Origin of the sequence: Methylobacterium sp. (assembly GCF_019745455.1) — a bacterium.
Classification (GTDB): Bacteria; Pseudomonadota; Alphaproteobacteria; order Rhizobiales; family Beijerinckiaceae; genus Methylobacterium.
Genome location: NZ_JAIETD010000058.1, coordinates 1 through 56120 on the forward strand (window position 1 = coordinate 1; position 56120 = coordinate 56120).

General features: G+C 66.3%; 53 protein-coding genes and 2 pseudogenes (1 of these 55 running past the window's edge). 26 read left to right on the forward strand and 29 right to left on the reverse strand.

Features of this window, described 5'->3' with window-relative positions:
• Positions 1-107: 107 nt before the first annotated feature.
• Positions 108-937 (reverse strand): annotated as a pseudogene (locus K2Y56_RS13915) (IS5/IS1182 family transposase); the annotation flags it as partial.
• A gap of 221 nt (positions 938-1158) precedes the next feature.
• Between K2Y56_RS13915 and K2Y56_RS13920 the strand changes: the two are divergent.
• Together K2Y56_RS13920 and K2Y56_RS13925 are read left to right on the forward strand one after the other, a co-directional pair.
• Complete coding sequence (locus tag K2Y56_RS13920; RefSeq protein ID WP_292508371.1) at positions 1159-2148, forward strand: Ldh family oxidoreductase; 990 nt, start codon at positions 1159-1161, stop codon at positions 2146-2148.
• A gap of 27 nt (positions 2149-2175) precedes the next feature.
• Positions 2176-2424 (forward strand): hypothetical protein, encoded by a 249-nt coding sequence (locus tag K2Y56_RS13925; protein WP_292508373.1) that lies wholly within the window; start codon positions 2176-2178, stop codon positions 2422-2424.
• A 6-nt stretch (positions 2425-2430) separates the two neighbouring features.
• Here the strand turns inward: K2Y56_RS13925 and solA are convergent, their stop codons facing one another.
• A complete protein-coding gene (gene solA / locus K2Y56_RS13930; RefSeq protein ID WP_292508376.1) occupies positions 2431-3597 on the reverse strand; it encodes an N-methyl-L-tryptophan oxidase in 1167 nt (388 codons plus the stop codon).
• Positions 3598-3665: 68 nt separating this feature from the next.
• Here solA and K2Y56_RS13935 point away from each other — a divergent pair, with 68 nt between their 5' ends.
• Entirely contained in the window at positions 3666-5153 is a 1488-nt protein-coding gene (locus K2Y56_RS13935) for a DEAD/DEAH box helicase (RefSeq protein ID WP_292508379.1), read from the forward strand.
• Here the strand turns inward: K2Y56_RS13935 and soxA are convergent.
• The 8 genes from soxA to K2Y56_RS13975 all read right to left on the reverse strand — a co-directional run bounded on the left by soxA (position 5096) and on the right by K2Y56_RS13975 (position 11908).
• Positions 5096-5830 (reverse strand): sulfur oxidation c-type cytochrome SoxA, encoded by a 735-nt coding sequence (gene soxA / locus K2Y56_RS13940; protein ID WP_292508382.1) that lies wholly within the window; start codon positions 5828-5830, stop codon positions 5096-5098. The genes K2Y56_RS13935 and soxA overlap by 58 nt on opposite strands.
• Positions 5831-6123: 293 nt before the next feature.
• Positions 6124-6444 (reverse strand): thiosulfate oxidation carrier complex protein SoxZ, encoded by a 321-nt coding sequence (gene soxZ / locus K2Y56_RS13945; RefSeq protein WP_292508385.1) that lies wholly within the window; start codon positions 6442-6444, stop codon positions 6124-6126.
• Positions 6445-6448: 4 nt separating this feature from the next.
• Positions 6449-6922, reverse strand: a complete 474-nt coding sequence (locus K2Y56_RS13950) for a SoxY-related AACIE arm protein (RefSeq protein ID WP_292508387.1) — start codon at positions 6920-6922, stop codon at positions 6449-6451.
• The gene (soxX, locus tag K2Y56_RS13955) at positions 6922-7308 is read right to left on the reverse strand and encodes a sulfur oxidation c-type cytochrome SoxX (protein ID WP_292508560.1); all 387 of its coding nucleotides are present in this window, start codon (positions 7306-7308) and stop codon (positions 6922-6924) included. Before soxX ends, K2Y56_RS13950 begins: the two co-directional genes overlap by 1 nt.
• A gap of 305 nt (positions 7309-7613) precedes the next feature.
• The gene (locus K2Y56_RS13960; RefSeq protein WP_292508390.1) at positions 7614-8870 is read right to left on the reverse strand and encodes an NAD(P)/FAD-dependent oxidoreductase; all 1257 of its coding nucleotides are present in this window, start codon (positions 8868-8870) and stop codon (positions 7614-7616) included.
• A gap of 79 nt (positions 8871-8949) precedes the next feature.
• Complete coding sequence (locus tag K2Y56_RS13965) at positions 8950-9237, reverse strand: cytochrome C (RefSeq protein ID WP_366848804.1); 288 nt, start codon at positions 9235-9237, stop codon at positions 8950-8952.
• The gene (locus tag K2Y56_RS13970) at positions 9234-11429 is read right to left on the reverse strand and encodes a molybdopterin cofactor-binding domain-containing protein (RefSeq protein ID WP_292508393.1); all 2196 of its coding nucleotides are present in this window, start codon (positions 11427-11429) and stop codon (positions 9234-9236) included. Before K2Y56_RS13970 ends, K2Y56_RS13965 begins: the two co-directional genes overlap by 4 nt.
• An 11-nt stretch (positions 11430-11440) precedes the next feature.
• Positions 11441-11908, reverse strand: a complete 468-nt coding sequence (locus K2Y56_RS13975; protein ID WP_292508395.1) for a (2Fe-2S)-binding protein — start codon at positions 11906-11908, stop codon at positions 11441-11443.
• Positions 11909-12212: 304 nt separating this feature from the next.
• Here K2Y56_RS13975 and K2Y56_RS13980 point away from each other — a divergent pair, with 304 nt between their 5' ends.
• The 4 genes from K2Y56_RS13980 (at position 12213) to K2Y56_RS13995 (ending at position 15485) form a co-directional block, all read left to right on the forward strand.
• Positions 12213-13331 (forward strand): iron ABC transporter substrate-binding protein, encoded by a 1119-nt coding sequence (locus K2Y56_RS13980; protein WP_292508398.1) that lies wholly within the window; start codon positions 12213-12215, stop codon positions 13329-13331.
• Positions 13331-14383 (forward strand): iron ABC transporter permease, encoded by a 1053-nt coding sequence (locus K2Y56_RS13985; RefSeq protein ID WP_292508400.1) that lies wholly within the window; start codon positions 13331-13333, stop codon positions 14381-14383. Before K2Y56_RS13980 ends, K2Y56_RS13985 begins: the two co-directional genes overlap by 1 nt.
• Positions 14380-15159, forward strand: a complete 780-nt coding sequence (locus K2Y56_RS13990) for an ABC transporter ATP-binding protein (protein ID WP_292508566.1) — start codon at positions 14380-14382, stop codon at positions 15157-15159. The genes K2Y56_RS13985 and K2Y56_RS13990 overlap by 4 nt, the downstream gene beginning before the upstream one ends.
• A gap of 107 nt (positions 15160-15266) precedes the next feature.
• Complete coding sequence (locus K2Y56_RS13995) at positions 15267-15485, forward strand: hypothetical protein (RefSeq protein WP_292508569.1); 219 nt, start codon at positions 15267-15269, stop codon at positions 15483-15485.
• Here K2Y56_RS13995 and K2Y56_RS14000 read toward each other — a convergent pair.
• The 8 genes from K2Y56_RS14000 to K2Y56_RS14035 form a co-directional block, all read right to left on the reverse strand.
• On the reverse strand, positions 15475-15957 hold the full coding sequence (locus K2Y56_RS14000) for a PTS sugar transporter subunit IIA (protein WP_292508402.1): 483 nt from the start codon (positions 15955-15957) through the stop codon (positions 15475-15477). The genes K2Y56_RS13995 and K2Y56_RS14000 overlap by 11 nt on opposite strands.
• Complete coding sequence (locus tag K2Y56_RS14005) at positions 15954-16649, reverse strand: response regulator transcription factor (RefSeq protein WP_292508405.1); 696 nt, start codon at positions 16647-16649, stop codon at positions 15954-15956. Before K2Y56_RS14005 ends, K2Y56_RS14000 begins: the two co-directional genes overlap by 4 nt.
• Positions 16650-16659: 10 nt before the next feature.
• Positions 16660-19380 carry a sensor histidine kinase KdpD gene (locus K2Y56_RS14010; protein ID WP_292508408.1) on the reverse strand — a complete coding sequence of 907 codons (2721 nt, stop codon included), beginning with the start codon at positions 19378-19380 and terminating at the stop codon, positions 16660-16662.
• Positions 19381-19401: 21 nt separating this feature from the next.
• Positions 19402-20007 (reverse strand): K(+)-transporting ATPase subunit C, encoded by a 606-nt coding sequence (locus tag K2Y56_RS14015; protein WP_292508411.1) that lies wholly within the window; start codon positions 20005-20007, stop codon positions 19402-19404.
• A gap of 147 nt (positions 20008-20154) precedes the next feature.
• Positions 20155-22245, reverse strand: coding sequence for a potassium-transporting ATPase subunit KdpB (gene kdpB, locus K2Y56_RS14020; protein ID WP_292508414.1), 2091 nt, complete (start codon positions 22243-22245; stop codon positions 20155-20157).
• A gap of 236 nt (positions 22246-22481) precedes the next feature.
• Complete coding sequence (locus tag K2Y56_RS14025; RefSeq protein WP_292508416.1) at positions 22482-22691, reverse strand: hypothetical protein; 210 nt, start codon at positions 22689-22691, stop codon at positions 22482-22484.
• 1 nt (position 22692) lies between these two features.
• Positions 22693-24408 (reverse strand): potassium-transporting ATPase subunit KdpA, encoded by a 1716-nt coding sequence (gene kdpA / locus K2Y56_RS14030; protein ID WP_292508418.1) that lies wholly within the window; start codon positions 24406-24408, stop codon positions 22693-22695.
• 13 nt (positions 24409-24421) lie between these two features.
• On the reverse strand, positions 24422-24511 hold the full coding sequence (locus K2Y56_RS14035; RefSeq protein WP_292508422.1) for a K(+)-transporting ATPase subunit F: 90 nt from the start codon (positions 24509-24511) through the stop codon (positions 24422-24424).
• A 747-nt stretch (positions 24512-25258) separates the two neighbouring features.
• Here K2Y56_RS14035 and K2Y56_RS14040 point away from each other — a divergent pair.
• From K2Y56_RS14040 to K2Y56_RS14060, 5 genes are all read left to right on the forward strand, one after another.
• On the forward strand, positions 25259-26110 hold the full coding sequence (locus K2Y56_RS14040) for a hypothetical protein (protein ID WP_292508425.1): 852 nt from the start codon (positions 25259-25261) through the stop codon (positions 26108-26110).
• 523 nt (positions 26111-26633) lie between these two features.
• The gene (locus K2Y56_RS14045; RefSeq protein ID WP_292508427.1) at positions 26634-27770 is read left to right on the forward strand and encodes a TRAP transporter substrate-binding protein; all 1137 of its coding nucleotides are present in this window, start codon (positions 26634-26636) and stop codon (positions 27768-27770) included.
• A 127-nt stretch (positions 27771-27897) separates the two neighbouring features.
• Complete coding sequence (locus tag K2Y56_RS14050; protein ID WP_292508430.1) at positions 27898-28566, forward strand: TRAP transporter small permease subunit; 669 nt, start codon at positions 27898-27900, stop codon at positions 28564-28566.
• Positions 28563-30305, forward strand: a complete 1743-nt coding sequence (locus tag K2Y56_RS14055; protein ID WP_292508433.1) for a TRAP transporter large permease subunit — start codon at positions 28563-28565, stop codon at positions 30303-30305. Before K2Y56_RS14050 ends, K2Y56_RS14055 begins: the two co-directional genes overlap by 4 nt.
• Positions 30306-30857: 552 nt before the next feature.
• Complete coding sequence (locus K2Y56_RS14060) at positions 30858-32603, forward strand: flagellin (protein ID WP_292508436.1); 1746 nt, start codon at positions 30858-30860, stop codon at positions 32601-32603.
• A gap of 118 nt (positions 32604-32721) precedes the next feature.
• Here the strand turns inward: K2Y56_RS14060 and K2Y56_RS14065 are convergent, their stop codons facing one another.
• Positions 32722-34563, reverse strand: coding sequence for an ABC transporter transmembrane domain-containing protein (locus K2Y56_RS14065; RefSeq protein ID WP_292508441.1), 1842 nt, complete (start codon positions 34561-34563; stop codon positions 32722-32724).
• Positions 34564-34767: 204 nt separating this feature from the next.
• Between K2Y56_RS14065 and rpmE the strand changes: the two genes are divergently transcribed.
• Positions 34768-35022, forward strand: coding sequence for a 50S ribosomal protein L31 (rpmE, locus tag K2Y56_RS14070; RefSeq protein WP_292508444.1), 255 nt, complete (start codon positions 34768-34770; stop codon positions 35020-35022).
• 214 nt (positions 35023-35236) lie between these two features.
• Here the strand turns inward: rpmE and K2Y56_RS14075 are convergent, their stop codons facing one another.
• Together K2Y56_RS14075 and K2Y56_RS14080 are read right to left on the reverse strand one after the other, a co-directional pair.
• On the reverse strand, positions 35237-35764 hold the full coding sequence (locus K2Y56_RS14075) for a DUF1465 family protein (RefSeq protein WP_292508447.1): 528 nt from the start codon (positions 35762-35764) through the stop codon (positions 35237-35239).
• A 179-nt stretch (positions 35765-35943) separates the two neighbouring features.
• Positions 35944-36288, reverse strand: a pseudogene (locus tag K2Y56_RS14080) (response regulator); the annotation flags it as partial.
• Here K2Y56_RS14080 and K2Y56_RS14085 point away from each other — a divergent pair.
• The 6 genes from K2Y56_RS14085 to K2Y56_RS14110 all read left to right on the forward strand — a co-directional run bounded on the left by K2Y56_RS14085 (position 36220) and on the right by K2Y56_RS14110 (position 40839).
• Positions 36220-36681, forward strand: coding sequence for a phosphatidylserine decarboxylase (locus K2Y56_RS14085; RefSeq protein WP_292508450.1), 462 nt, complete (start codon positions 36220-36222; stop codon positions 36679-36681). The pseudogene K2Y56_RS14080 and the gene K2Y56_RS14085 overlap by 69 nt on opposite strands.
• 492 nt (positions 36682-37173) lie before the next feature.
• Entirely contained in the window at positions 37174-37308 is a 135-nt protein-coding gene (gene rpmH / locus K2Y56_RS14090) for a 50S ribosomal protein L34 (RefSeq protein WP_292508452.1), read from the forward strand.
• Between the two features lie 37 nt (positions 37309-37345).
• Entirely contained in the window at positions 37346-37870 is a 525-nt protein-coding gene (gene rnpA, locus K2Y56_RS14095) for a ribonuclease P protein component (protein ID WP_292508455.1), read from the forward strand.
• Positions 37863-39716 carry a membrane protein insertase YidC gene (gene yidC / locus K2Y56_RS14100; protein WP_292508457.1) on the forward strand — a complete coding sequence of 618 codons (1854 nt, stop codon included), beginning with the start codon at positions 37863-37865 and terminating at the stop codon, positions 39714-39716. The genes rnpA and yidC overlap by 8 nt, the downstream gene beginning before the upstream one ends.
• 98 nt (positions 39717-39814) lie before the next feature.
• The gene (gene yihA, locus K2Y56_RS14105; protein ID WP_292508460.1) at positions 39815-40465 is read left to right on the forward strand and encodes a ribosome biogenesis GTP-binding protein YihA/YsxC; all 651 of its coding nucleotides are present in this window, start codon (positions 39815-39817) and stop codon (positions 40463-40465) included.
• Positions 40466-40467: 2 nt separating this feature from the next.
• The gene (locus K2Y56_RS14110) at positions 40468-40839 is read left to right on the forward strand and encodes a DUF423 domain-containing protein (protein ID WP_292508572.1); all 372 of its coding nucleotides are present in this window, start codon (positions 40468-40470) and stop codon (positions 40837-40839) included.
• A gap of 388 nt (positions 40840-41227) precedes the next feature.
• Here the strand turns inward: K2Y56_RS14110 and K2Y56_RS14115 are convergent, their stop codons facing one another.
• Together K2Y56_RS14115 and clpB are read right to left on the reverse strand one after the other, a co-directional pair.
• Positions 41228-42667, reverse strand: coding sequence for a TIGR00366 family protein (locus K2Y56_RS14115; RefSeq protein ID WP_292508463.1), 1440 nt, complete (start codon positions 42665-42667; stop codon positions 41228-41230).
• 116 nt (positions 42668-42783) lie between these two features.
• Positions 42784-45414, reverse strand: a complete 2631-nt coding sequence (gene clpB, locus K2Y56_RS14120; RefSeq protein WP_292508467.1) for an ATP-dependent chaperone ClpB — start codon at positions 45412-45414, stop codon at positions 42784-42786.
• 214 nt (positions 45415-45628) lie between these two features.
• On the opposite strand from clpB, the gene K2Y56_RS14125 reads away from it, so the two are divergent.
• A complete protein-coding gene (locus K2Y56_RS14125; RefSeq protein WP_292508470.1) occupies positions 45629-46402 on the forward strand; it encodes an MOSC domain-containing protein in 774 nt (257 codons plus the stop codon).
• A gap of 104 nt (positions 46403-46506) precedes the next feature.
• On the forward strand, positions 46507-47736 hold the full coding sequence (locus K2Y56_RS14130; protein WP_292508473.1) for a GGDEF domain-containing protein: 1230 nt from the start codon (positions 46507-46509) through the stop codon (positions 47734-47736).
• Positions 47737-47762: 26 nt separating this feature from the next.
• On the opposite strand, the gene ychF is transcribed toward K2Y56_RS14130, so the two are convergent.
• The 5 genes from ychF to K2Y56_RS14155 form a co-directional block, all read right to left on the reverse strand.
• Positions 47763-48860, reverse strand: a complete 1098-nt coding sequence (gene ychF / locus K2Y56_RS14135; RefSeq protein WP_292508476.1) for a redox-regulated ATPase YchF — start codon at positions 48858-48860, stop codon at positions 47763-47765.
• A 4-nt stretch (positions 48861-48864) separates the two neighbouring features.
• Positions 48865-49311: a PIN domain-containing protein gene (locus K2Y56_RS14140; protein WP_292508480.1), complete on the reverse strand. Its 447-nt coding sequence runs from the start codon at positions 49309-49311 to the stop codon at positions 48865-48867.
• A complete protein-coding gene (locus K2Y56_RS14145; RefSeq protein WP_292508484.1) occupies positions 49304-49531 on the reverse strand; it encodes a hypothetical protein in 228 nt (75 codons plus the stop codon). Before K2Y56_RS14145 ends, K2Y56_RS14140 begins: the two co-directional genes overlap by 8 nt.
• A 46-nt stretch (positions 49532-49577) precedes the next feature.
• Entirely contained in the window at positions 49578-50186 is a 609-nt protein-coding gene (gene pth, locus K2Y56_RS14150; RefSeq protein WP_292508487.1) for an aminoacyl-tRNA hydrolase, read from the reverse strand.
• A 94-nt stretch (positions 50187-50280) separates the two neighbouring features.
• Positions 50281-50970, reverse strand: coding sequence for a 50S ribosomal protein L25/general stress protein Ctc (locus tag K2Y56_RS14155; RefSeq protein WP_292508490.1), 690 nt, complete (start codon positions 50968-50970; stop codon positions 50281-50283).
• Between the two features lie 443 nt (positions 50971-51413).
• Between K2Y56_RS14155 and K2Y56_RS14160 the strand changes: the two genes are divergently transcribed.
• Positions 51414-51815 (forward strand): TIGR02281 family clan AA aspartic protease, encoded by a 402-nt coding sequence (locus tag K2Y56_RS14160; protein WP_292508576.1) that lies wholly within the window; start codon positions 51414-51416, stop codon positions 51813-51815.
• A gap of 469 nt (positions 51816-52284) precedes the next feature.
• Here the strand turns inward: K2Y56_RS14160 and K2Y56_RS14165 are convergent, their stop codons facing one another.
• On the reverse strand, positions 52285-52716 hold the full coding sequence (locus K2Y56_RS14165) for a pilus assembly protein N-terminal domain-containing protein (RefSeq protein ID WP_292508579.1): 432 nt from the start codon (positions 52714-52716) through the stop codon (positions 52285-52287).
• A gap of 465 nt (positions 52717-53181) precedes the next feature.
• Between K2Y56_RS14165 and K2Y56_RS14170 the strand changes: the two genes are divergently transcribed.
• The 4 genes from K2Y56_RS14170 to K2Y56_RS14185 all read left to right on the forward strand — a co-directional run.
• Complete coding sequence (locus K2Y56_RS14170; protein ID WP_292508493.1) at positions 53182-53358, forward strand: Flp family type IVb pilin; 177 nt, start codon at positions 53182-53184, stop codon at positions 53356-53358.
• 121 nt (positions 53359-53479) lie between these two features.
• The gene (locus K2Y56_RS14175; protein ID WP_292508496.1) at positions 53480-53989 is read left to right on the forward strand and encodes a prepilin peptidase; all 510 of its coding nucleotides are present in this window, start codon (positions 53480-53482) and stop codon (positions 53987-53989) included.
• Between the two features lie 122 nt (positions 53990-54111).
• Positions 54112-54912 carry a Flp pilus assembly protein CpaB gene (cpaB, locus tag K2Y56_RS14180; RefSeq protein WP_292508499.1) on the forward strand — a complete coding sequence of 267 codons (801 nt, stop codon included), beginning with the start codon at positions 54112-54114 and terminating at the stop codon, positions 54910-54912.
• Positions 54913-54954: 42 nt separating this feature from the next.
• Positions 54955-56120: the 5' portion of a type II and III secretion system protein family protein gene (locus K2Y56_RS14185; RefSeq protein WP_292508502.1), read on the forward strand. Its footprint extends 316 nt past the window's final position; 1166 of the gene's 1482 nt are visible here — the first part of the coding sequence; it begins with the start codon at positions 54955-54957; the stop codon falls past the right edge of the window.

Genomic DNA, 56120 nt, shown 5'->3' on the forward strand with positions numbered 1-56120 from the left:
GCATGGCCCGATGGCCACCCCAATCCCCGCCAAAGCGGTCCTCGAATTTACACCTCGTCCGCGGACGCTACCGATCGAGACGCTCCTGGTGCCCTCAAAGGCCAGGCCTGTTCCGCATTGAGGTAGCCCCGGTGGGCCAGCACCGTGAGCGTGGCGTATCCCATCGCCTTTTGTGCCGGGAGTCCCATCGCCGCGACCTGCGCATGGTCGCTGCCGAGGGTGGTCACGGCATGCGCTACGCGGAGGTGATGCTCGGCATCCACCGCCGCCTGGACGTACCATGCTGGCACCCTTGCCGCCGGTCGCCATGGAGCGCGCGTCGGGATCTCTGAGCGAGACCTGGCTGTCGGGTGCGGCCTCGACCCGCCGGCTCGTTGCCTGGAGAACCTGCATCTGTTCGCGCAGGCCTGTGATTGCCACACGAAGCCGCTCCGTGCGTGCTTCGGCGATGTTGCTCGGGTCGCGGTCGGCCCGGTCCGCGCCGCGAGGTAAGGGCCGATGCCGGCCTCGACCTGAGTCAGCCGGGCTTCGAGCGGAGCGGCTGTAAAGTTCTTGTCGCGGTTGTTCACCGCCTCGAACTTCGAGCCGTCGATCGCGACGGCGGCCTTGCTGAACGGGCTCAGCTGGCGTCACAGCACCACGAACTGCGCGCAGGCGGCCCGGATGGCTGGGCCATCGTCCTTGCGGAAGTCGACCAGCGTCTTGAAGTCGGGCATCAGTCGGCACGTGAGCCAGATCAGCCCGACGTCGCGCTGGCTCTCGCGCTCAAGCGACGGCTCGATGGCACCGCACCTGCGAAGCCGAGTGCAGTCAGATCGAGCTCGTCGACGAACGCCTCGACGAGACGCACCGGATTGTCTGCGGCGAAGTCGTCATACGGGCAACCGAGGAGGAGCGTGATCTGAGTGCGCTCCTCGCCTGTGAAGAAGCGCTTCATCCTGACCTCCCCGGATTGGGATTTACGCAACCAGGTCAGACCGTCTTCACCTATCGGGTTCTCACTTTGGGACAAACGGGAATCGCGTGCGGCGGGAGTTGTCCGGATCGACCACTCGGCATCCATCGCTCGGAACAATCCGGATCCGCGTCTTCCTGGGTTGGAGGAGTGCTGCGCCGAGCGTAGAGAGCGGCTTTCCCTGTATGAGCGATGAGTGAGCGATGCCGAACCTGAGTATCGAGGCGGCCGAGGCCGTTGCAGTCGAGACCCTGGTCCGTTGCGGCACCGCGCCGGGCGCCGCCATGAGCGTCGCACGGGCTCTCGTGGGGGCGGAAGCCGACGGCCTCAAGACTCATGGCCTGATGCGTCTCATCGCCTATGGCGAGCAGGTCAAGGCCGGCAAGGTGGTCGGTACGGCGACCGTCTCGGCGGAGCGGCCTCGGCCGGGATTGCTCGCGATCGATGCCGCCTATGGCTTCGCCTACCCGGCCCTCGACCACGCGGTCGCGGTGCTTCCCGCCATTGCGAGGGAGCAAGGCATCGCCGCCGCGGCGATCCGGCGGTCGCACCATTGCGGGGCTGCCGGACGCTCGGTCGAGGTCCTGGCTGATCAAGGCCTCGTTGCCATCCTGTTTGCCAACGCGCCCGCATCGATGGCGCCCTGGGGCGGCACGCGGCCGGTCTTCGGCACCAATCCCATCGCATTCGCCTGCCCCCTCCCCGGTCATGCGCCGATCGTGGTCGACCTGTCGCTCTCGAAGGTGGCCCGCGGCAACATCATCGCGGCCAAGCAGCGCGGCGAGCCGATCCCGGAAGGCTGGGCCCTCGACGCAGCGGGCAACCCAACCACCGACGCCGCCGCTGCGCTCGACGGCACGATGGTGCCGCTCGGCGATGCCAAGGGGACCGCGCTGGCGCTGATGGTCGAGCTTCTAGCGGCTGGACTCACCGGCGCGCGCTTTGCCGGCGAGGCCTCCTCCTTCCTCGATGCGGTGGGCGATCCGCCCGGCACCGGGCAGCTCATTCTCGCCATTGATGTCAGTGCCTTCGCGGGCAATGCCACCGAACGGTTCGGGCTTCTCGCCCGCTCGATCGAGGAACAGGACGGGGCGCGTCTGCCCGGCGCGCGGCGCTTCGCCCTCCGGGCCCGCGCCGCCAGCAAAGGGATCGCCGTTCCCGACGCGTTGATGGCACAGATCGAGGGGCTTTGACCTCCCTCCCATCCGACAGGTGACCTCATGGCTGCGCGCCACTTCCCCACCCCCTGGATCGCCGTCGAGACCGAGAGCGGCTTCCGGATCGAAGATGCCGACGGCGCCGAGATCGCGTCGACGCGGTTCGGCGAGGGCGAGGCTCCTTCGCCGATGAGCCGCGAGGAGGCGCATCGGATCGCCAAGGCGGTCGCGATGATCCCGGAGATGCGCACCATCATCAAGACGTTGCAGGAGGGGCTGGCGGAGGCCGAGGACGAGGCTCCCCCGGCCTGAGACGCGTCAGCCGAAACGCGCCAGGGCGAAGGGTGCGAGATCGATCTCCGTCCCGCCGGTCGTCACGAGTTCGGCGATCGTCCGCCCGACGCCGGCCGAGTGCTTGAAACCGTGGCCCGAACAGGCCGAGACGACGAGAACCCGGTCGTTGGCGGGATGGCGGTCGATGATGAAGCCTCGGTCCGGCGTCACGGTGTAGAGGCACGCTGCGGCATCGACGACCCGCGCCGTGGCGCCCGCGATCCGGCCCTCGACGTGGCGGTGATACATCGCGGCGGATTCCTCCGGCCTGACCACCTTATCGAGCGCGTCGGCGCTGGTACTTTGCTCGTATTGCTCGGTGGCGACCTTGAGCTTGTGCTCGCTCGGCATCGGCGGGAAACCGTAGAGGTAGTCGGCATCGGCGGCGCCGTGCATCCAGATGAAGGCGGGAGCGTCGGAGGGGTAGGCCGAGAGATCGTCGAGGGCGTACCAGTGGAGAAGCTGGCGCCGTACCGTCAGCAGGCGGTCGAAGGGAGCGCCCAGAAGCGTCGCGGTCCAAGCCCCGGCCGAGACGATGGCCCGCTCGGCCCGGACCTCTCCGGTCGAGGTCGTGACGACGACGCAGTCCCCGTCCTCAGCGATCGCCAGGACTTCGGCGCCGGTGCGGATTCGCGCGCCGAGTTCGGCAGCCCGGCGGAGCTGGGCCGCAATGCAGCGTTCGGGGCGTACATAGCCGCCGCCGGGCTCGTAATAGGCGGTCTCGTCGCCCTTCAGGCCGAGGAATTGCGGAAAGCGCCGCCGGACTTCCGCTCCGTCGAGCACCTCATGGGGGATGTCGAAGGTCCTGGCGCCGGAGATCGAGGTGGCGACGAAATCGGGCTTGCCGTGATGCGAGGCGCCGCCGGCCGGCGCCATCACCAGGACGCCGCAGGCATTGAGCAGATCCTCGCCGGTCTCCGCTTCGAGCTCGCGCCAGATCCGGTGCGAGGCGAGGACGAAGGGGATGTAGGCGCCGCCCTCCCCCACCGCCTGGCGGGTGATACGGCTCTCGCCGTGGCTCGATCCGTTTGTATGGGGCGGCGCGAACCGGTCGAGCCCGATGACCGAGGCGCCGCTCCTGGCGAGCTGGTACAGGACGGCGCTCCCCATCGCGCCGAGACCCACCACCACGACATCCGCCCGCTCGCTCATCGCCCGTCGTTCCTCCGCACCGATTTGTTCCGTCGCCGACCCATGATCCATGCCATAGACCGCGGCCGATGACTCGCCTGGATCGCCCTGTTTCCGCACCGATGATGCCGCGGCCCCATCAGGTCGCGGCGAGCCACGCCATCCTGGCGGCACGACAAGCGGGCCGGAAGGGCTTTCTCCTCGGCGATATGACGGGGCTGGGCAAGACGCTCTCGGTCTGGAGTGCCCTTGCCGCCATGTCGGAACCCGAGGTGCTGATCGTCTGCCCCAAGGGCGCGATGCCGCAATGGCGGCACACCATCGCCCGCGCAGGGCTGGCGCCGAAATCCGTCACGCTGCTCAATTACGAGCGCACCAAGTCGCTGATGGCGGCGCCTGCCGCCAGCACGAGGCGATCGACGCGGGCGAAGAACAACGAGCTCGCCAAGCACGGCGCCTTGAAGCGGGCCTGGCCGCTCGTGGTGTTCGACGAGAGCCACCGCCTGCGCAACCCCTATGCCCAGCAGAGCCTCGTCTGCCGGCACCTCGCCGACGAGGCGGCCTTCACGGTCTATATGAGCGCCACGGCGGGACAGGAACCGCACGAATTGTCCTATCTCGGCGACCTGCTCGGCGAGTCCGTCGGCATGCCGACGACGTCGCTCGCCGAGTTCCGCCTTCTGATGCAGCATCTCAAGATCGGCCGCGCCAAGGGGCGCTGGGTGAACTGGTCGTGGCAGTCCAATGCGAGGGACTGCGCCGTTATGGCGGAGCTGCTCTATACCGGACCACGCGCCATCGGACTGCGACGGCGGCCCGGCGACATCGCCGGCTGGCCGGAGGTGCAGCGCGAACTCGTCCCGACGGCTCTGGGACGCGATGAGCGCCGCCTCTACGACGCAACGTGGCGGGAATTCCGCAAGGAATGGGGCCTTGCCGGCGGCAGCACGCGCCGTCCGGCCGGGTGGGCGGCGGATCTTCGCTTCCGCCAGAAGGCGAGCCTGATCCGCGTCGCCGGCAGTGCGGATTTCGCAGAGCTTCTTCTCGACGATGGCCAGCAGGTGGCGGTCTCGGTCGCCTTCCTGGAGACCGGCGCCGCCCTCGTGGCGGCCTTCGAGACGCGCGGCTGGCGCGCCGGCGCCATCGACGGCACCCGTCCGGCCGAGGCGAACGAAGCGACCCGACTTGCCTTCCAGAGGGGCGAGCTCGATGTCGTCGTGTTCACGGTGACCGAATCGATCTCGCTGCACAGCCAAGAGCATGAAGGCGGCGAGCGGCCCCGCAGCCTCGTGATCCACGATTTGCGCCACAGCGCGATCCAGCTCGCCCAGATCGAAGGCCGCTGCCATCGGGACGGTCAGGCCGCGACGGTATTCTACGCCTTCGCCGAGGACACGGTGGAAGAGGCGATCGGATCGACGGTCATGCGCCGGATGAGCGCCATGGAAGCCATGGCCGGGGAAGATACCGCGATGCTCGACGCCATCGTGGCGTGCCTCGACGACGAGATCACGGCCGATCAGGGCCTCACGGCGGGCGTCTCGATCGGCAGCGGCGCGGCGCGGCTCATCAAGTAGAGTTCGAGATCTAGAGCCTCCGAAGAGCCGGCGGCGAAGGGCTCTGCCCGCATGCCGGTCATGCAGTTGCGAAGGCGTCGCTGCACCGAACCGAGCCCCTGCCATTCGAGCCGATAGAGAGGGTAGCCATTGGGATGGCCCTGCGGGATCGTCGCCGCCCCGAGCTTGTGGCCGTGGTTGTCGTCGTGACAGGCGGCACATGTGAGGCCGAGCTGCCCCATGCGGGCAGTGAAGAGAGCGCGTCCCCGCTCCCGCGCCGCACCCAGTCGGGGATCCGGCACGGGGGTGATCGGCAGTCCCCGCGACTGGGTAGCGACGTAGGCCATCACGGCAAGGAGTTCGCGGCTCTCCTGGGCGTACGGCGCTTCACTCTGATTGTCGGTGCGGCAGCGATTGATCCGCGTCTCAAGATCGATGGGGCCTCCACTCCGCTCGTCGAAGGCGGGATATCGCGCCGCGACGCCGCGCATGGCTTGAGTGGCATCGCCATGGCAGCCGGCGCAGGCGAGTTTTGCCTGGGACGGCACCTTCTCCCACAGGTCGGCGCCATCCTGGACCCAAAGCATGCCGGGATTGGTCGTATCGTCCCGCTGCATCGCCTGGGTTTCGGCGCCCATCGTGTCGTAGCCGGAACGGCGCTCGGCGGGCGGGATCTCGGTTGCGGAGGCGGTCGTCATGATGCCAACGAGCAGCCATGCCCCGAACGCTACCTCGGCGCCCTTCCCCGGACGGGTGGAGCGATCGTGATCAGGATGCGAAACCGCGTCCTCATTCCGGGGCGCCGAAGGCGAACCCAGAATCCATAGCCGCCGACGGCGCCAAATTAAGAGAGCGCGGCGACGATGGATTCCGGGTTCTGCTGCGCAGCCCCGGAACGACGCGAGGTTGATGATGAGCGCCATGCCGGACATCATCAACCGAAATTCTGTCTTCCTGCGAAGTGCTGGAACTTTCTGAGCCCACCCCACGCTCATGCCACATTCAACGTCGCGGTCTCGGTCTGGTCGAAACCGTTGTCGCCGCGCCAGGTGAAGGTGAGCGTTCCGGTGCGCTCGGCCTTGAGCGTGAAGCTCACATACGGGTTTGCGGCCGTCGCCGGAAACATCTCGGCGCGAAACACCTCCTCGCCGTCGTAAGCGCAGACGAACTCCGTGAGGATGTCGCGCGGCTTGATCCGGCCGTCGGCGCCCGGCCGGAACCCAGTCTCCATCGGATGCGAGATCAGGGTCTTGATCGTGACAACCTCGCCCGGCTTGGCGGATTTCGGCACGTTGATGAGCGTGCGGGCCATCGGGTCAGCCCTCCAGGCAGGCAGCGAGAGTCACGATCGCCTCGGCGCTCGTCGACCAGTAGCGCCCGTCGCTGGTCTCCGCGATGGCGGTGATGCGCTGCGTATCGGCAAGCCGGATGCGGGTCGTCACCGCCGCGCGGCCAGAGCGCGGCCCAAGATGGATCGTGACGACGTTCGGCTGCGGATTCTTGTCGTTGAAGACGGCGATGCGGCGGATGTGGTCCTGCGGCGTCATCGGGCTCTCCACCGTCACCGTGATGGTCACGGCGTTGCCGTTCTCGACGAGGGCCGGCAGGTCGAGATGGATCGGCCCGGAACCGATCGCGGCATCTCCGGCAAAGCGACGAATGGCGTCTGCCGTGCTTTCGGTGCGGATCGCCGCCGCCGCCGGGACGGGACGCCATGCCACCATGACGACGAGGCCCGCCCCCGCGGCGAGAAGGTCGCGCCGGTTCGTCATCCCGGCCGTTTCGCGCATCACGGTCTTGACCCTTCCGTCTGTCCGTCGCGGAGGGTCGCCAGATAGGCGACCACGTCCTCGATGTCCTGTGCCTCGAGCACCGGCTTCCCCCGCCAGGGTGTGCCGACGCGGGCGGTGCCCTCGATCCTGTAATAGGAGGGCATGATCGTGTCGGGGTTCAAGGCCCTGGCATCGACGAGCCGCAGACGCAACGCGCCCACCGACCAGCGGCTCCCCGCCCCGGCGAGGTCCGGCCCGATATCACCGTGGAACCGCTCCTCCGGGATCGGCCCAGCATGGCAGAGCAGGCACAGCCCCTTGGTCCGATCCGCGACGATCGCCCGGCCGCGTACGGCATCGCCGGGCGTGTCGGTGAGAGAAGCCGGGATGCCGTCGCCGACGATCGTGAACGGCCGGAGCGGCGGCCCTGCGGCTGCGAGGGATGCCGACGCCGCGAGGCAGCAAAGGAATGCTGTTGTCAGAACAAGGCGCGCGTATCCACTCCCCCCACGGATCTCGGGCTTGCCCGAGATCCGCACTTTGGTGGCCAAGTCGGGCAAGCCCGACTTGGAATGGGGGAGGGTGGCCTGCGAAGCGGGTCGGGAGAGGGGAGCACCGCCTTGTCCGATGGGGTCGCGATCCCCTCTCCCGCCCGGCATCCGCCGGGCACCCTCCCCCGCAAAGGGGGGAGGGTTTCGGTTCAGGCCCCTCACCCGAAGACCTGCTGGGTGATCGTGCGATACCAATCGGCGGCGTAGAGCGCCTCCTGCTCGCGGAGCGAGGCCGGGGCGTCGAGGGGGCTGGTGCCGCCGGCGCCTTCGATATCGGCGAGGACGCCGTTGGCCGGATGGTACACCCCGGCGACCGAGATGCCGTAGCCGGGCGCGACGAGGCTGTAGCAGGTGTTGATGAGCTTCGGCTCCTGCGGCGCCCGGCCGGCCAGAAGATCGATGACCGCCTGAGCGCAGACCTTGGCCTGCGCATTGGCCGAGAACGCAGATTTCGGCATAGCCCCGGCGATGGCCGCGTCGCCGATGACGTGGATGCCCGGCACCAGCTTCGACTCGAACGTCACCGGATCGATCGGGCACCAGCCGGAGCGGTCGGCGACGCCCGCGGTCGCCGCGATCCGGCCCGCGCGCTGGGGCGGGATGATGCAGGCGACATCTGCCTTGTAGTCGGAGAAGTCGGTGCGCACGGTCATCGTCCCCGGCTCCACCGCCGAGATCTGGCCGCCCGAGGCCAGCGGCACGTATTCGAGCTGATCGGGGTAGAGCGCGGCCCAGGCGGATTGAAACAGCTTCTGCTTCGAGAACGTGTCCTTGGCGTCGAGCACGATGAGCTTCGCCCGCTTCTTACGGGTCTTGAGCACATGCGCGATCAGGCTGGCACGCTCGTAGGGGCCGGGCGGGCAACGATAGGGATTGCCCGGCACCGACAGCACGACCGTGCCGCCCTCCGGCATCGCGTCGAGCTGACGCTTGAGGAGTTCGGTCTGCGTCCCTGCCTTCCAGGCATGCGGCATGAGCTCGGCCGCAGCCTCGTCGTAGCCGGGGATCGCGTCGAAGCGCAGTTCGATGCCGGGCGAGAGGATCAGGCGGTCGTAGGGCAGCGTGTCGCCTCCCGCGAGGGTGACCCGGCGCCCGGCCGGATTGATGCCGATGGCCGATGCATGGACGACCGGGATACCGGCTCGCGCGAGACCGTCATATCCAAAACGCTGCGCCGTCATCGGCTGCAGCCCGGCAATGACCTCGTTGCTGTGGGGGCACGAGACGTAGGTCGGGTTCGCCTCGACGAGCGTCACGTCGAGCCCTCCCACATGCAACGCCCGCGCGGCGGTGGCCCCACCGAACCCGCCGCCGATCACCACGACCTTAGGTGAAGATTGAGCGAGGCTCGGCCGCGGAAAGGCGAGAGCGGCTGTTCCGGCAGCGAGGAAGTGGCGCCGAGTTGGATTGGTCATCGAACGAATCGAGACAGCTGAGCGAGTTCCCCTCTCCCCGCCGCGCGGGGAGAGGGGATGCCTTCGAGCGCACCACCCATCACTGCGCCTTCCGATTGGCGAGATACACCGCGATCGCCCGGCTCTCCTCGTCCGAAAAGCCCTTGGCGATGCGGGTCATGACGGATGCCGGCCTCGTGCCTGACCGGTACTCGGCCATGGCAGCGGCGATCTCCGCCTCCGGCCTGCCATCGATCACCGCCATCGCCGCGCCGTCGCCGTGGCAGCCCGAGCAGGACGACGCGCCGGGCGGCGGGCGCAAATCGGCGGCCGAGACCGGCAAAGCGGTCCCGGCCATGACGATCAGAAACAGGGCAGCGTGCCTCACGCCTGGCGCAGGTCCGTGTTCTTCACCGGCATCTGCCGCACGCGCTTGCCCGTGGCCGCGAAGATCGCGTTGAGCACCGCGGGCGCCGCTACCGCGATGGTCGGCTCGCCGACGCCGCCCCAGAAACCGCCCGAGGGCATGATGATGCTCTCGACCACCGGCATCTCGTCGAGGCGCATCACCGGGTAGGTGTCGAAATTCGTCTGCTCGATCCGACCGTCCTTGACGGTGCATTCCTGATAGAGCGCCGCCGACAGGCCGTAGACGAAGGAGCCGCCGATCTGGGCCTCGATCTGCTGCGGGTTCAGGGCATGGCCGCAATCGGTCGCCGCCACGATGCGATGGACCTTGACCTTGCCGTCATCGACGGAGACCTCGGCTACCGCCGCCACGTAGGAGCCGAAGCCCATCATCTGCGCAAGGCCGCGATGGATGCCCGCGGCGGGCTTCGTGTCCCAGCCGGCCTTGTCGGCCGCCGCCTGCAGCACCGCGCGGTGCTTGGGATGATTGCCCATCAGCTTCAGCCGGAACGCGAGCGGATCCTGGCCCGCCGCATGGGCGAGCTCGTCCATGAAGCATTCGAGGTAGATCGCGTTGGGGTTCATGTTCACCCCGCGCCAGAACCCCGGCAGGATGTGCGGGTTGCGCATGGCGTGGTCGACGAGGATGTTCGGGATCGCGTAGCCGATCGCGGCCTCCGGCCCCGACGGGTTCAGGCCCTGGAACACCACCGGGTCCTTGCCGTCCACCATCCGGTTCGGCGCCACCGAGGCGAGGATCGACTGCCCCGAGATGCGCATGTGCAGCCCGGTGAGGTTGCCCTTGTCGTCGAGGGAGGCCCGCATCCGGCACTGGGTCACAGGGTGGTAGCGCCCGTGGAGCATGTCCTCCTCGCGGGTCCAGATCATCTTGACAGGCGTGCCCGGCATCTCCTTGGCGATCGTCACCGCCTGCCGGAGCCAGTCATGGGTCGCGCCGCGGCGCCCGAAGCCCCCGCCGAGATGGATCTTGTGGACGTCGCATTTCGTCGCCGACAGGCCCGCTGCCTCGGCGACGGCCGCCAGAGCCGCCTCGCCGTTCTGCGTCGGCGCCCATGCCTCGCAGCGCTCGGGCGTCCACACCACGGTGGCGTTCATCGGCTCCATGGTGGCGTGATTCTGGAACGGAACACCGTAGGTCGCCTCCACGACCTTGGCCGCGCCCTTCAGAGCCCCTTCGACGTCGCCGCCCTTGTTGCCGATATAAGCTTCCTTGGCATCCAGCCCCTCGGCCAGCATCGCGGCGATGTCGGCGCTCGACACCTTGCCGTTCGGTCCGTCGTCCCAGACGATCGGCAGGGCGTCGAGGGCGGTCTTGGCCCTCCAGAAGGTGTCGGCGATCACGGCGACGCCGCTGTCGCCGACCTGGACGACCTTCTTCACGCCGGGCATGCCCTCGACCGCCTTGGCGTCGAAGCTCTTCACGGTACCGCCCGTCACCGGACAATCCTTGACGGCGGCGTTGAGCATGCCGGGCAAGGTCAGGTCGATGCCGTAGATCTGGCTGCCGTCGACCTTCTCCAGCGTATCGAGCCGCTTCAGCGGCTTGCCGGCGATCGTCCAATCCTTCGGGTCCTTGAGGACGATGTCCTTCGGAGGCGTGATCTTGGCGGCCTCGCCGGCCACGGCACCGTAGGTGGTGGTGCGGCCGGTGGCGGCATGGGTGATCGTGCCCCTCTCGACGCGGCACTCGGCGGCGGGCACGCCCCAGTCCTTGGCCGCGGCCTCGACCAGCATCATACGGGCAGCGGCCCCGCCCTTGCGGACGTATTCGTGTGACTCGCGGATGCCGCGGCTGCCGCCGGTTCCGAAATCGCCCCAGACCCGGCCGCGCGCCACATTCTGGCCCGGCGTCGGGTATTCCGTGACGACCTTGTTCCAGTCGCAGCCGAGTTCCTCGGCGACGAGTTGGGCGAGGCCGGTCAGGGTCCCCTGCCCCATCTCCGAACGGGCGATCCGGATCACGACGGTTTCGTCGGGCCGGATCACCACCCAGGCATTGACCTCGGGGGGCAGGCTCGCGGCGCCCTGTGCCGCCGCCTCCTCGGCGAAGGGAATCCGGAAGCCGAGGCTGAAGCCCCCGGCGATGGCCGCCGCGCCCGCAAGGAAGCCGCGGCGCGATGAGGCGGCGAGAGGATGTGTCTGGGCTGTCATGGTCACCTCACTCAACCGCGGCCGGTCTCGCCGCCCTGGGCAGCGAGCTGGATGCCGGCGAGAACCCGCGAATAGGTGCCGCAGCGGCAGATATTGGTGATCTCGGAGCGAATCTCGGCCTCGCTCGGATGCGGGTTCTGAGCGAGGAGGGCGGCCGAGGCCATGATCATGCCCGTCTGGCAGAAGCCGCATTGCGGCACGTCGAGCGCCGCCCAGGCCTTCTGCACCGGATGCGACCGATCGGGCGACAGTCCCTCGATCGTGACGATCTTCTGATCGGGCGTCACGCTCGACACCGGCATCGAGCAGGACCGGACGGCGACTCCATCGATATGGACCGTGCAGGCGCCGCATTGCGCGATGCCGCATCCGTACTTGGTCCCCGTGAGCCCAGCCTGCTCACGGATGACCCAGAGCAGCGGCGTATCGGGCTCTGCATCGACCTCGCGAACGGCCCCGTTGAGATTCAACCGGATCATGCGGTGTCCTCGTGCTCTGCTCATCTAACGGGCGGATCGCTGGTATCAAATGGACCAGTCGAGGCGTTTGGCAACATCGCAGGACGTCGCGGTAACGCTTTCGGGCCTTAAGATCGCGTGAGTCCAAGGTTTCCCACGCCGTCATCCCGGGCCCGCAGAGCGGAACCCGGGATCCATAATCGCCGACGCGACAAGCTCAGGCACCGTTGGGGGCTATGGATCTCGGGTTCGCCTGCGGTGCTCCGGGATGACGGGTTTGGAGTGGTTGATCGAGATGATAGGAGCGATCCGGAGATGCACGCATTTGCATCTCTTGCCGAGCAAGGCCATCAGTGCGGGCATCACCGCGCCCGAGGCGACCATCGCGACCATGCGCTACGCCCTTCGCCGCATCGCCGTTGTTCTCATCGCGATCGTGATCGGCTGCCTCGCGGGCCTCACCGCGGCGGCGCGGCCCTTCGTCGACGGCGCAGGCCGCACTGTGGTGATTCCCGAGCGGGTCACGCGTGTCCTCGCCGCCGGGCCGCCGGCCTCGGTCCTGCTCTACACGCTGGCGCCGGGCCGCATGGTCGGCTGGGTGCGGGCGCCGCGCCCGGAGGAGAAGCCGTTCCTCGCCCCGGAGACCCACGGCCTGCCCGGCTATGGCCGCCTGACCGGCCGGGGCAACACCGCCAATGTCGAGGCGGTGCTGGCGCTCAAGCCCGACCTCATCGTCGATGTCGGCAGCACCGCGCCGACCTTCGTCTCCCTCGCCGACCGGGTCCAGGAGCAGACCGGCATCCCCTACATCCTGCTCGACGGCGCCTTCGCCAAGATTCCCGAGACCTACAGGAAGCTCGGCGAGCTCATCGGAGAACCTGGCCGGGCCGCCGAGCTTGCCGCCTATGCAGAGACGACGATGGCCGAGATTGCGAAGGCCGTGGCGACCGTTCCGGAGGTAGACCGCCCTCGGGTCTATTACGGCCGCGGACCGCGCGGGCTGGAGACGGGGCTCGCAGGTTCACTCAACACAGAAATCCTCGAAATCGCCGGCGCCCGCAACGTCGCCGCTTCCGGTGCGGCCGGCGGCCTCGCCGCCGTCTCGCCCGAACAGGTGCTCGGCTGGAATCCGGACGTGATCATCACCCTCGATCCGTCATTCCGCCGCGCAATGGCGGCCGACCCGCTCTGGAGCGGGATCAAGGCCGTGCGCGAGGGCCGCGTCTACCAGACGCCGACGCTTCCCTTCGGTTGGTTCGACTCGCCGCCGGGCGTGAACCGCCTCATCGGCCTGCGCTGGCTCGCCGGTTTGTTCTACCCCTCGCTGTTCAAGCAGCCCCTCGGCGAGACGACGCGCGAGTTCTACCGGCGGTTCTACCATGTCGAGCTGACCCCGCAGCAGGTCGAGGAGTTGCTGCGCGACGCCACCGGCGAGGCGCGCTGATGCCGGTCGCGGTGCCGGAAGTAGCCGTGAAGACGGCGCATCCGGCGCTTTCGATCGGGCGCCTCGTCCTGCCGGCGGCGGCACTCGTGCTGCTTGCCCTGGTCTCGCTGGCCATGGGCAAGTTTCCCGTTCCGTTGGCGGACGTGGTCTCGCTGCTCGGCGCCAAGCTCCTCGGCCTGCCCTCCTCCGTCGACCAGACGGCGCAGATCGTGGTGCTGCAGGTGCGGCTGCCGCGCGTCGTCTCGGCCCTCGTCGTCGGAGCAGCACTCGCAGCCGCGGGGGCGACCTATCAGGGACTGTTCCGCAATCCCCTGGTCTCGCCCGACATCCTGGGCGTCTCGGCCGGCGCCAGCCTCGGGGCGGTGCTCGGCATCGTCCTGTCCCTGCCGGTTCTGGCGATCCAGCTCCTCGGCTTCGCCGGAGGGTTGCTCGCGGTGGGCATCGTGTACGGAGTCGGCGCCATGGTGCGCCGGCACGATCCGGTCCTAACCTTGGTCCTTGCGGGCGTCGCCGTCGGCGCCGTGCTGGGCTCGGGCATCTCGCTGCTCAAGGTGCTCGCCGATCCCTATAACCAATTGCCGGCGATCACCTATTGGCTCCTCGGCAGCCTCGCCTCGGTGACGATCGGCGATGTCTCGGCGATCATGCCGGCGATCCTTCTGGGCCTGTGCCCCCTGGTGCTGCTCGCCTGGCGGATGAACCTGATGAGTCTCGGAGACGAGGAGGCCAGGGCGCTCGGCGTCGAGACCCGGTGGCTCCGTCCGCTCTTCATCGCGGCGGCGACCCTCGTCACCGCCGCGGCGGTCTCCGTGACGGGGGTGATCGGATGGATCGGCCTCATCGTGCCGCATGTGGCGCGGCTCCTCGTCGGGCCGGATTTCCGGCGCCTGCTGCCGGCCTCGCTGATGCTGGGCGCCGGCTATCTGCTCGCCGTCGACCTCGTGGCGCGCAACATCGCCTCGATCGAGGTGCCGCTCGGCATCCTCACGGCGCTCATCGGGGCGCCGTTCTTCCTCTGGCTGCTGGCGACCTCGCGCCGGGGCTGGACCTGATGCTCGCCGTCGAGGACCTCGCCTTCGGCTACGGCGCCCGCGAGGTCGGCGCGGGCGTCGGCTTCACCCTCGCGCCCGGCGAAGTCCTGTGCTTGCTCGGTCCGAATGGCGGCGGCAAGACCACCCTGTTCAAGACCCTGCTCGGGCTGCTGCCCGCCCGCGCCGGCCGCGTCCTCCTCGACGGCGAGGACGTGTCGCGCTGGCCTCGCTCACGCCTCGCCCGCGCCATCGCCTACGTGCCGCAGGCGCATGCGGCCTTCTTTCCGTTCGGCGTTCGGGACGTCGTGCTCATGGGACGAGCGAGCCGCCTCAAGCCCTTCGCCAGCCCCGGCGGGCGCGATAGGGAAATCGCGGACGCGGCCCTCGAAACCCTCGGCATCGGCCATCTCGGCGAACGGATCTACACCGAGATCAGCGGCGGCGAGCGCCAACTCGTGCTCATCGCCAGGGCGCTGGCCGGCGAGCCCCGGCTCCTCGTCATGGACGAGCCCACGGCCAGCCTCGATTTCGGCAACCAGACCCGACTCCTCACGCAGGTGCGGCGCCTCGCGGACAGCGGCATCGCGGTGGTGCTCTCGACCCACGACCCCGACCACGCCTTCCTCTGCGCCGATCGCGTCGCGCTCCTCCATGGCGGCCGGATGGTGGCGCTCGGCTCGCCACAAGTGACGATCACCTCCGAGACGCTACGGCTCCTCTACGGCGTCGAGGTCGCGGTCGTGCCGCTTACCGGCCATGGCCGCTCGGTTTGCATGCCGGTTCTGCCCGCACCTTAACGAGGCGCTTATGCGATCGGGGCCCGCTCCCGCTCGATCCCTGAGGCGGCGCGGCACAGATTGAGAGTGCGGTCCCACCGATGGATCGCGTGAACGTGCATCAGGCCATGTCCCTCTCGATCGAGCCTCCCTCCCCGCCTACGCGCGAAAGCTGCTTCATCGTCGGCCAGGACGGCTCGGGTCGCTGGATCGCCGTGGAGACCCACGGCCTCGCCGGCGGCATCTTCCGAAGCTGCAAGGATGCGATCCAGTATGCCACGGGCGAGACCCGGCGTCGTCCCGACGCGGTCGTGCTCTCGGCGGAACGGGTCGAGTTCAGACCGTGATGCAATTCAACGGTGACCGGCTCGGTGTTGTCCCACACATCGCTGCATAAACGCCCGCCGCATCACGCGATTTCCGCATAGCCTCCGCGACGGAAGGGTCGCGCAGGCGGCGGGCGATGGTGGCGAGGGCGTCAAGCTGGTTTCCGGCGGGGTTCGTCGGCAGCAGGAGCAGGACGACAAGATCTATTGGCTGCTCGTCGATCGCGTCGAAGTCCAGCGGCCCGCGCAAGCGAGCGAGGAGAGCGAAAGGCCGCGCCACCTCGTCGAGTCGGGCATGCGGGAGGGCGATGCCGCCGCCGATTCCTGTGGAGCCGAGCGTCTCGCGTTTTTCCAGAGCCGTCCGGATCGTGCCCCCGTCGAGGTCGAGGGCAGCGGCGGCCCTCGCGGCGAGACCGGCGATGAGGCCGGCCTTCGACGAGGCGCGCAGGCCGGCGACGACGTCGGTGGGCGAGAGAAGGTCGATGACGATCACGTGGTCGGCCCGATGTCCGGAGCGCGCAGGCGGTAACCGATTCCGGTCTCGGTGAGCAGGATCTTGGGCCGCTCGGGATCGGCTTCGATCTTCTGGCGCAGGCTGCGCATGTAGACCCTCAGGTATTGCGGGTCCGAGGAGGTCGAGACCGCCTTCATGAGCTGGGCATGGGTGAGGGCCTTGCCCGCATGCTGCACCAGGATGCGAAGGAAATCGTATTCGCGCGGCGTCAGCTTCACCTCGGCGCCGTCGATCCGCACGATCCGCCGCACGAGGTCGACGCTGAGGCGGTCGACTCGGAAGACCGGGCGCTCGCCCTGCTGCGCGAGCTGGTGGCGCAGGGCCGTGCGAATTCGGGCGAGGAGTTCACCCATCCCGAAGGGCTTGGTGATGTAGTCGTCGGCCCCGAGATCGAGGGCCTCGACTTTGCCGGGCTCGTCGTCCCGGCTCGACAGGACGATGACGGGCAGGTCGGGATGGGTCTCGCGGATCCGCCGCAGAAGGTCGTGACCGCGCATGTCGGGCAGGCCGAGATCGAGGATCGCGAGGTGGACCTTGTCGCGTGCCAGGATGTCGAGGGCCGTCTTGCCGTTCGGCGCATCGAGCACGGCGTAGCCCTGCGTCGTCAACCCCATGCGCAGGAGCTTGCGAATCGGCGGCTCGTCATCGATGGCCAGGATGGTGAGGCTCATGTCATGGCGCTCATGCGGCGATCTCCGAGGTGTCGCGGGGGCGGGCAGGGACCGGCAGGCTCACGGTGAACACCGCGCCGCTGCGGTCGGACCGGTTCGCGGCGGTGATCCGCCCGCCCATCGCCTCGACGAAGCCGCGCGAGATGGCGAGGCCGAGGCCGGTGCCGGCGCGGACGGAATCGGTCTTGCGGACCCGGTAGAACTTGTCGAACACGCGCTCGATATCCTCTGGCGGAAGGCCCTCGCCCTCGTCCGTCACCTCGATGCGGACCGTAGCCCCGTGTTGCCACGAGCGCAGGCCGACGGTGGAGCCGGGCGTGGCGTATTTTGCCGCGTTGTCGAGGAGGTTGACCAACACCTGCTCGAATAGAACCGGGTCGAGGCGGAGCGGCGGCAGGTCCGGGGCGATGTCGATGCTGAGCTGGTGGTCCGCCAACACTTTCTCCGTTCTTCGCAGGGCCGTGTCGGCGATCTCCGCGACGTCCTGCAGGCCGAAATTCGGGGTGACGGCGCCGGATTCCAGGCGCGTCATGTCGAGGAGATTGACGATGAAGCGGTTGAGCCGCTCGGCCTCGTCGATGATCGTCTGGAGGAGTTCCACCTTCGAGGTCGGATCGAGGGCGTTGTCGAGGTCGCGCAGGGTACTGGCCGAGCCGAGCACGGCGGCCAGCGGCGTACGCAGGTCGTGCGAGATCGAGGTGAGAAGGGCTCGAGCGAGACGGTCGGTCTCGGCGGCGCGCTCGGCCCTGTCGAGATCTTCGACGAGGCTGACGCGCTCGATGGCGAGGGCTCCCTGGTCGGAGAGCGCATCGAGGAGGCGCCGGTTCTCCGGCGTCAGGATCGGCCCCGTTCCGTCTGCGTCGAGGCCGATGACCCCGATGGTGCCGCGTCCGGTGCGCATCGGCAGGAACAGGCGCTTGGCGCCCGGCAGGGTATCGGCGCCGCGGCCCGCCGGGCGCTCGTTGTCGAAGGCCCAGCGCGCGGCGGCGAGATCGGCCTCGTCGAGGAAATCCTCGGGCGGGTAGCCGGCCCGCACCGCGACCTTGCCCTCCTCCGGCAGCAGCAGGACGACACGGACCTTGAGCATCGCGGCGACCTGGAAGGCGGTGGCCCAGAGGACGTCGTCGAGGGTGCCGCAGGCGGCGAGCTTGCGGCTGAAACCGTAGAGCCGTTCGGTGCTGCGTGCCCGCGCCCTTGAGACCACCGCCTCCTTGCGCGAATGCGCCGCGAGGTTCGAGACCAGCACGGCGACCAGGGTGAACAGAATGAACGCCGCGATGTTGGTCGGGTCGGCGATCGTCAGGGTGTAGATCGGCGGCAGGAAGAAGAAGTTGTAGGAGAGAGAGGCCGCCAGCACGGCGAGGAGAACCGGCCCGAGGGCGTAGCGGACCGCGACGGCGATCACCGCGGTCAGGAGGACGAGGTCGGCATTCTCGACCCCGACGAGGGGCTGCAGCAGCAGCCCGATGCAGAGGGCGATCGCGACGGCGCCGAGAGCGAAGGCATAGGGCAGCGGCTCGAACGGAGCGGCGACCGGGGCCGTTCGCACCGTCTTCTTCGGCACCGCCTCGGCCTTGACTGCGTCCCCGGCGATCACGTGGACGCTGATGGCGCCGGAGCGCCGGACGAGGTCATGCGCCACCGAGCCGTTGACGATCTCGAACAGGCGCGAGCGGTCGGATTTCCCGACGACGACGTGGTTGGCGTTCGTCGAACGCGCGTAAGCCAGGATGTCATCGGCGACGCGCCGGGAGCCGGGGATCGTCACCGCCTCGGCGCCGAGGCGGTCGGCGAGACGCAGGGTGTCGGCGATCCGGTCGCGCTCGACCTCGCCGAGGGCGGCGCTGCGCGGCCCCTCCACGGTCAGGGCGATCCAGGGGGCGTGGAGCCGGTCGGCGAGGCGCTTGGCGTAGCGCACGAGGCCGCTCGACCGCGGGTCCTCGCTGACGCAGACGAGGATGCGCTCGCCCGCGCCCCATGGGCCCGGAATGGCGTTCGCCCGCATATGGGTGAGGAGTTCGTCGTCGACCCGGTCGGCGGTGCGGCGCAGGGCGAGTTCGCGAAGCGCCGTGAGATTGCCGCGCGAGAAGTAGTGCTTGAGTGCGCGCTCGGCGTTGCGCGGGACGTAGACCTTGCCGTCCTTGAGGCGCTGGATCAGGTCGTCGGGATTGAGGTCGATGACCTCGATGTCGTCGGCCTGCTCCAGGATCGAGTCGGGCACGGTCTCGCGCACGCGGATGCGGGTGATCTGCGCGACGACGTCATTGAGGCTCTCGACGTGCTGGATGTTCAGCGTGGTCTCGACGTCGATCCCGGCCGCCAGCAGCTCCTCGACGTCCTGGTAGCGCTTGGGGTGGCGCGAGCCCGGTGCGTTGGTGTGGGCGAGCTCATCGACGAGGGCGAGCGCCGGGCGGCGCGCCAGCAGCGCGTCGAGGTCCATCTCCTCGAGCTCGGTGCCGTGATAGGCGATCTTTCGCCGGGGCAGGACCTCGAAGCCCTCGACCAGGGCCTCGGTCTCCGCCCGGCCATGGGTCTCGACCACGCCGACCACCACGTCGATGCCGGCCTTGCGCCTGGCCTGCGCCACGGTGAGCATCTCGTAGGTCTTGCCCACCCCGGGCGCCGCGCCGAGATAGACCTTTAGTCGGCCGCGCGTTCGCTCCTCCCGCCGCGCCGCCTCCAACAGGGCGTCGGGCGAGGGCCGGTCCGGGTCCCGGTGCGGCTCGGCCATCCCGTCTGGTCCTCGCGCGTCCTAGGGACGTCCGAAATCGTCCAGGGCGAGGTTCAAGGCAAGCACGTTGATGCGCGGCTCGCCGAGAACGCCCAGCATTCGGCCCTGAACCTTGGCCTCGACGATCCCGCGGACTGCGTCTTCGGTGAGGTTTCGGGCCTTGGCGACTCGGGGCACCTGGAACAGGGCCGCCTCGGGCGAGATGTCCGGGTCGAGGCCCGATCCGCTCGTCGTCACGAGGTCGACCGGAACGGGCTTGCCGGGATTCTCTGTTTTTCGCGCCTCGACATCGCCCTTCACCCGCTCGGCCAAAGCCGCGCTCGTCGGCCCGAGATTGGAGCCCGACGAGTTGGCGGCGTTGTAGGGCGACGGCACGGTCTTGGTGGCATCCGCAGGGTCGGCAGCGGTCGTCGCCGAGGGACGGCCCCGAAAGTAGCGCTCGCTCGTGAAGGATTGCCCGATCAGGCTCGACCCGATCGGTTTGCCCTCCTGGCTGACGATGCTGCCGGCGGCCTGGCTCGGGAAGATCAGGCCGGCGATCCCGGTCATCGCGAGCGGATAGGCGAGCCCCGTCAGCAGCGTGAGCGCAACGAGGAGGACGAGGGCGGGACGAAGCTGGGTGAGCATGGCGTTTGGTCCGAGTAGGGCGCGGGGGCTCTCCTCGCCCTTGTGGGGAGGAGTCGGAGGTGGGGGTGGTTCCGCGGGCCTCGACACAGGGTCGCCCGGCCACCCCCACCCTCGGTCCCTCCCCACGAGGGGGAGGAAGGCGGTACGTCACGCGAGGCGCAAAGCCGTGACGGCCATGTCGATCAGCTTGATGCCGACGAAGGGTACCAGGATGCCGCCCAGCCCGTAGACGAGGAGGTTGCGCCGCAGGAGCGCCCCTGCCCCGACGGCGCGGTAGGTGACGCCGCGAAGCGCCAGCGGGATCAGGGCGATGATGATCAGCGCGTTGAAGATGATCGCCGAGAGGATCGCGCTCTGGGGCGAGGCGAAGCCCATGACGTTGAGCGTCTGGAGCTGCGGGTAGAGCCCGAGGAACATCGCCGGAATGATCGCGAAGTACTTCGCCACATCGTTGGCGATGGAGAAGGTCGTCAGCGCCCCCCGGGTCATCAGCAGCTGCTTGCCGATGCCGACGATCTCGATGAGCTTGGTCGGGTCGGAATCGAGGTCGACCATGTTGCCGGCTTCGCGGGCGGCCACCGTGCCGGTGTTCATGGCGACGCCGACATCGGCCTGGGCGAGGGCCGGGGCGTCGTTGGTGCCGTCGCCGCACATGGCGACGAGCTTGCCCTGCGCCTGCTCCTTGCGGATCAGCGCCAGCTTGTCCTCCGGGGTCGCCTGAGCGAGGAAGTCGTCGACGCCGGCCTCCGCCGCGATGGCGGCCGCGGTCATCGGGTTGTCGCCGGTGATCATCACCGTGCGGATGCCCATCTGGCGCAGCTCGGCGAAGCGCTCCCGGATACCGCCCTTCACGATGTCCTTCAGGTAGACCACGCCGAGGAGGCGCCCGTCGCGGGCCACCGCCAGGGGCGTACCACCGGCCTTTGCGATCTCCTCGGCGATGGCCTGGATCTCCCGGACCGCATCGGCGCCAGCCGCAGGGTGGTAGGCGAGCGCCGCGCTCGAATTGGGCGACGCCACTGGCTGGCCGCTCACCGAGGCGATGATCGACTCGACAGCGCCCTTGCGGATCGACGAGCCGTCGAGATCGACGCCGCTCATCCGCGACTGCGCCGTGAAGGGCACGAAGGTCGCATTGAGGTTTCCCATGTCGCGGGCGCGGATGCCGTATTTCTCCTTGGCCAGCACCACGATCGAGCGCCCCTCCGGGGTCTCGTCGGCGAGCGAGGCGAGCTGGGCCGCGTCGCCGAGTTCCTGCTCGGAGACGCCGCGCACCGGCCGGAATTCGGTGGCCTGGCGGTTGCCGAGCGTGATCGTCCCGGTCTTGTCGAGGAGCAGGGTGTCGACGTCGCCCGCAGCCTCGACGGCGCGGCCCGACATGGCGAGGACGTTGAAGCGCACCAGCCTGTCCATGCCGGCGATGCCGATGGCCGAGAGCAGCGCGCCGATGGTCGTCGGGATCAGCGTCACGAACAAAGCGACGAGGACGATCAATGGGATCGCCCCGCCGGCATAGGCGGAAAAACTCGGGATCGAGGCGACGGCGAAGACGAAGATCAGGGTCAGGCCGGCGAGCAGGATGTTGAGTGCGATCTCGTTCGGCGTCTTCTGGCGCGAGGCGCCTTCGACGAGGGCGATCATGCGGTCGACGAAGGTCGAGCCGCTGGCGGCGGAGATCCTGACTTTGATCCGGTCGGAGAGCACCTGCGTGCCGCCGGTCACGGCCGAGCGATCGCCGCCGGATTCGCGAATGACGGGGGCGGATTCGCCGGTGATCGCCGCCTCGTTGACCGAGGCGACGCCCTCGATGACCTCGCCGTCGGAGGGGATGATGTCGTTCGTCTCAACCAGCACCACGTCGCCGACCTTGAGGGCGGTGGCGGGCATGGTCTCGTAATCGGATCCGGCACCGGTGAGGCGCTTGGCGCTGGTCTCGGTGCGGGTGCGGCGCAGGCTCGCCGCCTGGGCCTTGCCGCGGCCCTCGGCGAGCGCCTCGGCGAAGTTCGCGAAGATCAGGGTGAACCAGAGCCAGAGGTTGATCTGACCCGAGAAGGCGAGATCGCTGCCGCCGGTCACGACGTCGCGCACGAACAGCACGGTGGTCAGGGCGGCGACGACCTCGACCACGAACATGACGGGGTTGCGGATCATGCTGCGCGGATCGAGCTTCATGACGCTGCCGAGAAGCGCCGGCCCGACGAGGGCGGCGCTGAACAGGCTGGTTGTCTGGCGGGCCATGGGAGACTCTGGGGTCTGAGGGAGGTCGCATTCCCCTCTCCCCGCTTGCGGGGAGAGGCCCGGACGCACCTTGCCGTGCGTCCGGCGAGCGGTGGCAAAGCCGCCGCGATGGTGAGGGGGCGCGTCCGGAGGAGTCTGGCGCGGAGAGCCCCCCTCACCTTCGGCTGCCGCCTCGTTTCGGACCCGACCAGGGGTCCGAAACCCTCTCCCCGCCTGCGGTGAGAGGGAATCTGCGCTCACATCGGTAAGGCGCGCTCGACCACGAGATGCGCCGCATAGAGCGCGAGGGCGCCGAGGAGGACGAGCCCGGCAATGGCGAGCAGGACATCCGACGCACGGGCCTTGCCCTGCTCGGGCCTGCCCCGGCTTGAACACCGAGGCCGATGCCGGCTCAGAGCCCGGCGCATCGTGCTCCGGCGCGGATCGTGGAGAAGGGCATGACGCATCTCAGCCTCCCGTCGAGAAGGTCTGGCCGGCCGCGCCCGCCAGATGCTCGACGATCGGGCCGAGGGCGAGGGCCGGGAAGAAGGTCAGGCCGCCGACGATCAGGATCACGCCGACCAGAAGGCCGACGAACAGGCCGCCATGGGTCGGGAAGGTGCCGGCGGAAGCCGGCAGGGTCTTCTTGGCCGCGAGCGACCCGGCGATCGCGAGGGCCGGGACGATGACGAAGAACCGGCCGAACAGCATGCCGATGGCGAGCGTCGTGTTGTAGAACGGCGTGTTCGCGGTCAGCCCGCCGAAGGCCGAGCCGTTATTGGCCGCCGCCGAGGTATAGGCGTAGAGGATCTCGGCAAAGCCGTGCGGTCCGGAATTGGCGGGGCCGGCGAGGCCCGCCGCCGTCACCGTGGCGATGGCTGTGAAGCCGAGCATCAGGAGCGGCAGGCACAGGATGGCGAGCATCGCCATCTTGACCTCCTTGGCCTCGATCTTCTTGCCGAGATATTCCGGCGTGCGCCCCACCATCAGACCGGCCACGAAGATCGTCACGATCACGAAGATCAGGATGCCGTAGAGGCCTGCGCCGACGCCGCCGACGATGATCTCGCCGAGCTCCATGTTGATGAGCGGGATCATGCCGCCGAGCGCCGTGAACGAGTCGTGCATGGCATTGACGGCGCCGCAGGAGGCGGCGGTGGTGATCGCGGCAAAAAGCGAGGAGGCGACGATGCCGAACCGCACCTCCTTGCCCTCCATGTTGCCCCCCGTGAGCCCGAGCCCGTTCAGGACCGGGCTTCCGGCGGCCTCGGCGGCGTAGACCACCGCGACACCGGCGAGGAACAGCACCGCCATTGCGCCGAGGATCGCCCAGCCCTGGCGCTCGTCGCCGACCATGCGGCCAAAGACGTTGGTGAGTGCGGCGCCGATCGCGAAGATCGAGACCATCTGGACGAAGTTCGAGAGCGCCGTCGGGTTCTCGAAGGGATGCGCGGCGTTGACGTTGAAGAAGCCGCCGCCATTGGTGCCGAGCATCTTGATCGCGACCTGGCTCGCCACCGGCCCCAATGCGAGCGTCTGCTTGCCGCCCTCCAGCGTCGTCACCTCGAAATAGGGCGCGAGCGTCTGCGGGATGCCCTGGGAGACCAGGAACAGGGTGTAGAGGATGCATAGCGGCAACAGCACGTAGAGAATGGTGCGGGTGAGATCGACCCAGAACGAGCCCACCGTCCTCGCCGAAGCGCGCGAGAAGCCGCGGACCACAGCGACGGCGACGGCGATGCCGGTAGCCGCCGAGAGGAAGTTCTGGTGCGTCAGGCCCAGCATCTGAGTGAGGTACGACAGGGTCGTCTCGCCGCCATAGGATTGCCAGTTGGTGTTGGTGACGAAGCTCGCCGCGGTGTTGAGGGCGAGGTCCGGCGCCACTGCCGACTGCTCGGCGGGGTTGAAGGGCAGAATGGCCTGGAAGCGCAGCAGCGCGTAGAGGACGAGGAAGCCGAAGACGTGGAAGATCAGGATGGCGCCCGCATAGGCGAGCCAATGCTGCTCTTGGGCTCGGTCGATGCCGGCGGCGCCGTAGAGACCGTTCTCCAGGGGGGCGAGCACCGGCGAGAGCAGCGTGCGCTCACCGTTGAAGACGCGGGTCATGTAGCCGCCGAGCGGCTTCACCAGCGCCAGCACGACCGCGCAGAACAGCGCGATCTGAATCCAGCCATTGATCGTCATGATGACAGGTCCTTCAGAACCGCTCTGGGCGGACGAGGGCGTAGGTGAGGTAAGCCATGAGCCCGAGGGTCACGAGGGCGCCGAGGGTGTAGTCGAGGGTCATCGAATTCTGGCTCAAAGCCGCTCGCACAGGGCGGCATAGCCGGCCGCGAGCGCGAAGAAGGCGATGCCGCCGGCGACGAAGATTATGTCGATCATTCTGGGCTCCGGTCGCGGCGCCCGGCCCCTTCGTTCGGGAGCCCGCTCGCTGACGGAGTGAAGATGGTCCGGAGCCCAGTATGAATTCGAGATAGGGCCGGGCGCGATTCTATAAGGATCGCATGAAGATCGCGGGGCCGTGCCGCCCGTTGGCCCAGTTCTTCATATGATGCTCGGGCGATCGGCCTGCATCGAACTTCGCGTCCTGATGGCCGCCTTCGCTGCTCCGCAGCAGCTAAAGTCGAGCACTGCTGCCGGAATGGAGGTCATTCCTGCACCGGAGCGGGCCGCCGACATGTGCAGCCAGGATCGGCGTGTCATGCTCCTCCGCGTTGTCCTCCTCGCCAGCCATAGTGTGAGCATCCTGCCGAGATCTCGATCCGGTAGGCGATCCTCGTTGCCTATACGAGTTCACAAGGGTTTGATGAAGGTTCTCAATCGAATCGAAACGGCTTTGCCGGCATGATCGAGACGTCAAAAATGCAACGGTTGTGCCCTCGCAGGTTGATCGATCATGAGACGTACTGTCGTCATCATTCTAGCAACGGTGTTATCGACTCTTCCATGCGTCGGCGCTGGCAGCTATTCCTTCGACACCTATATGTCTGAGCGCGGCGGCTGTAGCTCCCACCGCCAGATCCTCGATAAGCGCTTGAAGGAAATCAGGTTCGACTTCGTCGATCCGGGCAAGGCCAATACCGGCCGCGGCATCGAGCTTTTCGGCCAGCCCGCTGCCGAGTGGACCGAGCAGGATATCCAGGTCGCGATCGCCGCCTTCCGGCGCTGCGAGGAGCAACTCTTCCGGGCCAATCTCGACCCGACCGGCCAGCCGCAGAACCGTAGGGCGGTGATGAAGGATTACGAGGTCCTGATCACCCGCGGCGCCGCGCGGATCGAGGAAAGCCTGCGCGAGATCATCCTGGTGGATCGTCGTAAATCCAGCGGGAGTACCGCTTCGGCTTCTTCCCAATCCGGTCCCGAAACGGCTTCGGCCGAACGCCGGTCGCGCGACCCGGGGCAGAGGCCGAACCCTGACGAGGCTTTCAACCTCGGCCTTGCCGCCTCGCCCGAAGGTCCGGACCTGCGGATCTCCCGCGAAGCTGAAGTGAAGCTGGCGCTGCTGCAGGATGCCAGGCGCATCGCCACGGACCGGGAGCGCGAGAACCTAAGGGCCGGCATGCCGCCTTCGGAGCGCCGGATCGCACAGGGCGCGAGCGTCAGCGACCGCTCCGGCGAGGTCGCCGCCTACGTTCCACGGCCCATCGTCAGCAGCTTCAACTGCGCGCTCACGCGGGACGGATTCGAGCAGATCCAGAGGGGCATGCTGCTCGAGCGGGTGGAAGCCGTGATCGGTTGCCGCGGGAGCCTCACCGCTACCTCGACTGCCGCCGACCTCGGCAAGATCGAGGTCCATCTCTGGGACGACCGCAGGACGAGCGGTACCATCACGGTCCAGTTCCTCAACAACGTCGTCTTCACGAAGAGCCAGGTCGGGCTGAACTGAGGGCGAAGCCGCGTCGGTTTCGTCGTGGCCGATGAATCCGGGTGGTGGGCCACCGTTGCTGCGCTTTGCCCGCACAAGGCGAAGGTCCTTTCTGGGGCCCTCTCCCGTCACACTTGCGCGCGAGCGGCCGAAGCTTTGGTCAAGGACGACGAGGTTCCACGTTTTTCGCCAGCACGCTGCGATCTTCGAATGTGGATTCCGGCATGGTCATCCATAGTAACGTCAGGTCGAGAACGATCTGCTCGGGCAGCGGCATCCGGCAGCGTGGGGTCCGCCCTCGCCGGCAACACCGTGAACTCATCGCTCGCTGACAACGGAATTGGCCTTCGACTACCCAGAAGCCCCTAGGCCGTTCGATCTAAGCCGTTCGCCAGATGATCCGAATGGCTGCCCGCAGCTTGGGGAAAGGCGATCGATGTCGCATCGATCCGCATTCAAAGCTGAAGACAAGCTGCGGTGTTTCAGCCTAGAACCCTGGTATGCAGCAGGCCACTAAAAGCCGGCGCATCAAGGGAGGACTAACATGAGTTCACGTGAGCCAACGGGCCGTCGCGCGACGCGCCGCCGGTTCCTCGGCGCTGCCGCAACGGCAGCGACCATCGTGGCGGCGCCCACCGTCGCCAAGGCGCAGGGCCCGATCAGCATGCGCTGGCAGAGCACTTGGCCCGCCAAGGACATCTTCCACGAATTCGCACTCGATTACGCCAAGAAGGTCAACGACATGACCGGCGGCGACCTCAAGATCGAGGTGCTGCCCGCGGGTGCCGTGGTTCCCGCCTTCGGCCTGCTCGATGCCGTTTCGAAGGGCACGCTCGACGGCGGCCACGGCGTGATGGTCTACCATTACGGCAAGCAGCCCGCCCTCGCGCTATGGGGCTCCGGACCTGGCTTCGCCATGGATGCCAACATGCTGATGGCCTGGCACAAATACGGCGGCGGCAAGGATCTCCTCGACAAGCTCTATTCGTCGATCGGTGCCAACGTCGTCTCTATGCCTTACGGACCGATGCCGACGCAGCCTCTCGGCTGGTTCAAGAAGCCGATCGCGAAGGCGGAGGACCTCAACGGGTTGAAGTTCCGCACCGTCGGCATCTCGATCGACGTTCTCACCGGCCTCGGTGCCGCCGTGAACGCTCTTCCGGCTGGCGAGATCATTTCTTCGATGGATCGCGGCCTCCTCGACGCGGCCGAGTTCAATAACGCCGCCTCCGATCTGGCACTCGGATTCCCGGACGTCTCGAAGGTCTGCATGCTGCAGAGCTATCACCAGAATGCCGAGTCCTTCGAGATTCTGTTCAACAAGACGAAGTACGACGCGCTCCCCGAGCGCCTGCGCGCGATCATCTCCAACGCGACCGAGGCCGCCTCGCAGGACATGCAGTGGAAGGCGATCGACCGCTACTCGAAGGCCTACCAGGAGATGCAGGCGAAGGGCGTCAAGTTCTACAAGACGCCGGACCCGATCCTGAAGAAGCAGCTCGAGGTTTACGACGACGTCGTCAAGAAAAAGGCCACCGACAACCCGCTGTTCAAGGAGATCATCGCCTCGCAGATCTCCTTCGCTGAGCGGACTGCCCGATGGGAGCAGGATACGATCGTCAACCGCCGCATGGCGTTCGACCACTACTTCGGCCAGAATGCTGCGGCCAAGAAGATCTAGGGTCGAGACGATCTGAGAGTAGCGTCCCGGTCCGTTCTTGCCGGACGCGACTTCAAAGCCTCTGAAACAAGTTGAGGGAGCCGTCCGGCTTGGTCCGGTCGGCTCTCCGCCCATGCGAAGGTCCGGCATGAGAGTGCAGCGCTTCCTCCATACGATCGACGCCCTGAGTACCTGGGTCGGCAAGGCTGCGGCCTGGCTGATCATCGGGCTGATGGCGCTCATCTGCGTCGAGGTGTTCAAGCGCTACCTGCTGAACGCGCCGACCGCCTGGATCTACGACGCCAGCAACATGCTCTACGGCACGCTGTTCATGCTGGCGGGTGCCTACGCGCTGGCGAACAACGCCCATGTACGCGGCGACTTCCTCTACGGCTCGATGCGCCCGCGGACGCAGGCGAGCTTCGATCTCGTCCTCTACATCGTCTTCTTCGTGCCCGGCATCCTGGCCCTGATCTATGCCGGCTACGATTACGCGGCCCTGTCCTGGCGCATCGCCGAGCACTCGACCACCACGGCGGACGGCCCGCCGATCTACCATTTCAAGACGGTCATCCCGGTAGCCGGCGCCCTCATCATGCTGCAGGGCCTCGCCGAGATCGTGCGCTGCGTCGTCTGCCTGCGCACCGGCGAATGGCCGAGCCGCCTGCGAGACGTGAGCGAGATCGACGTCGTCGAGGAGCAACTCGCTCAGAGCGAGCACGTCGACGCCGACGCGCGCGAGGCTGCGATCGCCCGCGCCCACTCTATCGAAGAGACCGCGCGCCAACGCGGCATGACAGGGGACCTCCACACATGACCGATCCCGGCCTCGGCCTCCTGATGCTCGGGCTGATCGTCGTCGCGATCATGATGGGCTTCCCCACGGCGTTCACGCTGATGGGGCTCGGCATGTTCTTCGGCTTCTACGCCTTCTACAATCCGACCGAGGCGTTGATCGACAACAAGATCTTCGACCTCATGGTCCAGCGCACCTACGGCGCCATGACCAACGACGTGCTCATCTCCATCCCGCTCTTCGTGCTGATGGGCTACGTGATGGAACGCGGCGCGCTCGTGGACAAGATGTTCTACGCGGTGCAGCTCGCGTTCCGTCGCGTGCCCGCCTCCCTGGCCGTGGCGACGCTGATCGTCTCCACCTTCTGGGGGATCGCGAGCGGGCTCGTGGGCGCCGTCGTCGTGCTCATGGGCGTCATCGCCATGAACCCGATGCTCAAGGCCGGCTACGACACCCGGCTCGCCGCGGGCGTCATCACGGCCGGCGGCACCCTCGGCATCCTGATCCCGCCTTCGGTGATGATCATCGTCTACGCGGCGGTGGCGGGCCAGTCGGTGGTCAAGCTCTACGCCGCCGCCATTTTCCCGGGCTTCTTCCTCGCCTTCCTCTACCTCGTCTACATCGTCGGCTGGGCGATGCTTCGCCCCAAGGTCGCGCCGAGGCTCTCGGTCGAGGAAACCAAGGTCCCGGTGGAGGACTGGATGGTTCGCCTCCAGGCCGCCGCATCGAACAACATGCTGGTCGGCCTCGTCCGCGCCAGCTTCGCGCCGGGCGGACTCGGCGCCGCGGCCGGTCTGATCTCGCGCGCCAAGGCGTTCAAGAACCTCGCCACCGCCCTGGTGCCGTTCCTGTTGACCTCGGCGATCCTCGGCACGATCTGGTGGTACGTCACCATCTACCAGACGGCCAAGCGGGACGATTCGGCGCCCGAGGGGCTGGAGCAGCTCGGCGGCGGCGGTGCGCCCGTGGAGGCGGTCACGGCCTCGGCCGCCGGCCCGGCCGAGGCCTTCTACTGGAGCTTCGCCGTCACGGCAGCCCTGAGCCTCGTCGTGCTCGCGCGCTACTATCGCCGCATGAACGCCGAGCGGTTCGAGGTGCTCAAGCTCCTGTCGTCCTCCGTCATGCCGCTCGGCATTCTCAGCTTCCTGGTGCTGGCCGTCATCCTGTTCGGCATCACCACCGCGACGGAATCGGCCGCAGTCGGCGCGGCAGGCGCCTTCCTGCTCGCGCTTCAGGCCAGAACCCTGAACTGGAAGCGGACGAAAGAGGCGGTGTTCCTCACCGCCAAGACCACCGCGATGATCTGCTGGCTCTTCATCGGCTCGGCCCTGTTCTCGGCCGTGTTCGCGCTGCTCGGCGGTCAGGCGCTCGTCGAGCAATGGGTGCTCTCTCTCGGGCTCACGCCGCTGCAATTCATGATCCTATCCCAGGCGATCATCTTCATCCTCGGCTGGCCGCTGGAATGGACGGAGATCATCATCATCTTCGTGCCGATCTTCATGCCGTTGCTGTCGCATTTCGGCATCGATCCGATCCTCTGGGGCGTGCTCGTCTTCGTGAACCTCCAGGCGGCCTTCCTCTCGCCGCCGGTGGCGATGTCGGCCTTCTACCTGAAAGGCGTCTCCCCGCCGCATGTGACGATCAACCAGATCTTCGCGGGCATGATGCCCTACATGCTGATCGTGATCCTGTGCATGATCTTCATGTATCTCTGGCCGGGCTTGGTGCTGTGGCTGCCGACTTATCTGTATGGAGCATGAGCCGAAGGTTGCAGGGACAGCCCGCCGTCCTTCGCTATGGCCGGATGGATGGGCAGCAGGGATGTAGTTGAGTTGAATTCGGTCGGCGGTGCGTGCTGGGTATGGCCGCGATCGGCGACGACGGCCCGTTGCCCATCGCGGTGACGGGCCGTCTCTGTCTTTCAAGGACCGCCATTCGTCGAGCCGGTGCTCGAGCCGGAACGTTCTGCGCGACCATGGTACGGGATACGTAACCGCGCGGCCCGCTGACCATCGGTGGCGGTTCGGAGTGACGTCCGTTCGTCCGCCGGCGTGAGACCCGCCTCTTCCCGTGATGCCGGAGCGAAGCTGAGGCCGGGAGTGCAAGCTCAAGGGTCGCATGCATTCCGCGCAATGCCGCGCTGACCGCATCGATTGCGGGCTGAGGGGCGTGCCGCGGAGAGTGCCCCTCTTCTGAACTGCAAGAACTCCGTTAAGCTTAACCGATCGTAGAGTCCTCTGATCCTAGATGAATCAGCGCGGCTTCAGGCCGCTAAACACCTGCTGCATTTCGAAGAGACGGTTGGCACTCAAGTGACGAGCCTTCTGACCAACAACGCGGCGATGACCGCGCTGACGACCCTCAAGTCCATCAACGCCCAGCTCGACATGACGAGCAACCGGGTCTCGACCGGCCAGCGCGTCTCGAGCGCCTCGGACAACGCCGCCTATTGGTCGATCGCCACCACGGTGCGCTCCGACAACGCCTCGCTCTCGGCGGTCAAGGACTCCCTCGGCCTCGGCTCCTCGGCGGTCGACACCGCCTATAACGGCCTCAACAGCATCATCACCGACCTTCAGAACATGCGCGCCAAGCTGCAGACCGCCCTGCAGCCCGGCGTCGACCGCGCCAAGGTCCAGACCGAGATCACCGCCATCCAGAACAAGATGAAGGCCACCGCGGACTCGTCGACATCCTCGGGCCAGAACTGGCTCTCGGTCGATTCCTCGTCCACCAACACCAACTATCAGGCCACACAGAACGTCGTGGCCGGCTTCTCGCGCGATGCCACCGGAACCGTCACCTTCTCCAAAATCGCCGTCGACGTGAACGCCATCAAACTCTACGACGTCAATTCCTCAGTCGCGACGCTGCCGGCCAGCAACGCACAGATGACGGGATCGACGGCTTTGGACGCCAGTCCAAGCTTTGTCGGAGGCGGCGCCGACTTTAGCGGCACCAGTGAACTTGCCCTGAGACTGATCTCCTCCGCCGGGCAGGATACCGTCATTTTGAATCGCACGACGATGATGTCCGCGGTCGACGACATCGCGAAAGTCACGGGGGCCGAACTCGTTGCGGCCATCAACGATCAGATCGCCAACTCCTTCTCGCTGCAGGGTGCCGTTATCGCTTCGCTCGACGAGTCCGGCCGGCTTGTCCTGGGCACGAGGGATACAGGAGCTTCCACGTTCCTTTACGTCGATACCGGCGTCGCGACCTTGGGCAACACGTGGATCGATGCCGGCATCGGCTCCGATGGCGGGACCGCGCTCTATGGCCCGATGGTCTTTCCCGCGAGCTCCTATGCCGACATCGATCTGTCGGGCGCAAATTCCAAAACGATCACGTTCAATGACGGGACGGTCACGACCACAGTAGTCCTCGACGTCACCAGTACACCGCTCCCGGTCAATCCGGCCGCAGTCACCTTCAGCGAAGTCCGAGCGATGCTGAACGCCAACCTGGCTGCTCAGGGCAGCGGGATCGGGTTCGGTGCATCCTGGGGACCGGGCTACCAGTTCCTCGTCCTTTATGGCGCCGGTGGCGGTCCGGCCTCGTCGATCACCGTGGGAGGCCCCGACGCCGCAGCCTTCGGCTTCACAGCCGGTCAGAGCGCTGTAGGTACCACGGGTGTCGGCAGCAGTGGCAATCCAGTGGCGACAGGTTCGGACGAGACGGTCGGTACGAGCGGCGGCCTCCTCGATACGACCGGCGTATCGGGCTACGCCGTCTCGACGATCGATATCAGCATGCTCTTTGGTACGGCAGGCGACGCGGCTCTTCAGAACATCATCTCGCAGGTCGAGAAGGCGCTTGCCAAGGTCACCGACGCCGGCACCAAGCTCGGTGCCAACAAGACCCAGATCGACGGGCAGAAAACCTTCGTCGACTCGCTGATGAAGGCCAACGACCGCACCATCGGCATCCTGGTGGACGCCGACATCGAGGAGGAGTCGACCAAGCTCAAGGCTCTGCAGACCCAGCAGCAGCTCGGCATCCAGTCGCTCAGTATCGCCAACAGCGCCAGCCAGAACGTGCTCTCGCTGTTCAGTTGAGGCGAGCCTCTCGAGCTTATGCGGATAGGACTCGTGCTACTATTTGAACCGATCGTTCGAAGGCACGAAACACCTCTGACGAGGTCACGCGACGCCGACGACGAACACGGCCTTTGGTTTACTCCGCCGCCGGCCGACGCTCTTGCCCTGGCTCCTCACGAGCATCCGTGAACTGGAGCGCCGCGAGCTGGGCGTAGAGGGCGCGCTGGGCGAGCAGGCTCTCGTGGGTGCCCTGCTCGACGATACGGCCTCCATCGAGGACGAGAATGCGATTCGCCGCGCGGATCGTGGCGAGGCGGTGGGCGATGACGATGGTGGTGCGGCCCTGCATCAGCGTGTCGAGGGCGGTCTGCACCGCCCGCTCGCTCTCGGCGTCGAGGGCCGAAGTTGCCTCGTCCAGGAGAAGGATCGGCGCGTCCTTCAGGATTGCGCGCGCGATGGCGACGCGCTGGCGTTGGCCCCCCGACAGAGTTACGCCGCGCTCGCCCACCAGGGTCTCGTAGCCCTGGGGCAGCGCCTGAATGAAGCCGTCGGCATGGGCGAGCACGGCGGCGCGGCGGATCTCGGCCTCCGTGGCCTCGGGCCGGCCGTAGCGGATGTTCTCGGCGACGGTGCCGGAGAATACCACCGGGTCCTGCGGCACCAGGGAGAGGCGCTTTCGCAGCACCTCCGGATCGACGGCCGAAATGTCGGTCCCGTCGATCCGTACCGTCCCCGAGGCCGGATCGTAGAATCGCAGGATGAGCTGGAGCACCGTGGTCTTGCCGGCGCCCGAGGGGCCGACGAGCGCGATCCGCTCGCCGCGCGAGACCGTGAAGCTGATCCCGTCGAGGGCGGCGTGCTCGGGCCGGGTCGGATAATTGAACCGCACCTCCTCGAAGGCGAGTTCGCCCCGCGGCGGACTCGGCAGGGGCTTCGGCTCTGCGGGGGCGCGGATCACCGGCTCGGCCGCCAGGATCTCGCCGAGGCGCTCGGCGGCGCCCGCGGCCTGCGCCAGTTCGCCATAGACCTCCGAAAGCTGGCCGAGGGCACTGGCGCCGAAGACGGCGTAGAGCACGAATTGCGAAAGCTGGCCGGCGGTCATCGTGCCGGCGAGCACCCCTTGTGCGCCGTACCACATCACGCCGACGACGCTCGACGAGATCAGGAAGATCGCCACTCCGGTGAGGAGTGAGCGAGCCCGCACCGAATCCCGGGCCGCCCCATAGGCCTCCTCCGAGGCGTCGGCGAAGCGTGAGGCCGTCGTCCGGCCCATCCCGAAGGCCTGCATCGTCCGAATCGCGCCCACGGCCTCCGAGGCGTAGGCCGAAGCCTCGGCGAGGCGGTCCTGCGCCGCCCTGGACCGGCGACGGACGCCGCGGCCCGACAGGATCAGGGGGAAGACGATGAGCGGGATCGCGCCGAGGACGAGGATCGATAGCCTCGGGCTCGTGATGACCATCATGGTCGTCGCGCCGATGAACAGGAACACGTTGCGCAGGAGAATCGAGATCGAGACGCCGAAGACCGATTTCACCTGGGTCGCATCCGCCGTGAGACGGGAAATGATCTCTCCCGATTGCGAGCGGTCGAAGAAAGCCGGGTCGAGGATGGTGAGGCGGCGGAAGACGGCCGTGCGCAAATCCGCGACGACGCGTTCGCCGAGGGTCACGACGGTGTAGTAGCGCGCGCCGCTCGAGATCGCGAGCACGGCGACGACGCCGAGGAGGCCGGCGAAATAGGTGTCGATCACCGTGGCGCCCTGCGCCGAGAAGCCGTGGTCGATCACCCGCCGCATCGCGATGGGGACGATCAGGGTCGCGCCGGATGCGACGAACAAGGCGAGGAACGCCGCCAGGATCCGGCCGCGATAGACCGCCGCGAACGGGATCAAAGGCCTGAGCGATCCGAGCGAGGCGCGCCCGGCGCTGTCCTTGGTGTTGCCTTCGCCGCGGCGGAGACGGTCAGATCTGCGGGCCATCGTGCCTCGGTGTTAAGAACGACATCGAACCTCTCTGCCACGAATCTCGGCCATGAATCTCGCCGGCTTCGCTTTTCCAGTGCGGTTGCCCGCTTGTTCCGGACTGAACGCTGGGGTATAGGCGCGACTTCATCCGATTGCGCGTGATCTATGGCCGCGGGCCGCCAGGCGGGCCGGTCGGCGTGGCTATTGAAGGACTTCGTCATGGCAAAGAGCGCGGCCGACAAGGCCAAGGGGACCGAGCATCCCGACTACCACTTCATCAAGGTCGTGATGACCGATGGGTCCGACTACATGACCCGCTCGACCTACGGCAAGGAGGGTGACACTCTCAACCTCGATATCGATCCGAACACGCACCCGGCCTGGACCGGCGGCGAGACGAAGATGCTCGATCGCGCCGGCCGCGTCTCGCGCTTCAACTCGCGCTTCGGTGCCTTGTCGTTCGGCAAGAAGTAAGACGCTAGCAGCCGCGCAAACGCGAGGCGGTACGAAACAGGCGGCGCTCCACCGGGCGCCGCCTGTTTCGTTTCGGGGCATGGTCGTGACTGCGTGAGAGGCTGCTGGACCGGCGATTTGCTGCTTGCGGCCCGAAAGCACATTGATCGCCAGGCGTTATTGCAAACGAAGAGCATTTTCGCGGATACACCCCGAAGATGCTCTTCGCGGAGCGTCAATGCGCCGTGTTGAACGAGGTGCGCAGGAGGTCCTGCTGGGCCGCCACCGGGCTCGTCCGGGCCACGGGGGTCGGCCGGTCATCGCTGATCAGTGCGTCGAGATGGAGCACCCGGGCGTGCAGCCGGCGTGCCCGGACGACGAGGTCCTGAAGCCGGGTCGGCAGCGTCGCTCCGGCATCGGCCCGCGGCAGGTCCGGCGTGGTGAGGCGGACCCGAGTCTTTTCCTGGAGCGCCTGGGCGGGACTGATTTCCCCTTCCGCCACGGCGCGCTGGACGAGGAGCCAGGAGGCGATCTGCATCAGCCGGGTGGTGAGGCGCATGCTCTCGCTGGCATAGGCCAGCGTGCCGTCTCGCGACAGCAGCCGCGACTCCTCTCGACCCTGACCATCGAGATAGGCCGCCGATTCTTCCACGAGCGCCATGCCTTCGCGGAACAGCGTCTTGAACGCTTCCGACGCGAGGTAGGTCGAACCGAAATCGACCCAATCGCGCTCGTCCCGGAAGGTGACGTCGAACCCGTTCATGATGCCTCCTGTGCCGCCGCCGGATCGCTTGTGTTCCCAACTGGAACGCGAAAGCTGCGTTGGCCTCTCTCTGGCAAACCTAACGCCGAATCCGACCGGGCGCCCCGTTGACCATGGATTAACCTTAATAGCTGCGTCGCGGCCCCAAAGGACTCTCCGGGCTCTGGTTCGGTCCTCCTTACCAACGCGACGATGCGATCGGCGAGGACTTCAATCGCGAAGGGCTTCGTCACCACATGCTTCCCCGGCTCGCGCCGGCCGCTACCGATCAAGGCCTTCGAGGCGTAGCCGGTGATGAAGAGGACCTTCACCCCAGGCCGGACACTCCTTCCGGCATCGGTGAACGGGGGTCCGTTCATGGCCCAAGGCCACCCGACATCGGTGACCAGAAGGTCCAAACGCGCGTCCGCTCGCAGGACCTCGAGCCCCGTCGGCCCGTCCGGGGCCTCGACCTGGTGGTAGCCGAGATCCTCCAGGACCTCCGTGACCAGCTTGCACGCCGTCGGCTCGTCGTCGACCATCACGTCCATTATCCGGACGACGGTCGGACCGTCGATCATGAGCGGCTCGGACGCACCCCGTGGACACTGACCGGGCCGGCCGTTCAGAACAAGCCGGACATCTACGTTCGCAACGAGCGGCAGGTGAACGTGCTGGAGACGCAGCATCGAAGCGGACTCGACTTCGTCGCGTTCGGCGGGGCGACCGTCGGCCGCATCGCCGAGCGCCACCTGCTGGATGAACCTTTCGCGCGCGGAGCGCAGAAGTCAGTCTTCAAGCTCGGCGGCTCGCCCGTTGCCGTCTTCGGCGAGCAGGGCGCTGGGCAGCCTGCCGACGATATCCTGGCCCACACGCCCCAAGGCATGGAGATCTTCGTGCGCCCTGGCCAGCCAATGGCCACACGCTTCGGGAACTGACGCCTCACGTCCGGAGGTGCCGGCTGAGCGGGTCCTGGGCTATGGGCTCGGCGCTCCTCGACGCGATAGTTTAGAGCGAGCGCGACGCTTTCCAGTGGCCGAACGCGCCGGCGACAAAAAATGCCGCCCTTTCGAGGCGGCATGGAATGAGTCGATAGGAGGCATCGAGCGAGCAGATCGAAATTCGGCTCCACGTCCAAGTCACTGGACGCATGGGCACCCTTCCCGATCATGGTTAAGGTCGAGTTAATAGCCAGAGATTCCTCTCCCGTGGCCGCCTTCGCCGAGAAAAGCGGAGCCTTCTCTGGGGAGGCCGCCACGGCCGAAATCGCATTGACTTGAACCCCCCTGTCGGCCATAAGCCGCGCCATCGCGATGCCGCGCCCTTCTGGGCGCTGTTCGCGCTTGCAGACAGATTCTTGAGCAGTTCGAGGATGTCGCGCGTGGCCTGACGGTCCGCCGCACCGGATCTGTTCTTTCGGAGAACGCGCGATGAAAAGAACCTATCAACCCAGCAAGCTCGTTCGCAAGCGTCGCCATGGCTTCCGCGCGCGCATGGCGACTGCCGGCGGCCGTAAGGTCATCGCTGCCCGTCGCTCGCACAGCCGCAAGAAGCTTTCTGCCTGATCGCTTCTTGGCGTCGCGTCACCGCGATGCCTGCGATATGGACAGGACCGATGGCCCGTCGCGCGAGCCGCGCGCTGGCGGTGATCCCCGCAACGGTGTGGTCGAGCGGACAGTGCCGACGGTCGAACGCCTGACGCGACGTGCCGACTTTCTCGCTGCCGCAGGCGGCCGGCGCTTTCACACCGAGAGATTGACGGCGCAGGGGCTCTTGCGCCCGGGCACGCTGCCGCACGGTCTTCGTATCGGTCTGACTGTCACGAAGCGGGTGGGACATGCGACCGAACGCAGCCGGATCAAGCGGCGTCTTCGTAGCGTCATCGCAAGGGCAGCCAGCGATCTGCCCGGTTTAGCCGCCGACGTCGTCCTCGTTGTCCGTCGTCCGAGCCTCCACGCGCCCTTTGACGACCTCGTCCAGGATCTACGGCGCGCCGTGGACGCGGTGACGAAGCCGCGCGGCGAGGCCGCCACGCAAAAGCGACCGCCGCGCGCTGCCAAAGCCCTTTGCGGTGTTGCCAGACCTCCCTCCCCCGCCAATTCGTGTGACGGATCGACCGATGGGTAATGACAAGACGAACATGATCGTCGCGATCGCCCTGTCGCTGGCGGTCCTGCTCGGCTGGAATTACTTCATCGCCGCGCCGCGAGTCGAACAGCAGCGCCAGGCCGCCCTTCAGGAGAAGGCCGCCCAGCAGGGTCGGACCACCGCCGGAGCCGACGGCATCCCGACGCCTGCACCGAAGGAAGGCCAGCCGTCTTCGCCGATACCCGGGACCCTTGCTGGTCCGGGACAGGCGATCGAATCCCGTGAGGGGGCGCTGGCCCGTTCGCCGCGCATCCGGATCGACACGCCGGCCCTCGCCGGATCGGTGGCCCTTAAGGGCGGCCGGATCGACGACGTGTCGCTGAAGGGCTACCACGAGACCGTCGACGACAAGAGCCCCCGGATCGTGCTGCTCTCGCCTACCGGCAGCGCCAACCCCTATTTCGCCGAGTTCGGCTGGGTCGGGCAGAATGCCGGCCCTCTGCCCAACGGCGAGACCGTCTGGACCGCGGACGGCACCGTGCTGTCTCCGGGCACGCCCCTGACCCTGACCTTCGACAACGGCGCCGGCCTCGTTTTCAAGCGCGTCCTCGCGGTCGACGACAAGTTCATGTTCACGGTGCGCGACGAGGTCGAGAACAAGGGCAGCGCCGCCGTCACGCTCTATCCCTACAGCCTGGTCTCTCGCTGGGGTAAGCCGACGACCCAGGGCTATTACGTGCTGCACGAGGGCCTGATCGGCGTCCTCGGTGGTGACGGCCTGCAGGAATACACCTACGACCACCTCGCCAAGGAACCGGCCTATGGCGGTCCCGCCACCAAGGGCAAGGCCTGGGCGAACGTGACTGGCGGCTTCGTCGGCATCACCGACAAGTACTGGGCCGCTGCGGCCATCCCCGACCAGGGCGAGGCCTATACCGGTGCCTTCACCGAGCGCACCGACGGCGCGACCAAGGTCTACCAGGCGAGCGTGCGCGGCGATGGCCGCAACGTCGCCCCCGGCGCCACGATCGGCGCGACGCAGCGCCTGTTCGCCGGCGCCAAGGAAGTCAATTCGATCACCACCTACGAGAAGGATCTCGGCATCAAGCAGTTCGATCTGATGATCGACTGGGGCTGGTTCCACTTCATCACCAAGCCGATGTTCCGGGCTCTCGACTTCTTCTTCCATCTCTTCGGCAATTTCGGCGTCTCGATCCTGGTCGTGACCTTGCTGTTGAAGATCCTGTTCCTGCCGATCGCCAACAAGTCGTACAAGTCCATGGCCAAGATGAAGGCCGTGCAACCGGAGATGCTCGCCATCCGCGAGCGCTACGGCGACGACAAGATGAAGCAGCAACAGGCGATGATGGAGTTGTACAAGAAGGAGAAGATCAACCCGGTCGCCGGCTGCTGGCCGGTCCTGATCCAGATCCCGGTCTTCTTCGCCCTCTACAAGGTCCTGTTCATCACCATCGAGATGCGGCATGCGCCGTTCTTCGGGTGGATCCAGGATCTCGCCGCGCCCGATCCGACGAGCCTTCTCAACCTGTTCGGTCTGCTCCCCTTCGCGGCGCCGGACTTCGTACACCTCGGCATCTGGCCCATCCTCATGGGCATCACGATGTTCATCCAGATGAAGATGAACCCCGCGCCGCCGGACCCGGTCCAGGCGCAGATCTTCACCTTCATGCCGATCGTGTTCACCTTCATGCTGGGCTCGTTCCCCGCCGGCCTCGTGATCTACTGGGCCTGGAACAACACCCTCTCGGTGATCCAGCAATACGTGATCATGCGCCAGAACGGCGTGAAGGTGGAACTATGGGACAACCTGAGCGGGATGTTCAAGAAGAAGCCGGTCGAAAAGGTGCCGGCGGCCAAGGGCTGAGCGGCGCATCGCCCGGTCGATCCGGCGAGCCGCGCTCGTCTCTCTGGCCGAAGGGTCAGGGGGATACCCCAAGCCCGAGCCGATCAACTGGAGAGCGGATGTCCCAAGCCGAAGACGATGCGGCCCTGCTGGAGGCCGGCCGCCTGCTGTTTGCCGGCAATGCCGACTTCCTTTCATCCGCCCCCACGGTGGAGGCGCTCCCGCCGATGAAGGGCGTCGAGATCGCATTCGCCGGCCGCTCCAACGTAGGCAAATCGAGTCTCGTGAACGCCTTGACCGGGCGAAACACCCTGGCGCGGACCTCCCACACACCGGGCCGCACTCAGCAGCTCAACTTCTTCGATATCGGCGGGCGGCTCACACTCGTGGACATGCCCGGCTACGGCTACGCCAAGGTCGAGAAGGCCAAGGTCGAGGCCTGGACCGACCTGATCCACGATTACCTCAAGGGCAGAGCCAACCTTGCGCGGGTCTTCATGCTGATCGACAGCCGGCATGGCCTGAAGAGCATCGACACCGACGTGCTCGACGGCCTCGACAAGGCAGCGGTGAGCTACCAGATCGTGCTGACCAAGGGCGACGCCCTCAAGAAATCCGAGATCGCAGCGCGCATCGCCTCGACGCAGGCCGCCCTAGCCAAGCGCCCGGCCGCCTATCCGGAGATCCTGATCACATCGAGCCGCGACGATAGCGGCGTGCCGGAACTGCGCGCCAGCGTGGCGCGACTGCTCGCGGAGCGCGGCGCATGAGGCTGGCCCTCCCCGACCGCCTCATCCTGGCGCTCGGAGCCCTCGCCGGCCTGCTCGGCGTCCTGGCGAGCGCCGCCGCAGCCCATGGCGGCGGAACCGACTCGCTCAAGACCGCCGCACAGTTCCTGCTGTTTCACGCGCCGGTTCTGATCGGACTTGCGGCGCTGATCGCGACGGGCGCGGTCCACCGCGGGCTGACTCGCGTGTCGGGAGCCGCCATCCTGATCGGCCTCGCCCTATTCTGCGGCGACCTCGCCTTGCGGGCCCTGGCGGCGACCTCGCTCTTCCCGATGGCGGCGCCGGCGGGCGGCATCGTGCTGATGCTGGGCTGGCTCATCGCCGCGGCGACGGCCTTTGTCAGAGTGCGGGTGTGAACAAGATCCAGAACGAGCGGACGACGCTGCTGGCCACTGCTCTCAACACGGCCGCAACTCCTGCTTCACCGTCGGCATCGCGACGCCGATTGCTGCGTAAGTCTACAATCTAGGCAACCTGTAGACCGTCCTTGACCCCTACATCCTGGCATTCGGCGTGCTCGGTTGGCTTTCGGCAGCCATCTTCCTACATCTTATGGCACGGCATACCTCGAAAAGGCTCCTGCCATGAACGGCCTTGCGATTTTCGCCTTCGTCATCATGCCGATCATCGTCGTCACAATCGGATATGTAGCAGTCCGTTTGCATGAGGCGTCGATCGATCGTTACCTGCAAAAGGAACGATCCGAAGCTTAGAAAACCTGCGGACCCCTATCACCCTAGCCGCCTACGGCATCACCGGCGGGTGGTAGGTCAGCGTGAAGGCGAGGGCCCAGAGCAGGAACAGCACCACGGGCAGGTGGATCAGCATCTGGAGGAAGCTGAAACCGACGATGTCTCGCGCCTTAAGGCCGAGGATGCCGAGAAGCGGCAGCATCCAGAACGGGTTGATGAGGTTCGGCAGCGCCTCGGCCGCGTTGTAGATCATCACGGCCCAGCCGAGATGGACCTTGAGCTCGTTTGCCGCCTGCATGACGTAGGGCGCTTCCAGCAGCCACTTGCCGCCGCCGGAGGGCACGAAGAAGCCGAGCACCGCCGAGTACACGCCCATCGAAATCGGGAAGCTGCCCGTGGTGTTCAGGCTGACGAAAGCGTGGGTGATGAGGTCCGAGACCGAGGTGCCGCCCGCGTTCTTCGCCCCTGTCAGCATCGCGCTGATCGCCGCATAGAGCGGGAACTGGATCAGCACTCCTGCGGTGGCCGGCACGGCCCTGGTGACGGCGTTCAGGAAACGCCTGGGGCGCCAGTGCAGCAGGAGGCCGAGGGTGAGGAACAGCAGGTTGTAGGTGTTGAGATTGGAGATCGCGGTGATCCAGGATTGGCGCGCGAATTCCTGAACGATCCAGCCGCCGGCCAGCACGACGAGGAGGATCGTCAGGACCGGCCAATGTTCGAGCCACTCGCCCGGCTGGGCGGGCCGCTCCAGTGTCTGCTCCTCCCGCGAAACGTCGAGGCCGAGATCCTGTGCGGTCACCGCCGTGGAAGGGGCCGGGGCAGAGGCCACCGCGATCACCACCGAGATCACGAACAGCACCAGGGCCACGAACATCGACTGCCATAGGAAGATGGTCTCGCTGAACGGGATCACGCCGGTGATCGGCAGAAGGCTCGGCGGCAGGCTCTTCGGGTTTGCCTGGAGCTGGGCGGCCGAGGAGGACAGGCCCATCGCCCAGGTGGCGCCGAGGCCGAGATAGGCTGCGGCACCCGCCGCCCGGTAATCCATGCGCAGGTCCTCGCGGCGTGCAAGCGCCCTCGCGAGAAGGCCGCCGAAGATCAGGCTCAGGCCCCAGCTCAGGAACGAGGACAGCATGGTTGCCGCGGCCACGAGGCCGACCGCGCTGCGGCCGGTCTTCGGCACCTGTGCCAATCTGTCGATCAGCGCCTGCACGGGGGGCGCCGTCGCCACGACGTAGCCGCCAATCGTGACGAAAGCCATCTGCATGGTGAAGGGGATCAGGCTCCAGAACCCGTCCCCGAAGGTCTTGGCCACCGCCATCGCTGAGGCCCCGTTGGCGAGAGCCCCGAGCGCGACGACGACCACCGCGATCGCCACGAAAATGAAGGCATCGGGGAACCACCGCTCGGCCCATGCCGTGAAGCGGATGCCGAGGAGCGCGAGCGCTCCGTCGGTCGCCGGCTCTTTCCGGAGCGGTTCTGGCGATGGCATGACGTCTCCCTCTGGCGCCGGCCGCGTTCCGCCGACGCCAGAGGGATGTCGCTCAAAGTTCGGCAGCGCTCAAGCACCTTTCGAGGGGCGCCCGCGCCGCCGTGTCATGGCTCCGCTCAGTTCAGCAGGGTTCCGGACGGCCGCTTGGTCTCCGCGACGACGCGGTCGCCCACCATCAGGCCGGCGGGCCCGAGCCGGATGGCCACGGTCTCACCGTCATGGAGCACGCCCTCCAGGATCTGCTGCGCCAGCGGGTCCTGGATGGTCTTCTGGATCACGCGCTTCAAGGGGCGCGCGCCATAGGCCGGGTCATAGCCCTTGTCGGCGAGCCAGTCGCGGGCGTCGGGCTCCACCGACAGCGTGATCTTGCGCTCCTCGAGGAGGTTCTGCAGCCGGCCGAGCTGGATCTCGACGATCGCGCCCATCTCGGACCGCCTGAGGCGGTGGAACAGGATGATCTCGTCGATCCGGTTCAGGAATTCCGGCCGGAAATGCCCCCGCACCATCGCCATGACCTCGTCGCGCACGGCGTCGGTATCCTCACCCTCGCGCTGGTTGACGAGGTACTCGGCCCCGAGATTGGAGGTCATGATCAGCAGCGTGTTGCGGAAGTCGACCGTGCGCCCCTGCCCGTCCGTCAGACGCCCTTCGTCGAGCACCTGCAGGAGGACGTTGAACACGTCCGGATGCGCCTTCTCGATCTCGTCGAACAGAACGACCTGATAGGGCCGGCGCCGCACCGCTTCGGTCAGGGCACCGCCCTCCTCATAGCCGACATAGCCGGGAGGCGCGCCGATGAGCCGGGCGACCGAGTGCTTCTCCATGTATTCCGACATGTCGATGCGCACGAGGGCCGTCTCGTCGTCGAACAGGAAGCCGGCCAGTGCCTTGGTCAGCTCCGTCTTGCCGACACCCGTCGGCCCGAGGAACATGAACGAGCCGGTCGGCCGGTTCGGGTCCTGCAGGCCGGCACGTGCACGGCGCACGGCGGTCGCAACCGCCTCCACCGCCTCGCGCTGGCCGACGACGCGCTTGCCCAAAGCCGTCTCCATGGCGAGCAGCTTTTCCCGCTCGCCCTCCAGCATCTTGTCGACGGGCACGCCGGTCCAGCGCGAGACGACACCGGCGATATGGGAGGGCGTCACGGCTTCCTCGACCATGCCGTCGCGGGCGGCCGCGCCTTCGGCCTTGGCCTCGATCTCGGCGAGCTGCCGCTCGAGGCCCGGGATCACTCCGTAGGCGAGCTCGCCGGCACGCTGGTACTGGCCCTGCCTCTGGGCACCGGCGAGCTCGTTGCGCGCCTCGTCGAGCTTCTTCTTGAGCTCGGCCGCGGCGCCGAGCTTGTCCTTCTCGGCCTTCCAGCGCGCGGTAATCGCCGAGGATTTCTCCTCGAGGTCGGCGAGTTCGCGCTCCAGCCTCGCGAGACGGTCGCGCGAGGCGGAATCGGTCTCCTTCTTCAGTGCCTCGCCCTCGATCTTGAGCCGGACGATCTCGCGGTCGACGTTGTCGAGCTCCTCGGGCTTCGAATCGACCTGCATCCGAAGCCGCGAGCCGGCCTCGTCCATGAGGTCGATGGCCTTGTCGGGCAGGAAGCGGTCGGTGATGTAGCGGTTCGACAGAGTCGCCGCCGCCACCAAAGCCGCATCCTGGATGCGCACTCCGTGATGCTGCTCGTACTTCTCCTTGATGCCGCGTAGGATCGAGACCGTGTCCTCCACGGTGGGCTCCGACACGAAGACGGGCTGGAAGCGGCGGGCGAGGGCCGCGTCCTTCTCGACATGCTTGCGGTACTCGTCGAGAGTCGTCGCCCCGACGCAATGCAGCTCGCCGCGTGCGAGCGCGGGCTTGAGCAGGTTCGAGGCGTCCATTGCCCCGTCCGCCTTGCCGGCACCCACGAGCGTATGCATCTCGTCGATGAACAGGATGATGCCGCCGGCCGCGGCGGTGACCTCGGAGAGCACGCCCTTCAGCCGCTCCTCGAACTCGCCGCGATACTTCGCGCCTGCGATCAGGGAGCCCATGTCGAGGGCGAGCAGGCTCTTCTCGCGAAGCGATTCCGGCACGTCGCCGTTGACGATGCGCAGCGCCAGACCCTCGATGATCGCGGTCTTGCCGACTCCGGGTTCGCCGATGAGAACCGGATTGTTCTTGGTGCGCCGGGACAGGACCTGGATCGTCCGGCGGATCTCCTCGTCGCGGCCGATGACCGGATCGAGCTTGCCCTCGCGGGCCGCCTCGGTGAGGTCCCGAGCGTATTTCTTGAGCGCGTCGTAGGCGTTTTCGGCCGTCGCATTGTCGGCGGTGCGGCCCTTGCGCAGGGCGTTGATGGCGGCGTTGAGCGAGTTCGGCGTGACGCCGGCAGCCGCGAGGGTACGCCCGGCCTCCGTGTCCTTCTCGACGGCGAGCGCGAGCAGCAGCCGCTCGACGGTGACGTAGGAATCGCCGGCCTTCGCGGCGGCCTTCTCGGCGGTATCGAACAGGCGCAACAGGTCGCGCGTCGCCTGCGGCTGCGCGGCATTGCCGGAGACCTTGGGCTGCTTGTCGAGCCATTGCTCAGTCTGGGCCAACGCCACGCGGGACTGGCCGCCGGCGCGGTCGATCAGGCCGGCGCAGAGCCCTTCTGGGTCGTCGAGAAGGACCTTGAGCAGGTGGCCGGGCTGGAATTGCGGGTGGCCCTCGCGCATGGCGAGGCTCTGGGCGGCCTGGATGAAGCCGCGGGCGCGTTCGGTATAGATTTCAGCATTCATGCGCAGTGCTTCCCCTCTTCGACCCGTCCCGCCCGCCTCTGGCAGCGCCGAACTGGTCAAGGTGTCGTCCTCCGGCCTTTGCCGCGAGTGACCCCGGCGCCATGCCGGCCGCCGGTGACCGAGATGTGGTGTTGTAAATTCGCACCACAAGGGGTCGCGGCCTTCGATCGTCGAGGACTTGCAGAACCCGCGATTTCACGGTCAGGCTGAACCCATGACGACCCTGACCCTCGACACCCTCTACCGCTACCCCGTGAAGGGCCTGAGCCCGGAAACGATCCGCGAGGCGGCGCTGACGCCGAACGATTATTTTCCGGGCGACCGCCTCTTCGCCATCGAGAACGGCCCTTCCGGCTTCGACCCGCTGCAGCCTCGGCATCAGCCCAAGATCAAGTACCTGATGCTGATGCGTGACGAGGCCCTCGCCCGCCTCGATACCCGCTTCGACGAGGCCGCCGGTGTGCTGACCATCCGGCACGAGGGCGCGTTGGCGGTCGAGGCCGACCTTGCGAGTCCCGAAGGATGCCGGAGTGTGGAGGGTTTTCTGAAGAGCTACATGGCCGATTCGCTGCGCGGGGAGCCTCGCCTGCTCACGGCGCCCTCCGGCTATCGGTTCACGGATTCGCCTCGGGGCTACGTGTCCCTCGTCAATCTGGCCAGCGTGACGGCCCTTGAAGGCATGACCGGCGCCGCCGTCGACCCCTTGCGCTTCCGGGCCAATCTCTACGTCACCGGGCTCGAACCCTGGGCCGAGCTCGACCTCGTCGACCGCATCCTCGCCGGAGCCGACGGCCTGCGCCTGCGGATCATCTCGCGCACGGTACGGTGCGCTGCCACAAACGTCGACCCCGCCACGGGCATCCGAGACCTCTCCATCCCGCGCACGCTCCATGCCCATCTCGGTCACGCCGATTGCGGCGTCTATGCCGAGGTGCTCGAAGGGGGGCGTGCAGCGATTGGCGACAGACTGACTTTTGGGCCGACATGACCAAAGGTTCTGAATGTCCGCCTGGGTCTTCCCGCCGCAGCACAAGAATTGTCATTTATTAAAGGCCGTCTGTCATCGTCTCGCCAAGAGTCGCGGATTTGACGATGTATTCAAAACGCAATCCAATCGGTATCGGCGTTGTAGAGCGTCAGATCAACGATGGGTTCAGATGGCTGAAGTTCGAGCGCGCCATCGAGACGCAATTCGAGCATGATATCGGCGGCGAACGTTGTCGTTTGATGATCAGGCTTAACTATATCGGTCTTTTCGTCTATCATGCATTCTTGATTACAGATTATCGTTCAATCCGTGACGTGTTCGATCTCGATCTGTTCGTTCATTTCGCAATCATGACACCTCTCATGATAGGAGCAAACTTGATCTTAGCGCGGCATCCGCCGGTATGGGTACGCGAAACACTCGAGTCCATATCGGTGGTCATCCTCGCGCTGACGATCGGCTGGGTGACCTCTTCGACCCGAGCTCCGGATCGAGAAATCATCCTCTTGACTATCATTCTGGTGGTCCTGTTCTCGATCCTCATGCAACGTATACGGTTCTGGTATGTCCTTCCGGCCAGTTTCGTGATGGCCGCGATCTACGGAATCTGCCTTGCCGGTTTCGAGGGGCTGTCCATGGACCGGGTCAATACGTCGATTTCCCTGGTGCTGGGCGTGATCGTATTCTCCTTGGTAGGCGCCTATCACCTCGAGTCCGAGCAACGGATGGGATACTTGCTGCGGCTACGAGATCGCCTGCGTAATGACGAACTCCAGATCACGAGCCTGAAAGACGCGCTGACGGGAGTCGGCAATCGTCGCGCGCTCGATCTCGCCCTGCTTTCGGCGACGCGTCGAGACATGGCGGGAGCCGATCGCTCGGTAGCGGTGTTGCTCCTGGATATCGACCATTTCAAACGGTTTAACGACACCAACGGACATCAGGAGGGCGACCTCTGCCTGACACGGGTCGCCGGATTATTGGCAGCCTGTCTGCGCGACGGAGATGGGCAAGTCTATCGCTTTGGCGGCGAGGAATTTCTAATCCTGCTGGCGGCGGCGACACTGCCTGAAGCGATCCTCGTTGCAGAGCGGATACGCTCGGCCGTGGCCGACGCTCGCTTGTCGGCCGGGCCGTCTGGTGAAACCGTGACGGTGAGCATCGGCGCCGCGTCTGGGATTCCGGTCCACGGTTCGACGCCGCAATCGCTAATCGCGGATGCCGATAGGGCCCTCTACAGCGCTAAAGCACAGGGGCGCAATCGAGTGTGCTCCCGTACCGAGGATACGGATGAACCGACAACTGCGCCGCTTCAACTCCGTCTGGCGATTTGAGGCGTATCACGGCGTCGCGGAGATCCTCAATTGGCGAAACGGAAGTGCAGGACGTCGCCGTCCTGAACAACGTACTCTTTGCCTTCGAGCCGCAGCTTGCCGGCATCGCGGGCTCCGCCCTCACCCTTGAGCGCGGTGTAATCACTGAAAGCGATCGTTTCGGCTCGGATGAAGCCCTTCTCGAAATCCGAGTGGATCACTCCGGCCGCCGCCGGTGCGCGAGTGCCCTTCTCAATGGTCCAGGCGCGGGCCTCCTTGGGTCCAACGGTGAAATAGGTGATGAGCCCGAGGAGCTCGTAGCCGGCACGTATCACGCGATTGAGGCCCGGCTCGGCAAGACCGACCGCTTCGAGGAAATCGGCCTGATCGGCCGGAGGCATCACGGCTATCTCGCTCTCGATCTTGGCTGAGACGACGACCGCCTTTGCGCCCTCTTCCTTGGCGCGCGCCATGACCGCGTCCGAATATGAATTGCCCTTGTCGGCATCGGCCTCGTCGACGTTGCAGACATAGAGGACGGGTTTGGCCGTCATCAGCCCGAGGGACTGGAAAAGCTTCTCTTCGTCCGCCTTCCGCTCCACAAGTCGCGCAGGCTTACCCTCGCGCAAGAGCGGCAGGGAGCGCTGAACGAGATCGAGCATCTCCTTCGCCTCCTTGTCGGCGGTCTTGGCCTTCTTCTCCAGGGCGACGACGCGCTTCTCCAGGCTGTCGAGGTCGGCCAGCATCAGCTCGGTCTCGATCGTCTCGATGTCGGCGGCCGGATCGACCTTGCCCTCGACATGGGTCACGTCGCCGTCGGTGAAGCACCGCACCACATGGGCGATGGCGTCGACCTCGCGGATGTTGGCGAGGAACTGGTTGCCGAGCCCCTCCCCTTTCGAGGCGCCACGCACGAGGCCGGCGATGTCCACGAAAGTGAGCCGCGTCGGGATGATTTCCTTCGAGGAGGCGATCTTCGCAAGATCGTCGAGACGCGAGTCGGGCACGCCGACTTCGCCGACATTCGGCTCGATTGTGCAGAACGGGTAATTCGCCGCCTGCGCCGCCGCCGTCTGCGTCAGCGCGTTGAAGAGGGTCGACTTGCCGACGTTCGGCAGGCCGACGATGCCGCATTTGAAGCCCATGGGATCAGTTCCGTCGCAGCACGTCGTCCGGCGACATGCAAAAGGGGTTGACGAGGGTGAGCCCCTCGAAGGTAGCGCCGTGCGCCATGTCCTCGGTGAGGAAATAGCGGCACCCGGCCAGGATGGCGGCAGCAAGCAAAAGGCAGTCGAACCATTGGTAGCCATGTGCCTGGCGAACGACCCAGGCAAGTTCGGTATCGTCTTGGTCGGTCGGGCGAGCACCCCAAGCACCGATGACCTGGACCTCGTCCTGCACCTCGACGAGTGGCCGACCCGGCTCGTTCTTGAGAATCCAGCGCGTCAGCTCGTTGAGAACCTGCAGGTTGGTGCGCGCAAGGCCTGCATCGCTGATGGCGGTGAGCCAATTGCGAGCGCGCTCCCGCTTATCGGCATTTCGGTTATCGCGAAGATAGATGAGCACGTTCGTGTCGATGAAGACCGCGTCATTCATAGAGTTCGTCACGTGACGGCGCTTTCCCGCTCTCATCGGTCAGGTTCATCAGCGGACCGGCCAAGAAGCGGTCGAGAGCCTCGCGCTGGGTCAACGGTCTGCCCACCCGCTGTTCGACGGCCTCGGCGACGAAACGCGACAGGCTTTTCCCATCGCGTGCGGCGGCAACCCGCGCGCGCTGCAAAAGGCTCTCGTCCATCGTCACGGTGACGTTCTTCATCAAAAGGCTCCAGAGCCTTCACGTATCGTGTCCTCGTGTTTTCGTGTCAATCAGGCCGCCCGAGCGCCTTGACGTCGTCCCAGCCGCGAGCAGCCATGGCGAGGTGGACCTTATTCTGAAAGCTCGCGTCGTCGCCGGTCGCCAACAGTTCGGCGTGGTCGGCGACGGCACGGCAGAGATCCTGGACCCAGGGCTGTTCCGACTTGCCGAAATCGTTGAGGACGTAAGCGTGGACAAGCGCCTTGTCGCCCGGATGACCGATGCCGATGCGGACGCGCCGAAAGTCGTTGCCGCATTGAGCGGTGATCGAACGCAAGCCGTTATGACCGGCATTTCCGCCGCCGAGTTTCAATCTGACCTTGGCCGGCACCAGGTCGAGTTCGTCGTGCAGCACGATCACATCGGCGAGCGCGATCTTATGGAAGCGCTGCGCCTCCGCGACCGACCGGCCGGATTCGTTCATGAAGGTCTGGGGCTTGAGCAGGATCACACGTTCCGGACCGAGGGTCGCTTCGGCGATCTCGCCCTGGAACTTGCGCCGCCATGGACCTGCGCGATGCGCGGTTGCGATCTCGTCGAGGGCGAGGAAGCCGATATTGTGGCGGTTCTTCGCGTAGCGCGAGCCTGGATTGCCCAGGCCGACGATCAGACGCATGGCGAACGCTCCATGGCATCAAAGAAAAGGTGCCCCGACCCTGCGGCCGGAGCACCTGTCGAATGGAACGAGACGGGGTTGAAAACCCCTCGCCTCAATCCGCTTTCTTCTCGCCCTCGGCAGCCTCTTCGGCCTCGCCCTCGGCCTTCTCCTCGGCGGCTTCGCTGGCCTGAGCCTCTGCAACCGCAGCTTCCTCAGCCTCGACCTCGGCGCCGAGCACGGTCGGCGGCACGATGTTGGCGACCGCTGCTTCGGGCTCTCCGGTGAAGGTGGCGTTGGCGGGCAGCTTGACCGACTCGATATGGATCGTGTCGCCGATGTCGAGACCGGTCAGGTCGACCTCGATCGAATCCGGGATGGCGTCGCCCGGAACATCGAGTGAGAGCGTGTGAAGTACGACGTTGAGTGTGCCGCCCTTCTGCTTGATTCCCGGTGCCGCGTCTTCGTTGACGAAATGTACGGGCACCTCGACCGTCAGGGTCTGGCCGGCGACGACGCGCAGGAAGTCGACATGCAGCGGAACGCCGTTGACCGGGTCGAGCTGGAAGTCGCGCGGGATCGCGCGGGTCTTCTTGCCGCCGGCATTGATCTCGAACAGCGTCGTCTTGAAGCCGCCGGCGTAGATCAGGGTGCGGGTGCGGACGAGGTCGATGGCGATGGCCTGCGGGGCCTGGCCGCCGCCGTAGATGACGGCGGGAACTTGGCCCTGGCGACGAACGGCCCGGGCGGCCCCCTTGCCGACCCGGTCGCGTGCCACGGCCTCAAGCGGCTTAACGGCGCTCATGGCGTGATCCTTGATTTAGAACGTGATCATGTGATGAGGAAACGACGAAGGCCGCCCGAAACGGACGGCCCAGCACCGATCCCAGTGAGCGCGCCCGTGCCTCCAAGGGTGTCTGGCGGACGCGTGTGTGCCGTATAGCCCCTCGTCGCCATCGGCGCAACGACCGACGTCGTCGGCCGAAGGTGTCGCGAGATCGCAACGGTTCAGGCGAGATCCTCGAAACCATTACGAATGATTTCCAGCGCAAGGCCGATCGGTCGAGGATCGACGTAGTCCGATCTTCATCTTGTCGATGCTTCTTGAAGGAATTCTTTTGGGCAGGAGCAATGATGACTCGGCCGGTCTTCTGGGCGCTCGGCATATCCGCGGTGGCGGCTGTTTGGGGTGTTGGTCTCGTCGAGAGACTCGATCGCCGCCCTTCGCCGAGCCCAACTCCCATTCTGATGGAAGCCAGCCAACCGTCGGGGACTCTCCCCAACACCCTGGTTCTCGAAGCTAACGCCCAAGGTCATTTCCTGACTGAGGTGACTGTCGACGGGAGCCGGCTGTCCATGCTTGTCGATACAGGTGCGACCCTCTGTGCTTTCTCCCAGGAAGATGCCGAACGCGCCGGCATCCGCGTCTCGGAACGCGATTTCACCGCCAGGACGCAAACGGCAAACGGCGTCGTCGCCGTAGCGCCGGTACGCATACCCGTCATCCGTATCGGGACGATCACCGTGCGCGACGTCGAAGCGGTTGTAGTTCCGAGAGGCCGATTGAGCACGAGCCTACTCGGCATGTCCTTCTTGCGCCGCCTCAGCGACGTCGGCATGGCGCGCGGGCGCCTGACTCTGCGCGGCTGAGGCAGAACGTCGAACACCTCGGGTATCCCCTCGGCCGATCCTTCCGATATGGCCGACATCGGCGGTTGAATCGTCAGGAAGGGTGATCCGAAGTCGCCGAGTCGCAGGACCCGCCCCGCCAAAACACCGTCGCTTTCGAGCATTTTACGCCGGTCGAGGTGTCGTCGTTCGGGGAAGATAGATGGGGTTGGCTCCCTCTTGGGAGATCAACGTGATTGGAGTGCAGGTGCCGGGCTAAGGGATCGACATGCTCGTCCACGAACCTGGAAGGAGCTTGGATTGAGGCGCGATATTGTTGCCGACGGGGTTTCTCGAGCCAGTTCCTAGTCACTCGGACCGTCGGACTTCTGCGGCGCGGTTTTCTGTAGTCTCCTGAAGTGTCGACGCAGCTTTGCGCGAGCACCTTCCGGTCCGGCGCGTGACATCAGACAAGATGACCGTTTTGGGCCTGCTTGGCGGCCTCTCAGCGCTATTTTCCGCCTGATGCGCCAGTTGCCAGGCTGCGGCGGCTATCGGCTTGACCGCTGACCTCACCGAAATACTTGACCGAGTCGCCGAGTTGGACCGACGGCTGGCAATTGGGCGTGCAGGAATAGGATTCCCGTTCGAGCCCGCGTTGGACCATCACCACCGAGGCTTGCGGCGCCTGGACGCTGATCATGGATTCCGCCAGCATCTCGCCCGCGCCGTCCAGAGCGATGAGGTTCGTGACCCCGAAGCTCTTGCCCGTGAGGATGAGGACGCCGTTCTTCTGCAGCGAGACATCGGCGATGATCGGATTGCCGACGATGACCGTGCGGGTTTTCTCCGGCAGCCGGATCACCTTGGCGTTGTCCACAGTGACGGCCACCACTGGCGTCGTCGCCTCCACGGCACGACAGGGGGCAATTGCTGCCATCATCACGGCGCCGGCTGCGAAGATCATGCGTCGTGCAGAACAAGTGGTCCGGTCGGACATGTTAGGCGACTCGAGCGTCTAGGATCGATGATCGGCTAGGTGCCGACGCACCGTCCCTTGGCCTCAGGCACCGTGCCGATGAAGGCGCGACGTTTCGGCCGCCGATCGGTGGCGCCTTCCTATCAAACGGCAGAATGGTGAATGAAGCGCTAAGCTAGGAACAGGACGGCGAATGAGACCATCGAATCAGCAGACATCGGTGCCGCTCTAAAGAGACGGCATGCCCGTCGTTATTCGCTGAAGAGTTTAAGCGCAATTTTACCCTAGAAACATCCCTACCGGCAGAAGCCGGTTTCGAAGGCCGATTTAACCTAATCGCAAGGGGCCCCTGCCAATCTGAATACGTCACCGAATGAGCCGCGACGGTCTTCGAGGACAGATCGTAGATCGTCTCCAGGGGAACCCATCATGACCAACATCTTCAAGCGCTTCGCCGCCGACGAGTCCGGCGCCACCGCCATCGAGTACGGCCTAATCGCTGCCCTGATCGCCGTTGTTCTCATCGCAGGAGCGACGACGCTCGGCAGCAATCTCAGCAGCAAGTTCACTGCCATTGCCACCAAGATCGGCACCACCGTTCCGTAGTGGCCTTAACGCGCCGGGTCGCATTCGAAGGCGCCCGGCGCGCCATGCAGGGCGACGAATTGCTACCCGGCCTCATTGGTCGGGCGCTTTCACGTCCACGCAGACGAACAGGTGACGACCAATGGCAAGCCTCGGCCTCCTGCTTCTCTTTCCGTTCCTGATGGCTTACGCCGCTGCGAACGACCTCCTCACCATGCTTATTCCCAATCGGATCTCCCTCGCACTGACAGCGGCCTTCGCCGCCGTTGCGGCAGCCGCCGGTCTGGGCCTGCCGGAGATCGCTTCCCATGTCGGGGCAGGTGCGGCAACGCTCTGCGTAACGTTCCTGATGTTCTCTCTTCGACTTATCGGAGGAGGTGACGCAAAGCTTGCGTCAGCGACCGCCCTTTGGATGGGCTTTGACCACCTTGTTGCTTACGCCCTGACGGCTTCTGCGCTTGGTGGATTGCTCACGCTGATGATCATCGTCGCTCGCGCTCAGCCGGTGCTGCCAGCTTCGATCGGACGTCTTCCGTTTGCCTGCCGCCTTCACGACGACAGGACCGGCGTACCCTATGGCATCGCGCTCGCTTTGGCAGCGCTCTTGGTATTGCCGGAAACATCAATCTGGTCACGCGGCCTAGGCAGCTGAACGCCTCTATGGTTCAGGCCCGGCGTGCGGCAACCAACTAAATGTTAACCGTAATTTGAGGAAGTCCAGGCCATTCTCCTGACCAACGGCATCCCGCCGTCATGTTTGGTTGAAGCTCGGCCATGAAACCAGCGCGCCTAGCCGTCCTCGGGATCGCGATCCTCACAGGTTGTGCTGCCGTCTATCTGATGAGCGACGGCGAAGCTCCGCCGCCCAGTCCGGTCGCCATGGCACCTCCGCCCGCGGTACCCGTCACCGACGTTCTGGTCGCTGCCGCAGAGCTGCCGATGGGGCAGACGATCCGCGTGGCCGACCTGCGCTGGCAGCCCTGGCCCGATCAGGCGATCACCGCAGGCTACATCACCCGAACCGCATCGCCGAAAGGTCTCGAGGAGATCGCCGGATCGGTGGTCCGGTCGGCCTTTCTGCCCGGTGAGCCCGTGAGATCTCAGAAGCTGGCGAAGCCCGATGGTGGCTTCATGGCAGCGATCCTGCCGGCTGGCATGAGGGCGGTGGCGATCACGATCGATACGCGTGGGTCCAGTTCGGCCGGCAACTTCATCCTGCCGAACGATCACGTCGACCTCATCCGCACGTTCCGAGACGAGGACACCTCTCGCTCCACCGACAGCCAGACATCCGAGACGCTGCTGACCGATGTGCGTGTGCTCGCGGTTGGTCAGATCGTCCAGGAGAAGAACGGGGCCGCCGTTGTCACTGGCGAAACCGCGACCCTGGCATTGACCCCTGCTCAGGCTGAGGTCGTCACCTTGGCGCAGAAGGTCGGATCCCTATCCCTGTCCCTCCGCAGCCTGGCCGACGCCGGACGGGCGGCGGAACCCGATGCAACATCTGATTCGCGCAGCGACGGCGCCGTGACGGTGGTGCGGTTCGGTGTCGCCAAACAACAATCCAGGCGCTGAGCGATGAGTGACGCTTCGCCAAGGAAAACAAAGGAATCGGCGATGACCACCCCTTCACGGATCGCGACCGGCGCCGGTATCATAGCCGTCACAATGGCGGCGGCCATTGTCGTCGAGCGTGCTTCGGCACCGGCCCATGCGAGGCCGGACTCCCGTGTGACGGCGGCACCAATCCTCGACGTTGGATCGGACGAAGGTGGCGTCTCGCGCAAGCTCGATCTTACGATCGGCCGATCGCTGATTATAGACCTGCCGCGCGATGCCAAGGAAGTATTCGTCGCCAATCCGAAGGTCGCCAATGCGGTCGTCCGTTCGACGCGCAAGGTATTCATCATTGGCATGGAGAACGGCGCGACCTCGATCTTCATCATGGACGCCGAGGGCCGGCAGATCAGTGCACTCGACGTCACTGTCACCCGCGACCTCAACGTTCTGCGCCAGACCCTCAACCAGAGCATTGCCGGATCACGCTTCGACGTGCGCGCCGCCGGCGATTCGATACTGCTGACCGGATCGGTCGCCTCTTCCGCGGAGGCAGCTCAGGCGATGGATATCGCCAATGCCTTCGTCGGCATCGGAGGTGGCGGTGGCGGCGCCTCGCGCGGGACGGTCGTGAACAACCTGACGATCCGCGGCAAGGATCAGGTCATGCTCCGCGTGACCGTAGTCGAGGTGTCGCGCTCGGTGCTGAAGCAGTTCGGAGTGAACCTGAGCGGCAGTTGGTCGGGACTCGATCTCCGCAACGCGGCACCGCTCGGTCTCAATGGCGCCCAGTTTCCCTCCGGCAACCTGCTGGAGGGTAGGATCACGGGCACCGGAGGCGCGAGCTTGACCGCCACGCTCCGCGCCTTCGAACAGGCCGGCGTCTCGCGTATCCTCGCCGAGCCGACCTTGACGGCGATCTCTGGCGAGGCCGCGAAGTTCACCGCAGGCGGCGAGTTGCCAGTGCCGGCCTCTCAGAACTGCAGCGCCGGGATCTGTACCATCGGCATCACTTTCAAGCCGTACGGAGTAAGCTTGAGTTTCACACCCGTGGTGCTCGCGGAAAACAAAATCTCAATCCGAGTCGCAACCGAAGTCTCCGAAATCGACAAGCAGAATTCTTTCAACTTCACGACATCAGGGAGTGATCAGACCACCGCCGTTCCGGGCTTTTCGGTTCGGAAGTCCGAGACGACGGTGGAACTCGCCTCGGGCGGTACGATGAT

Excerpts from the sequence above, each read along its gene's own strand:
- K2Y56_RS13920 (WP_292508371.1), top strand. The coding sequence starts at position 1,159 with ATGCCGAACCTGAGTATCGAGGCGGCCGAGGCCGTTGCAGTCGAGACC.
- K2Y56_RS13925 (WP_292508373.1), top strand. The coding sequence starts at position 2,176 with ATGGCTGCGCGCCACTTCCCCACCCCCTGGATCGCCGTCGAGACCGAG.
- solA (WP_292508376.1), bottom strand. The coding sequence starts at position 3,597 with ATGAGCGAGCGGGCGGATGTCGTGGTGGTGGGTCTCGGCGCGATGGGG.
- K2Y56_RS13935 (WP_292508379.1), top strand. The coding sequence starts at position 3,666 with ATGACTCGCCTGGATCGCCCTGTTTCCGCACCGATGATGCCGCGGCCC.
- soxA (WP_292508382.1), bottom strand. The coding sequence starts at position 5,830 with ATGACGACCGCCTCCGCAACCGAGATCCCGCCCGCCGAGCGCCGTTCC.
- soxZ (WP_292508385.1), bottom strand. The coding sequence starts at position 6,444 with ATGGCCCGCACGCTCATCAACGTGCCGAAATCCGCCAAGCCGGGCGAG.
- K2Y56_RS13950 (WP_292508387.1), bottom strand. The coding sequence starts at position 6,922 with ATGCGCGAAACGGCCGGGATGACGAACCGGCGCGACCTTCTCGCCGCG.
- K2Y56_RS13960 (WP_292508390.1), bottom strand. The coding sequence starts at position 8,870 with ATGACCAATCCAACTCGGCGCCACTTCCTCGCTGCCGGAACAGCCGCT.
- K2Y56_RS13970 (WP_292508393.1), bottom strand. The coding sequence starts at position 11,429 with ATGACAGCCCAGACACATCCTCTCGCCGCCTCATCGCGCCGCGGCTTC.
- K2Y56_RS13975 (WP_292508395.1), bottom strand. The coding sequence starts at position 11,908 with ATGATCCGGTTGAATCTCAACGGGGCCGTTCGCGAGGTCGATGCAGAG.
- K2Y56_RS13985 (WP_292508400.1), top strand. The coding sequence starts at position 13,331 with ATGCCGGTCGCGGTGCCGGAAGTAGCCGTGAAGACGGCGCATCCGGCG.
- K2Y56_RS13995 (WP_292508569.1), top strand. The coding sequence starts at position 15,267 with ATGTCCCTCTCGATCGAGCCTCCCTCCCCGCCTACGCGCGAAAGCTGC.
- K2Y56_RS14005 (WP_292508405.1), bottom strand. The coding sequence starts at position 16,649 with ATGAGCCTCACCATCCTGGCCATCGATGACGAGCCGCCGATTCGCAAG.
- K2Y56_RS14010 (WP_292508408.1), bottom strand. The coding sequence starts at position 19,380 with ATGGCCGAGCCGCACCGGGACCCGGACCGGCCCTCGCCCGACGCCCTG.
- K2Y56_RS14015 (WP_292508411.1), bottom strand. The coding sequence starts at position 20,007 with ATGCTCACCCAGCTTCGTCCCGCCCTCGTCCTCCTCGTTGCGCTCACG.
- kdpB (WP_292508414.1), bottom strand. The coding sequence starts at position 22,245 with ATGGCCCGCCAGACAACCAGCCTGTTCAGCGCCGCCCTCGTCGGGCCG.
- K2Y56_RS14025 (WP_292508416.1), bottom strand. The coding sequence starts at position 22,691 with ATGCGTCATGCCCTTCTCCACGATCCGCGCCGGAGCACGATGCGCCGG.
- kdpA (WP_292508418.1), bottom strand. The coding sequence starts at position 24,408 with ATGACGATCAATGGCTGGATTCAGATCGCGCTGTTCTGCGCGGTCGTG.
- K2Y56_RS14035 (WP_292508422.1), bottom strand. The coding sequence starts at position 24,511 with ATGACCCTCGACTACACCCTCGGCGCCCTCGTGACCCTCGGGCTCATG.
- K2Y56_RS14045 (WP_292508427.1), top strand. The coding sequence starts at position 26,634 with ATGAGTTCACGTGAGCCAACGGGCCGTCGCGCGACGCGCCGCCGGTTC.
- K2Y56_RS14050 (WP_292508430.1), top strand. The coding sequence starts at position 27,898 with ATGAGAGTGCAGCGCTTCCTCCATACGATCGACGCCCTGAGTACCTGG.
- K2Y56_RS14055 (WP_292508433.1), top strand. The coding sequence starts at position 28,563 with ATGACCGATCCCGGCCTCGGCCTCCTGATGCTCGGGCTGATCGTCGTC.
- K2Y56_RS14065 (WP_292508441.1), bottom strand. The coding sequence starts at position 34,563 with ATGGCCCGCAGATCTGACCGTCTCCGCCGCGGCGAAGGCAACACCAAG.
- rpmE (WP_292508444.1), top strand. The coding sequence starts at position 34,768 with ATGGCAAAGAGCGCGGCCGACAAGGCCAAGGGGACCGAGCATCCCGAC.
- K2Y56_RS14075 (WP_292508447.1), bottom strand. The coding sequence starts at position 35,764 with ATGAACGGGTTCGACGTCACCTTCCGGGACGAGCGCGATTGGGTCGAT.
- rpmH (WP_292508452.1), top strand. The coding sequence starts at position 37,174 with ATGAAAAGAACCTATCAACCCAGCAAGCTCGTTCGCAAGCGTCGCCAT.
- rnpA (WP_292508455.1), top strand. The coding sequence starts at position 37,346 with ATGGACAGGACCGATGGCCCGTCGCGCGAGCCGCGCGCTGGCGGTGAT.
- yidC (WP_292508457.1), top strand. The coding sequence starts at position 37,863 with ATGGGTAATGACAAGACGAACATGATCGTCGCGATCGCCCTGTCGCTG.
- yihA (WP_292508460.1), top strand. The coding sequence starts at position 39,815 with ATGTCCCAAGCCGAAGACGATGCGGCCCTGCTGGAGGCCGGCCGCCTG.
- K2Y56_RS14115 (WP_292508463.1), bottom strand. The coding sequence starts at position 42,667 with ATGCCATCGCCAGAACCGCTCCGGAAAGAGCCGGCGACCGACGGAGCG.
- clpB (WP_292508467.1), bottom strand. The coding sequence starts at position 45,414 with ATGAATGCTGAAATCTATACCGAACGCGCCCGCGGCTTCATCCAGGCC.
- K2Y56_RS14125 (WP_292508470.1), top strand. The coding sequence starts at position 45,629 with ATGACGACCCTGACCCTCGACACCCTCTACCGCTACCCCGTGAAGGGC.
- K2Y56_RS14130 (WP_292508473.1), top strand. The coding sequence starts at position 46,507 with ATGTATTCAAAACGCAATCCAATCGGTATCGGCGTTGTAGAGCGTCAG.
- ychF (WP_292508476.1), bottom strand. The coding sequence starts at position 48,860 with ATGGGCTTCAAATGCGGCATCGTCGGCCTGCCGAACGTCGGCAAGTCG.
- K2Y56_RS14140 (WP_292508480.1), bottom strand. The coding sequence starts at position 49,311 with ATGAATGACGCGGTCTTCATCGACACGAACGTGCTCATCTATCTTCGC.
- K2Y56_RS14145 (WP_292508484.1), bottom strand. The coding sequence starts at position 49,531 with ATGAAGAACGTCACCGTGACGATGGACGAGAGCCTTTTGCAGCGCGCG.
- pth (WP_292508487.1), bottom strand. The coding sequence starts at position 50,186 with ATGCGTCTGATCGTCGGCCTGGGCAATCCAGGCTCGCGCTACGCGAAG.
- K2Y56_RS14155 (WP_292508490.1), bottom strand. The coding sequence starts at position 50,970 with ATGAGCGCCGTTAAGCCGCTTGAGGCCGTGGCACGCGACCGGGTCGGC.
- K2Y56_RS14160 (WP_292508576.1), top strand. The coding sequence starts at position 51,414 with ATGGAAGCCAGCCAACCGTCGGGGACTCTCCCCAACACCCTGGTTCTC.
- K2Y56_RS14165 (WP_292508579.1), bottom strand. The coding sequence starts at position 52,716 with ATGATGGCAGCAATTGCCCCCTGTCGTGCCGTGGAGGCGACGACGCCA.
- K2Y56_RS14170 (WP_292508493.1), top strand. The coding sequence starts at position 53,182 with ATGACCAACATCTTCAAGCGCTTCGCCGCCGACGAGTCCGGCGCCACC.
- K2Y56_RS14175 (WP_292508496.1), top strand. The coding sequence starts at position 53,480 with ATGGCAAGCCTCGGCCTCCTGCTTCTCTTTCCGTTCCTGATGGCTTAC.
- cpaB (WP_292508499.1), top strand. The coding sequence starts at position 54,112 with ATGAAACCAGCGCGCCTAGCCGTCCTCGGGATCGCGATCCTCACAGGT.